Consider the following 57,671-nt stretch of genomic DNA (forward strand, 5'->3'; position numbering starts at 1 on the left):
GACATGAAATTTCCAATGGCATATTCAATTGCCGACTCATTAGAACGAGCACAAGAGCACCGCTCTTTCCAACTTCCGGACTGATTTTATAACTTAACTTTCCGTCGACCAGCTCGTGCCAGGATTCCAATTCCGGTTCCACCAGGAGTTTAACGCCCTCATTATTATCCACGACCGCCAGATAAATCTCTTCGGCGACTTCCGGTGTGGCTTCTATATCGAGAGTATTGTCCTCTCCATAAAACAGGGCGATTGTCTCGTTCGGCAATACCGGCTTGCCGTTGAAAAGAATCGTGGCTTCGTCCCAGGAACGATCGGGGGCTGATTTTTTATTGGGCTGGTTCATCATGGTGTGTTCTCGATAATCGTCGGTGATTGAAAACTGGGCATTTAACTATCAGCGAAAAACACGCCGCCGAAAACTGTCACAAATCACAGGTCGCAAAGACTCATCGGCAATATGCCGGCTGCTTTTTATTCGAATACGGAATGCCATCCCACGTTTTGTTTGAAGCGCTTGATCATCATCAACAACCACTTCACAGGCAGAGAAGTGCGCCCTTCGACTGGATTACCCGCCGACAACTGCTAACGTCATCAGACATGTCCTACAGGCTTGATAGGAAAGAGATTACGCATAACGGCCGCCAAGTGCCGAGTAGGCCAATGAGCCACCAAGGAACCGGGGAATCATGTCGAACACTCCAGGAGCGAGCGCCCTTTTGTTGGCGGTTTCAATAACGTCCGCCGTGTGTGCCCAGGCGGACAACGCTGACACGGCCAACAAAAGTAACAACCCGTTGAACCTCGCACCGGGGATGAACCTGCAGGACTACTACACCCCGAAGTACTACGACTCGAATATCCACACCAACGATTTGCTGGTGCGCGGGACGCTGCCGATTGCGCCCAACGACTTCATCGGCGTCCCGCAGTTGCTGCGCGCCACCGCACCGATCAGCACCCGTCCCGATCCGCACGGTGGCTACAGCACCGGCGAAGGCGATCTGAACCTGTTTGATATCTTCCTGCTCAAGACCGAAGGCGTGCAGTTGGGCATTGGCCCGATGATCACCGCGCCCTACGCCGATCGGGACGAGCTCGGCACCGGCAAGTGGCAAGCGGGGCTGGCGGCCATTGCGATTGATTCATCGCCCCGTGGCTTGCTCGGTGCGTTAGTGCAATACCAGAGTTCTTTTGCCGGCGACAGCGACCGCCCGCATGTCGAATCGGCCACCCTGCAGCCGTTTGTCATTCACAACCTCGATAGAGGCTGGTACCTGCGCTCCACCGCGATCTGGACCTTCGACCTGAAGAACGACACCCATTACATCCCCCTCGGTCTGGGTGCCGGCAAGGTCTGGAAGTCCGGGTCCAATATTCTCAACGCCTTCATCGAGCCGCAGTGGACCGTCGAGCGCAAGGGCGATGGCTTGCCGCAGTTCACGCTGTTCGCGGGGATCAACGTCACCTTCGGCAAATAAGGACCTTATTTATGCACGGTGCAATTCGCGCAGCCGGTTACAGCCTGATGAGCATGTTTGTCAGTTGCGGCGTTGGCGCTCAAGACGTCAGCGTCAGTCAAAAGACCGGATTCACCGCCAGCCCGGAAGAAGCGCGGGCCATCGCCAAGGAAGCTTATTTGTACGGCTACCCGGTGGTGGAAATGTACAAGACCCTCTACACCCAGGCGGTCGACAAGAAGAGCCCGAACTTCAAGGCACCGCTCAACCGGATCGGCAACACCGCACAGGCTTTCACCGCCAAGGACACGGCCTTCGTCACGCCCAACGCCGACACGCCCTACTCGTTTATCTGGATGGATCTGCGGGCCGAGCCGGTGGTGCTGACCCTGCCGCCCATCGAAGAACACCGTTACTACTCGGTGCAACTGATCGACGCCTACACGCAGAATTTTGCGTATCTGGGCACCCGCAGCACGGGCAACGCCGGCGGGCATTTCATGATCGCCGGGCCGAATTGGCAAGGTCAGCAACCGGTTGAAATCGACCGTCTGCTGCGCAGTGAAACCAACATCGCCTACGCGCTGTATCGCACGCAGTTGTTCGACGAAAAAGACCTGAGCAAGGTCAAGAACATCCAGAAGGGCTACACGATCGAGCCGCTGAGCCACTACGTTAAACAAAAGGCCCCGCCTGCCGCGCCGAAGGTCGACTGGCCCAAGCCCAAGCCGACCATGAGCGAAACCCCGGAGCTGTTCGGCTACCTGAATTTCATGCTGTCGTTTGCCCCGCCCCAGGACGCGGAAAAAGACTTGCTGGCGCGCTTCGCCAAAATCGGCATCGGAGCCGGCAAGCCGTTCAAACCCAACGAGCTGCCTGCCAGTCAGCGCAAGGCCCTGGAAGACGGCATCGCCGACGCCAAGGCCGAATTCGCACAGTTTAAAAAGGACAAGGTCGACAGCCATCAGGTCAGCAGCGGCGATTTGTTCGGCACCCGTGACCACCTCAACGGTAACTACCTGTACCGCTACGCCGGCGCCAACATGGGGATCTTCGGCAACTCTGCCGAGGAGGCGAATTACATCGGCTATTTCGTCGATAAGGACGGCCAGCCGGTCGATGCCTCGAAACACGATTACACGCTGCATTTCGACAAGGGCGCCCTGCCCCCGGCCGACGCGTTCTGGTCGCTGACGATGTACGACGGCAAGAACAAATTGCTGGTCGCCAACCCGTTGAATCGTTACCTGATCAACTCGCGAATGCTGCCGGATCTCAAGCTGGATGCCGACGGCGGCCTGACCCTCTATGTGCAGCACAAAGCCCCGGCCAAGGACCTGCAAAGTAATTGGCTGCCAGCGCCGAACGGGCCTTTCTACGGTGTCCTGCGCCTGTACCTGCCAAGACCGGAAGTCTCCAGCGGCGAGTGGAAAATGCCCTCGTTGACGCCAGTCACCCCACAAAATCAATAAGCGGAGCCAGCCATGGTCAGGTCTTTTGTGGTACGTCCTTTGTTGGCCCTCTGCGTGGTCGGCAGCAGCCCGCTGGTACTGGCGGCAGAAGGCGGTGGCGGCCGGCCGATGACCGGCTTGCAGGTATTTTCCAATGCCGGGATCGTGCCACCGGAACCCGGCTGGGTGATGTCGTTGAGCAGTTTCTGGTACGACGGCGAGCTCAAGGGCAACGTGCAAGTGCCTATCGTTGGCGCATTGAGTGCCGGGCTTGAGCTGCAAGTGTCTTACACCATGGCCAACTTCACCCATGTCTGGGACACCGGCAAGGGTCGCTGGAACTATGCGTCGGCGATTGGCGTGCCGGTGCAGTACACCGACATTACCGCGAGCGTCACCGGGCCTCGTGGCCGGACGCTGGGAACGGAAGACACCGGCACCCAGTTCGCCGACCTGCTGGTGACGCCCATCGCCGCCGGCTACCACTTCGACGAGGTCAACCACCTCTCGTTGTCCTTGCCGATCTACCTGCCAACCGGCGCTTACAACGATGATCGCCTGGCCAACGCCGGGCAGAACAACTACACCTTCATGCCCACCGTGGCCTTCACTCACCTCGACGGCAAGGGCGGCGAGTTCACCTTATCCGGGGGGCTTGAGTTCTACACCGAAAACGACGCCACGGACTACAAGAACGGCAACCTCTTCACCCTCGATGCGCTATGGACCCACGGCTTCGGCAACGGCTGGAACGCCGGCATGGCCGCGGGCTACATCCAGCAGCTCACCGACGACTCCGGGTCAGGCGCCAACAGCGGCTTTCGCGGACGCTCGGTGGGCGCCGGTCCGACGGTGGGCTGGGCCGGCAAATTCGCCGACGCCCAAGCCAGCGTCAACGCTCGCTGGATCCCGGAGTTCGACACCAAGAACCGGCCTGAAGGCAACGGATTCAGCGTCAACCTGACTTTGGCGTTCTTCTAGAAGTGAACAGGGATCGCCAGTTTTATCGATCAACCTGCCAACCTTGAATAAAGGCCCCTCAATGACCGCACTCAACGACCTCAATGCCCTGCAAGCCAGCATCGCCGAAGCGGTGCTGGGCCAGGATCAAGTGATCCGGCAGATTCTGCAGGGCCTTCTCGCTAACGGCCATTTGCTCCTGGAAAGCTTGCCCGGGCTGGCCAAGACCCGCACGGTGAAAGCGCTGGCCAAACACCTGGACGCGAAGATGAGCCGCATCCAGTTCACCCCTGATCTCCTGCCGTCGGACATCACCGGGGCCGAAGTGCTGCACCAGATCGATGGCAAGAACGAGATCCGGTTCCAGCCCGGTCCACTGTTCGGCAACCTGATTCTGGCCGACGAAATCAACCGCGCACCGGCCAAGGTCCAGGCGGCCCTGATGGAAGCGATGGAAGAACGGCAAATCACCGTGGCCGGCAACAGCCATGGGCTGCCGGAGTTGTTCATCGTGGTCGCCACCCAAAACCCCATCGAACAGGAAGGCACTTACCCGCTGCCGGAAGCGCAGATGGACCGTTTCCTGATGAAGGTGCTGCTCGATTACCCGAGCGCGGAAAACGAGAGCCAAGTGCTGCGACTGCTGCGTGAAGAGGAGTTTGCGACAGGCGCCAAGACCGCGCCGGTGCAAGGTTTCGCGCTGTCGCAGGACGTGATATTCGCTGCACGCCGGGAGGTCAGCGCCATCCATGTGTCCCCGGCCATCGATCGTTACCTGATCGACCTGATCAACGCCACCCGCCATCCGACGGATTACGACGCGGACCTGGGCCGCTGGATCGCCATCGGCGCCAGCCCGCGTGGCGGCATCGGCCTGGACCGTTGCGCCCGCGCCGATGCCTGGTTGCAGGGGCAGGATTTTGTCTCGCCGGACAACGTGCGCGCCGTGGTGCATCCGGTGCTGCGCCATCGTTTGCAGCTGAGCTATGACGCGGTCGCCGATGGCGTCACGGCCGATCAGGTGCTGGATCGCCTGCTCGATAACGTTGCGATTCCTGCCTGATGTTGAAAACAAAAAGTGTCGACGGTCTGGTCTATGTCTCTCTGGCGCAATTGATGGCGCTGGAATTCAAGGCCCGTGACCTGAGTTTCCTCGCACGCCAGCCGCAAGGCAGCATCCTCGCCGGCAACCACGCTTCGCGGCTGCGGGGGCGCGGGCTGAATTTCGATGAGTTGCGCCGCTATCAACCGGGGGACGACTTGCGTCACCTCGATTGGCGCGCCTCGCTGCGCACCGGCAAACCGGTGGTGCGCACGTTCACCGAAGAGCGCGATCGCCCGGCGTTGATCCTCGTGGACCAGCGCATGTCGATGTTTTTCGGCTCGCAACGCAGTTTCAAATCCGCGGTTGCCGCCGAACTCGGCGCACTGGCGGCGTGGATGGTGTTCAACGCGGGCGACCGGGTTGGAGGGTTGGTATTCAACGACTCACGGATCGACGCGATTGCCCCGCTGCGCAGCCGCAAACGGATCGAAGCGCTGTGCAGTCGCATCGTCCAGCAGAATCAGGCATTGAGCGCGGCCAACCCGGACGCCGAGGGCGAGGATCAGCTCGATAAAGTCCTGCAACAGTGCCTGGCTGTGGCCGGTCACGATCACCTGCTCTGCATCGTCAGCGACTTTGCCGGTGCGGGCGAACGCACCTTGCAACTGATGCGGCAACTGGCGGCGCATAACGATGTGATCGCCATGCAGGTGTACGACCCGCTGGCGTTGAACCTGCCGAAAAATGGTCGTTTGCTGATTACTCAAGGTCAGTTGCAAGTCGAGCTGGCGGTCGAACAACGCAGTGTTCATCAGCCGCTGGGGGATTTTCTCAGCGGTCGGCTCAAGGACGTCGCCACGCTGCTGCGACGCAGTCAGGTGCCGTTGATGATGTTCAGTACGGCGACCGAGGCGCAGGCACAACTGCGCGCGGAACTGGGAAAACTCGGTGGGGGGCGGCGATGAATCCCAACGTGCCGAGCATTGAACAACTGAAGGAAATTGCCCTGCCGGCGCCGGTCAGTTACGCGCCGCAGACGTGGGGCTGGTGGGTGTTGCTGGCGGTGTTGATGGCTGCTGTGTTGCTGGTGGGTGCACGGCGGTATTGGCAGTGGCGGCGGGATCGGTATCGGCGCGAGGCATTGGTGCGGTTGGCTGAACTGCAAAGCAGCGATGATCAAATCAGCGCCCTGCGCGAACTCCCCGAACTGCTCAAACGCGTAGCCCTGTCGATGCCAGATCCCGTAGGAGCGAGGCTTGCCCGCGAACCAGGCCCCACGGTATCCCAGACAAACCGTGTAATCGTTCTTCGCGGGCAAGCCTCGCTCCTACAAGGTCCTGCGGCGCTAGGTAATGAGCGTTGGCAGGCATTTCTGGCGCAGCACAGTGCGCAGCCGTTGCCTGCGGATTTCAGCCGGCAATTGGCGTTGCTGGCCTATGCGCCGGATGCAACATTGCTGGCATTGCCCAATGATCAGCGTCAGCAGCTGTTCGACACCTGCAAACACTGGGTGGAGTCGCACCATGTGGCAGCTTGATTACCCCTGGCTGTTACTGCTCCTGCCGCTGCCCTGGTTGGGTTACCGCTACCTGCCCGACTACCGCGAAGCTCGCAGCGCCGTGCGGGTGCCGTTTTTTGGCGCCATGAGCCGCGCGGTCGGTCAGGCGCCGAGCGCCGCCGGTACACGCAACAATCGCTGGCAATTGCTCCTGAACCTGCTGGTCTGGGCGCTATTGCTGCTTGCGGCCGCACGCCCGGTGTTCGTGGAAAAACCCATCGAACGCCAGCAACCGGTGCGCGATCTGATGCTGGCCATCGACATCTCCCAGTCAATGGAAACCACTGATTTCACCGATGCCAACGGGCAGAAAATCAATCGTCTGGCGGCGGTCAAGGACGTGGTCCACGGTTTTATCGACAAGCGTAAAGAAGATCGCCTGGGCCTGATCGTGTTCGGCAGCGGCGCGTATCCGCAGGCGCCGCTGACACTGGATCACGCCAGCCTGTCGCTCTTGTTGGACGACACCGGCATCGGCATGGCCGGGCCCAACACCGCCATCGGCGATGCGATTGGCCTGAGCCTGAAGTTGCTGGATCAGGCCCATGAACAGGAAAAAGTCCTGATCCTACTCACCGACGGCAACGACACCAGCAGCGCCATCACCCCGGATCACGCGGCGTCGATGGCCGCCGCCAAGGGTGTGGTGATTCACACCATCGGCATTGGCGACCCGAGCGCCGAAGGCGAAGCCAAGGTCAACCTGCAAGGCTTGCAGCAGATCGCCGACGCCACGGGTGGCAAGTTCTTCCGCGCCGAAGACCGCACCGCGCTGGATCAGGTCTACCGCACCCTCGACACGCTGACCCCGCACCAGGTGAAAACCCTCAGCCACCAACCGAAAAAGGATCTGTTCTGGTGGCCGCTCGGCGCCGCTATCGGTTTGCTCGCGCTCTACCATCTCGGCGCCTTGCTGCGTCCGCACCTGACCCTCGCGCGTCAGCGGCAGGAGGCTTGAGATGGAGATCAACCTCAGCGACTTGCACTTCCTCCGTCCGCTGTGGCTCTTGCTCGTGCCGTTGGGTGCCTTGCTGCCGTGGCTCTGGAGGCGCAGCCGGGATGTGCAGCGGCGTTTGCGCAGCAACATTGCCGAGCACTTGCTGCCGCACTTGCTGATGACCCCGCAGGACCAACAGCGCTTGCGGCCGGTGCATCTGGTATGCGCGCTGTTGATGTTGGGCGCCCTCGCCGCTGCCGGGCCGACCTGGGAGCAGGACCGGCCGGACTTTCTGGAAAATCGTGCGCCGCTGATCATTGCCATCGACCTCTCGCCCTCGATGGACGCCAGCGACATGCCGCCCAGTCGCCTGGAAGCGGTCAAACACAAACTGCACGACCTGATCCAGCGCCGCGCCGGTGCTCGCAACGCGCTGATCGCCTACGCCGGCAGCGCGCATCTGGTGCTGCCGCCAACCGACGATCCGGCGTTGCTCGATACGTTTATCCAGGCATTGAGCAGTGACCTGATCGGCAAACCTGGGAAGGATGTCGGCGCGGTGATCGACGAGGCCAAACGCCTGTTGGCGGCGGAGAAAACGCCGGGCACGTTGTTGCTGATCACCGACGGCGCCGACACCTCGCAACTCGCCGGCCTGGGCAAGCAACTGAACGACAGCACGCTGCAAGTGTTGATCCTCGCGGTCGGGCGCGAGGATGGCGGGATCATTCGCGACGCCAATGGCCAGCCGCGCACCGACAGCAACGGCCGCCCGGCCCTTGGCAGTTTCGACCAGGCCGCGCTCAAGCAGTTGGCATCAGCCATGGCGGCGCCGCTGGGCAGCCTGACGCTCAATGACAACGATCTGGACTGGATCGAACTGCACGCCCGTCAACATTTCCAGGCGGCCAGTGACGAGCAGCGTGAGTTGCATTGGAAAGACGCCGGATACTGGCTGTGCTGGCCGCTGTTGCTGATCGCGTTTTTCTGCGTGCGCAAAGGCTGGAGCCTGAACTGGACGGCCGGTTTGCTGCTGGCGCTGGGCATCGGTTTTCAGCCCACCAATGCCCAGGCCAACGCTTTGACCGATGCATTTTTCACCCCCGACCAGCAAGGTCGCTGGGCCTTCGAACATGAGCATTTCCCGCAGGCTGCCGCCCTGTTTGTAGATCCGTACTGGAAAGGCATCGCGGCCTATAACGCGGCGGATTTTGACCTCGCGCTGGCGAGTTTTGCGCGACTGGAAACACCCCAGGCGTATTTCTACCTGGGCAATATTTACGTGCGCCGTTTCAAGTTTGATCAGGCCATCGCGGCCTACACCCAGGCGCTGAAGCTGCAACCACAGTTCCCGGAGGCCACGGCCAATCTGGCGTTGGCCATCGCCCTGGAGAAAGACACCGAGAGCGCCGAACAGAACGCGCCTGAGGTCAAACCCGACGAAATCAAGATGGACAAGGCGCCGGGCAAGGGACAAAGCAAAGCCGTGGAGACCGAGCAGGCGACGTCGGACGCGTTGTGGTTGCAGAACCTGACGACATCGCCAGCGAAATTCCTCAAGCAGAAGTTCAGCTTGCAGGATCAGGTGGGGGGCAAGCCATGAATCGAGTCATGGCCATCGCGAGCAGGCTCGCTCCCACAGGGGAGTTGAGGCGATCACAAAAAATTGATTTCAATCCAATCAACTGTGGGAGCGAGCCTGCTCGCGATGGCGTCCGCTCACTCACCACAAAACTTGCCGCCTTGCTCTGCTGCCTGATCACCACATCCGCCCTCGCCACCGAACCCGAACTGCGCATCCAGACCCGCCTGCAACCCGCTGACCCGGTCATGGTCGGCGGTCTCCTGGAACTGCAACTCGACGTCCTCACCGACAGTTGGTTCACCGACGCCCCCGCCCTGCCCGACCTGAAACTGCCCGGCGCGCTGGTGCTGCCGCCCGACGGCCATGCCGAGCACATCAACCAGACGCTGGACGGTAAGGCGTTCAACGGCATGCGCTACAGCTACCGGATCAGCCCGAATCTGGCCCGGAGTTTCGACATTCCGGCGCTGACCGTGCAGGCCACGCCGGGCCAGGCCAGCGCCCCGTTGAGTGCGCAAAGCAAGCCGCTGCATTTCACCGCCAAGCAACCACCTGGATTCAAATCCGGCGAACCGGTACTGGTGGCGCAAGGGCTGCGTTTCACGCAAAAAGTCATCGACTCGGCAACGCCTTTGAAGGTCGGCGACAGCCTGACCCGGCAACTGACCTTGCAGGCCGACAACGCCGTGGCCATGTCGTTGCCCGCGCCGTCACTGGGTGACGTAAGCGGCCTGAGTCGCTACCCGAAAAATCCGAAAATCAGCAGCCTGGACGACGGCCGAGGCAACTTCACCGGCGGCCAACGCATCGACACCGTGACTTACCGAATCGACAGCGAAGGCCATCACAACCTGCCCGCGATCGAGCTGAAATGGTGGGACACCAACAGCCAGCAAACCCGCACTGCACAAGTGCCGGCGGTGAGCTTCAAGGCCATCGCCAACAGTGCTTACACGCCAGTGTTCTCGATTGCCGAAGACCTGAAACAAATGGGCGAGCACAGTCGCGTGCGTTTTTCCAGGCACTGGCTGGTTGTCTTGCTGCTGCCGGCAGTGCTGCTCCTGGGCTGGTTCGCAAGGCCTTTCATACACCGCGCTTACCTGTCCGTGCGCGACCGACGCCGTGCCCGACACGCCGCGTGGCTGCAATCCGCCGACTACGCCTGGCGTCAGATTCCACGGCAAATCAACGCCCGACCGGCGCAACTCAGCGCCCTGTACCTGTGGCTCAAACGTAGTCGCGGGGGCCTGAAATTGAGCGTCCTCGGCCCGCGCCTGCAGGACCTGTTACGCGCCTGTTACAGCCGTCAATCGACCGAAGATCAGGCGCTGCGCCAACTCGGGCAATCCTTGTCTACGCTGCATAGTCAGGCGCGAGGCAGCAACGTCCGGACCGTTCCCGCACTGCGGCCGCTCAACCCCGTCCACGAGAAGGAATTCCCATGACGAACGCGACATCAAGCCACCATCGTTTCGGGCTGACGCTGCTCTTCACGCTGATCCTGCCGCTGCTGGCACACGCCAACGAGCCATTGCCGTCGTGGAATGACGGCCCGGCGAAAAAGCACATCATCGAGTTCGTCCAGACGGTCACCGACCAATCCAGCAGGGACTTCGTCAAGCCCGCTGACCGCATCGCCGTGTTCGACAACGACGGCACCTTGTGGAGCGAGCAGCCGATGTACTTCGAACTGCTGTTTGCCCTGGAAGAGGTCAAGCGCACCGCGCCGCAGCACCCGGAATGGAAAACCACCCAGCCCTTCAAGGCCGTTCTGGAAAACGATCACCAGGCACTCGCCGCCGCCGGCATGGACGGCATCATGAAGATTTTCGGCGCGACCCACACCGGCATGACCACCGAAGCCTTCGACGACTACGCCAAGACCTGGCTGAGCCAGGCCCGGCATCCGAAGACCGGCAAGCCGTACACCGAGATGATCTTCCAGCCGATGCTGGAAATGCTCGACTACCTGCGCGGCCAGGACTTCAAGACCTACATCGTCTCCGGTGGCGACACCGGGTTCATGCGCGCCTTCGCCGAGAAGGTCTACGGCATCCCGCCCGAGCAAGTGATCGGCACCACCTTCGTCACGGCGTTCCAGTTCAAGGACGGCAAAGCTTCGATCGTGCGCACGCCCAAACTGGCCCACAACGACGACGGCCCGGGCAAACCGGAAAGCATCGACGCGGTGATCGGCAAGCGGCCAATCCTGGCGTTCGGCAATTCCGACGGCGACCTGCAAATGTTGCAGTGGACTGCCGCCGGCCCCGGCAAACGATTCATGGGGTTGGTGCACCACACCGACGCCAAACGCGAATGGGCCTATGACCGCAAGTCCGATATCGGGCGCCTGGACAAAGCCCTGGACGAAGCAAAAACCCGTGGCTGGACTATCGTCGACATGGCGTCCGAATGGCGCCGGATCTATCCGTTCGAGGCAGCCGCCACTCCCGAGCAAGTGCAATAAAAAGCGTGACGCAGGACTGCAATAAACGTTTGTCGCACCACGCGACACTAGCGCAAAAGGAGCAAGTCAGATGACTCGCATACGCAAGTGGCTACCGAAACTCGCCCTGGTGGCGGCCTCGGTGATGGCGATTTCGGCGACTGCCGGGGCCGCCGAAAAACCCAATATCCTGGTGATCTTCGGCGATGACATCGGCCAGACCAACATCAGTGCCTACTCCATGGGCGTGGTCGGGTACAAGACTCCGAACATCGACCGGATTGCCAAGGAAGGCATGCTGTTCACCGACTATTACGCGGAGAACAGCTGCACGGCCGGACGCTCATCGTTCATCACTGGCCAGACGCCGTTGCGTACCGGCCTGTCGAAAGTCGGCGTTCCAGGTGCGCCGGTCGGCATTCAGAAACGCGACATCACCATTGCTCAGGCACTCAAATCGCAAGGCTACGCGACAGGCCAGTTCGGCAAAAATCACTTGGGCGACCGGGATGAATACCTGCCGACAAACCACGGCTTTGACGAATTTTTCGGCAACCTGTACCACCTCAATGCCGAAGAAGAGCCGCAACGACCGTATTGGCCCAAAGATGACCCCGAGTGGGTCAAGGCCAACTCTCCACGCGGCGTGATCCACAGCTTTGCCGATGGCAAGATCGAGGACACCGGCGCCTTGACGACCAAGCGCATGGAAACCATCGACGACGAAACCACCGCCGCTGCGCAAGCGTTCATCGAGAAACAGGCCAAGGCCGATAAGCCGTTCTTCGTCTGGATGAACACCACGCGCATGCACGCCTTCACTCATGTGCGTGAATCGATGGCGGGCCAGAGCGGCATGCCAGGCAACGAGTACGCCGACGGCATGCTCGAGCACGACGGCGATGTCGGCAAACTGCTCAAGACCCTCGATGATCTGAAAATCACCGACAACACCATCGTGGTCTACACCACCGACAACGGCCCGAATCAATGGTCCTGGCCGGACGCGGCGACCACGCCGTTCCGTAACGAGAAGAACTCCAACTGGGAAGGTGCCTACCGCGTTCCGGCCATGGTGCGTTGGCCGGGCAAGATCAAACCGGGCGAGGTTTCCAACGAACTGTTCTCGGGCCTCGACTGGTTCCCGACCTTGCTGGCGGCTGCTGGCGACGACGGGGTCAAGGACAAGCTGCTCAAGGGTTGGGCGCCGGCTTCAGGCGGCACCAGTTTCAAGGTGCATCTGGACGGGTACAACCAACTACCGTACCTGACCGGCCAATCGCCTAAGAGTGAGCGCACGCAGTTCTTCTACTTCAACGATGACGGCGTGCTCGTGTCCATGCGCTCCGGCAACTGGAAAGCGGTGTTCTGCGAACAACGCAAACCAGGTGGTTTCGAAGTCTGGGCCGAACCGTTCGTCTGCCTGCGCGTACCGAAAATCTTCAACCTGCGCATGGATCCGTATGAACGTGCCGATGTGGTTTCCGACCAGTATTACGACTGGACGGCCAAGAATGCGTACCTCGTATCGCTAGCGTCCACCCAGGCCGCGAGATTCCTGGAAACCTTCGTCGAGTATCCGCCTAGCCAGAAACCGGCGAGCTTCAGCATCGATCAGATCCGCGCGGATGTGGATCGACGGATTGAAGAAAAAGCCAAGAAATAACGTTTGACCGCCGCTCGCCCTGACCGGGCGAGCGGCCCTATTCCATGGTGCAAACACAAACCCTGTAGGAGCCGGCTTGCTGCGGGCGGCGTTCCGACGATAGCGGTCTTCCAGTCAATCAATCGGTGTCTGACCCACCGCTATCGCCAGCAAGCCGGCTCCTACAAGGATTTGTGTTTTATTTGAATTTTTGTACAAGGCAATAGCCCTATGTCCTCACGTGTCGCCAGCAAGTCGTCGGCCATTCCTGTTCCTCATGCCGCCTCCCCCGCGCTGCTGATCCCGGCCCTGTTGCTGTTCGTCTCCGGTGCTGCGGCGCTGGTGTATCAGGTGCTGTGGATCAAGCAACTGTCGCTGGTGGTCGGCGTCGAGGTCTATGCAATCACCACCGGTATCAGCGCTTTTTTTGCCGGGCTGGCCTTGGGTGGATGGCTGTTCGGACGCTGGGCGGATCGCTTGCAGCAGCCCGTTCTGCTGTATGCAGGACTGGAAGTGGTCGTGGCCGTGTTGGGTGTCGGCGCGACCTTCGCCATGAGCCTCGCGGCCAGCCCGTTTGCCTGGCTGGAACAACACATCGGTCTGGCCGCATGGGTATTGCCGTTTGCGTTAGTGGGCATCCCGGCGCTATTGATGGGCGGCACCTTGCCGGTGCTGGTGCGCTCGCTGGCCACTGACCCGCTAAATCTGGGCAAGGCTGGCGGCCAGCTTTACGCGGCGAACACCGCCGGCGCTATCGCCGGCACCCTGCTCGCCGCGTTCGTGCTGATTGCCACCCTCGGTGTGCGTGGCAGCGCCCTGGCCGCCGCGATGCTGAACCTGCTGGCTGCCGCTGGCGCCTTGTGGTTTCAGCGTCACCGTTCACTGCCGGCCGTTGCGCCGGCAAAACACACGTCCAGCAAAGCGCCCGACCGACTGGCCTTGTGGCTGTACTCGATTGCCGGCGGCGTGGCCCTCGGTTATGAGGTGGTCTGGTCGCAATCGATCGTGCAGTTCATGAGCACCCGCACCTACGCCTTTGCCGTGGTGCTGGCGACGTACCTCACCGGGCTGTTTCTCGGCAGTGTGCTGCTGGCCCGTCGGGTGGAGCGCATTCGTGATCCCTGGGGAGTATTCGGTTTGCTGATTGCCGGCGCCGGGCTGGTCGCGTTGCTGGAAATCGCCCTGCTCGGTCGCTGGTTGGTGGTCGCGCAAAGCCTCGCCGAAGCCTGGGTGTTGTCGCTGGGTGCGAGTGAGTTGCCGGGCATGAGCGCGCGGTTTGCGGTGGCGGCGTTAAGCATCGTGTTTGTGCCGACGCTGTTGTTGGGCGCGGCGTTTCCCCTCGCCCTGCGCCTGAGCGTTGGCCGCGAGCGGGTCGGCCAGGATGTCGGCGCTGTCGTGGCGTTCAATACGCTGGGCGGGATTGTCGGGGTGATGCTCTGCGGGTTTGTGCTGATCCCGTGGCTGGGCCTGGTACGCACATTGGGGCTGTTGGCCATTGTCGCCGCCGGGATCGGGTACTTCGCGGTGCGCAAGGGTCACGGGGTCAAGAAAGGTCGGCGCCAAGCGGTGGTGGCTATCGGCTTGTTGTCGGTGGCGGTGGCGGTATTTACCCCGGTGAACAAACTCGCCAGCCTGCTCCCCGGTGCTCGCAACGCCACGCTGGCCTTCTATGAGGAAGGACGCGGCGGGACCGTGGCGGTGGTCACCCAGGGCAAGGGGCAGAAAGCCTTCCAGCGCTTGTACATTCAAGGCGTGTCCAACACCGGCGACGCCATGCCGTCCCTGCGTTACATGCGCATTCAGGCGCTGCTGCCGCTGCTGATCCACAACGGCGAACCGCGCTCGGCGCTGGTGATCGGTTTTGGCACCGGCATCACCGCAGGCGCATTGACCCGTTATCCGGGGCTCGAACACCGGGTGGTGGCCGAGTTGCTGCCTTCGGTGGTCAAGGCTGCGCCGCTGTTCAAAGGCAACTTCAATGCCGCCGCCGATCCCGGCGTTGACGTACGCCTGCGCGACGGGCGCCAGGAGCTGCTGCGCAACCCGCAGCGCTATGACTTGATCACCCTTGAACCGCCACCGCCCTCCGCGGCCGGCGTGGTCAATCTTTACTCCCGGGACTTCTACCAACTGGCCGCCAGTCGTCTGGAGAAACAAGGGCTGGTCGCGCAGTGGCTGCCGCTGCCCACGCAGAACATCGACGATTCGCGCTCCCTGGTGCGCAGCTTTCTCGATGTTTTCCCGTACGCCAACGTGTGGACCAGCGAGTTCCACGAAATGCTGCTGGTGGGTTCGATGGAACCGATTGCGCTGGATACGGCGAAAATCAGCGAGCGCTTCCAGCAGGACAGCGTGCGCAGCACGTTGCAGGACGTGGGCATCGGTTCCGCCAACGCCTTGCTCGCCACGTGGGTCACCGATCGCACGGGGCTGGAGCGTTTCGCCGCCGATGCCCCACCAGTGACCGACGACCAGCCGCGTATCGAATATGCGCCGTGGGTGCGGGCCAAAGAGATCAGTCGGGTGCTCCCCGCCCTGCTGGACTTGCACGTCGCGCCACCGTTAGTGAATGCCGATGCGGGATTCATCGAGCGGATGAATGCGCACCAGCAGCGCTTGATGCAGTTCTATCGGGCGAGCCTGCATGCCTATGACGGCGACCGTGATGCGTGGGCCAGGGATATTCGCGAGGTGATGCGCGGGGATGGGGGGAATCCGTATTACCGGTGGTTTGTCGGGGAGTGATGCGGTGCCCATAAGTACGCTTTCGCGGGCAAGCCTCGCTCCTACAGGTCCGAGTCGTACACATTTTTTGCATCCGACCGCAACTCTGTAGGAGCGAGGCTTGCCCGCGAAGCTTTTTGCGCTTACTTGGATTTGAGCTTCAGATACGACTGATGCATATCCGCAGCCCAGCCATCGATCACGCTTTTCACGTCATCGGCCTTCATCACCTGCGACTCGTTTTCCAGCGGTTTGCCGGTGCCCTTGCGCACGACCTGGGCCACGACTTTATTGCTGCCGCCGTCGAGGAACACCGCTTCGGTGGCCAGGTCGGTCTGCTGATCACGAATACCGCTGGCAGTACTCACCGCCGCTGCCACCAACGCAATCGGGATCACTTCATAAGGTTTCAGCCCTTCGGTCTTGCTGCTCACGGCAGTGATCGCGGCGCGTACCACAATCACACCCGGGCCAGGGCCTGAGGCCAGAGGCAGGGATTTGCCGATTTCGCGTTTGAGCGCCTGATCGTAATAACTGGTGATTCCGTTCAGGGTGGTCTGAGGGATTTTTACGGTTGCCTGAGGCTTGGGATACAGCTGGGTCGGCTCGATGTACACGCTTTGGAATTTCTTGATGTCAACTTTCGGATCGATCCAGCGCATCACTACTGCACCCGAAGGTGATTTGGCTTCCTGGAGTTGGCTGTAATTTTTGAGGAAGCCTGAATACTCGTCTGGCTCGACCTTTTTGCTGGCGCAGCCAACTACGCCGATCGAGGCAATACACAATGTACTCATCATCAATGCAAGCTTCATGCGGTAACTCCTGTAGGGCGGTCGACTACGGTTTGGAAACGGTTTAACAGGTATAGCTAATGCAGCGCGTTTTGTTGTGCAGAATCACAACATTCATCTATCGCCGCGCAGAGGATCACACCTGTCATTTGACAGACGCCCGGCATCCGTCAAAGCTGCATCGAGCTAGAACGCGCGCCTGACGGCAAACGCACCCGGACTATGGAAGTCGCAATGCCGAAACATAAAAACAAAGCAGTCGCCCCAAACCCTGATTCGTCACCGACTTCGTTTTCTCGTTATCTGTTTCCCGTTCTCATCAGCGTGCTGCTCCTGGCGATCGGGGGCATTGGCTGGTTTCTGTTCAGCAGCCAACCGGCCCCGGTGACCTATGCGCCGCCGCTCAGTACACCGGTCATTGCTCCTGAAAAACCCGTGGTCGCCGCGCCGGCGAAGATGGTCGATGAGCAACAGTGCCAGGCTTGCCACAGCGAGCAAGTGAAGGACTGGCAAGGCTCGCATCACCAATTGGCGATGCAGGAAGCCAGCGCCGGGACGATGCTCGGCGACTTCAACAACGTCACCTTCAAGGCCGAAAACGAGACGACCCGGTTTTCGCGCAAGAACGACGAATTCTGGGTCAACACGCCGGGCATTGATGGCAACAACGCTGATTTCAAGGTCGCCTACACCTTTGGTATCGCGCCGTTGCAGCAGTATTTGATTGAGGTCGGTGACGGTCGGTTGCAGGCGTTGGGTGTCGCCTGGGATACCGAGAAACACCGCTGGTTTCACCTCTATCCGGGCCAGGGTGTGAACTTCAAGAACCCGTTGCACTGGAGCAAGCCGAGCCAGAACGCCAATTTCATGTGCGTCGAGTGCCATACCACCGGCTACAAACGCAACTTCGATGCGGCTAAAAACACCTTTGACAGTCAGTGGAACAGCCTTGGCGTAGGTTGTCAGGCGTGCCACGGTCCGGCGTCCAGTCACCTGGAATGGACCGCGAAAAAGACTGATCTGATCCACGCCGGTTTCGCCGTCGACCTCAAGGACAAGGACGCGACCGTCGAGATCGAAACCTGCGCCCGCTGCCATTCACGGCGCGCACCGCTGGGTGATGGCTTCACCGTCGGCAAGCGCCTGATGGATGACTATCTGCCCAGCCCCCTGACCCGCGAGTTGTATGCGCTGGATGGCAAGATCAAGGACGAAGTGTTCGAACACGGTTCCTTCGCCCAGAGCAAAATGTTCGACAAGGGCGTGCGCTGCAGCAACTGCCACAATCCCCACAGCAACGAACTCAAGGCACCGGGCAACGGCGTCTGCCTGCAATGCCACAACAGCGCCGGCAAAACCTCGGTGGCCGGTGTCGAGGGCAAGGGCTTGCAGGCGAAAAACTACGATTCTGTCGAGCACACCCGCCACGCCTTGGGCCAACCGGGTTCGCAGTGCGTGGATTGCCACATGCCCGGCAAGTTCTACATGGGCAATGACTTTCGGCATGACCACAGCTTCAGCATTCCCAACCCTGAGCGGGCGAAAAAACTTGGCACGCCGGACGCCTGCCTGACCTGCCATCAGGGCAATACCGGTGACAAAATCACTGAACAATTCAAACTCTGGGACACCGCAGCCGCCCCCCAGGCGCCGCGTTACGACGAAAGCCTGTGGCTGATTCGCAACGGTCAGCCCGGCGCGGCGCAAGCCTTGTACGAACAGCTGCAACGCAGCAACCTGCCGGCGATCCAGCGCGCAACGCTGCTGGCCGAGTTGCCGCTGTACCCCAGCGAACAGGCGTTGAAACTGGCGACTCATGACTTGCGCAACCCGGCACCGCAAGTGCGTGAAAGCGCCGTTCGGGCGATCAGCGCGTTCCTCCCGCCGCCGGAGCGCGCACCACTGCTGACACCGTTACTGGGTGACCCGGTCAAAGCGGTACGCATCGCTGCCGCCCGGGATCTGCTCAGCGTCGCCCGCGACGGTTTGGGCAGCGCTCAGGCGAACTGGAACGCCGCCATCGCCGAGTATGAGGATGTGCAAAAGAGCCTGGCCGAACGCGCGGAAGCCAACCTCAACCTCGCCATGCTGTATCAGGCCAGCGGTCGCAGCGCTGAAGTTGAAGCGCTGCTGCGCACGGCGCTCCAGCGCGATCCGGACTTTTACCCGGCGCTGGTGACGCTGGTGCAGTGGCTGGAAGCCAGTGGGCGCGGTCAGGAGGCACAGGCCCTGCTGGAACAGGGCATCAAGGAGCATCCGGACGCCGCTTTGCTGCTGCATACCCAAGGGTTGTCGCTGATACGAGCGGGCAAAACGGCCCAGGCCATGCCGGTGCTGCGCAAAGCCGCCGGGCTGGAACCCCAGAGCGCGCAATTCGGCTATGTGCTGGCGGTGGCGCTGCATGACAGCGGCAAGGTCGATGAGGCCTGCGAGGAACTGGAACGGTTGTTGAAGGTGCAACCGGCGAACCGCAATGCGCGGTTGTCGTTGATCCAGTACTACCTGGAAAACGGACAGGAGCCCAAGGCCCAGGTGCTGTTGCAGGGCTGGAAGAAGATGAACATGGGGGATCCGGCATTGAAGTGATCCGAGGGTTGATTCGAGGGCCCCTTCGCGGGCAAGCCTCGCTCCTACAGGTTATGTGTCGTACAAAAAAATGGCGTACACACATTACCTGTAGGAGCGAGCGGTGCGGCGATCCGACTTGCCCGCGAAAGCGTCGCCACGGTCTTAACCTTGCATCACCACGAAGAACCACTCTTCAACGCCAACTCCCGCCGACTGTTCGCCCGCATCGCCTTGATCAACGACACCGTGCCCACCAGCAGAATCGCGGCGCCAAACAGGAAGTCGATGTTGTACAGCTGGAAGTCCTCCAGCGGTCCCACCAACAGCACGCGGATCGCGCCGATACTCACCAGTGTCGCGAGAAAATCGATGCCCGGTTCGTCGCGGTAAAACACGTGCATCAGCGGCAGGCAGATCACCAGCAACAACAGCAGCACGATCACCTTGAACGAGCCTTTGCGCTCGACACTGAAGGCGCACTCATTGGCCGCGTAAGGCTTGTAATCGTCCTCGCGAACCAATGAATTTTTCTCGTTGATGTATTCGACCCGGTTGTACTTTTGAATCGGCGTGAAGGTGTTGGACATCTCCATGAGGGTGGTGATGCGTTTGAACTTCAGGTCGATCCGTTCATTGCCCTTGAGGATGTACAGCACCGGTTTGTAGCCATAGCGCCAGGTGTCGAACGGAAACGCCGCCGCCCGACCCTGCACGCCGATGGGCCGGGATTCAAGCTCGGCGTAGGCACTTTTGTCGAGCGAAGAGAGGTTGCGACTCAGCGGCTTGATCCTGACCTGCTCAAGGAAGATCGGCGTGACGCCGTAGGACCATTGAAGAGGTTCCAGGCGCAGGCGCAACTCGTTGCGGCCCAGGTCATACCGATCGAAAGTGCGCTCGGAGACGATGACCGCACCCGAGAGCATGAAATCGCCCCGTACGTTGTTGGTGATGCGCAGGGTCAGGTGATCCTTGCCCAGCGCCGCCGCATCGCTGGCCGGTGGCGTGCCGCACCAGGCGGAACTGTCGGCTGAGGCCCCGAGTTGCCCGTCACGGTTCTCCTGGAACAGATACACATAACTGCCCCACAGGGCCGCCATCAGCAACACTGCGACCAGCCCTAAAACTTTCTTGCCCGCGCTCAAACCAGACTCCTTTCTTTGACCCGCTTCCTTATGAGGCGCGGACTCTATCAAAACGGGGTCCCCGGCCAAAGCAAAAAGTCGTGTGGTTTTCAGCGGCGCCGAAACAACGGTCGAGGCTCGATCACCGAGCGGCCATACAACACGCTCATGCCGGCGAGGCCCTTGAGCGCGTCTTCGGCGGATTTGTCCTCGCGCACCGCAAAGCTGTCGAACCCGCATTGGCGCATGTGGCTGAGTTGATCGCGCAGGACATCGCCAACCGCGCGCAATTCGCCGGTCCAGCCCAGTCGGGTACGCAGCAAATACGCCTGGCTGTAACCACGACCGTCGCGAAAACTCGGGAAATCCAGCGCAATCAGCGGCAGTTGGTCGAACCACGGCTTGAGGCTTTCCACTTCATCGTCCGGCCCCAGCCACACGCCCTGCCGCCCGGGTTCCTCCAGCCAGCAGGCCAGCGGGACTATCACCGGACCTGACGGCAATCCGGCGGCAAGCTCCCTGACCAGGGTCCACGGATCGGCGCTATCGATCCGCGCTACACCGGCCTCCAGTCGCAGCAGATTGTTCATGCCGAGACCTCCAGCAACTTCGGATAGACCGCCTCTTTGAACGGCTCCAGACCAAGGCGCTGCAACGTGTCGACGAACAGTTCCTCACTCTCGCGGTAACGCACGAACGTGGCGATGATCCGCTCGATCACGTCGGGCACTTCAGCCGCGCTGAAGGATGGGCCGATGACTTTTCCCAGCGCGCTGTTCTTGCCCTGAGCGCCGCCGAGGGTGATCTGGTACCACTCGCTGCCGTTCTTGTCGACGCCAAGAATGCCGATATTGCCGATGTGGTGATGGCCGCAGGCGTTCATGCAACCGGAAATGTTGAGGCTGATGTCGCCCAGATCATGCAGATAATCCAGGTCGTCAAAACGCGCCTGAATGCCTTGCGCAATGGGGATCGACTTGGCGTTGGCCAATGCACAGAAATCGCCGCCGGGGCACGCGATGATGTCGGTCAGCAAACCGACATTGGCACTGCCCAACCCATGCTCGCAAGCCACACGCCAGAGCGTGAACAAGTCCGACTTCGGCACGTCCGGCAGGACGATGTTCTGTTCATGGGCAATGCGGATTTCGCCGAAACCGAATTGCTCGGACCACGCGGCCACGGCATCCATTTGTTCGCCGGTGACATCTCCCGGCGGCGAAGCACTGCCCGGTTTGGTCGACAGCACCACACTGGCGTAGCCCGGCACCTTGTGCGGCTGGACGTTGCGCGAGACCCAGCGGGCGAATGCACTGTTTTCGGCCAGGCGGGTGCCGAACTCCAGGTCGGTACTGGACAGCGAACGGTAATCCGGCGGCACGAAGGCACTGGCGACACGCGCATATTCATCGCCGGTCAACTGCGCCGGACCGTCCTTGAGGTGCTGCCACTCCTCCTCCACTTCCCTGGCGAAGGCTTCGATACCGAGCGCCTTGACCAGAATCTTGATCCGCGCCTTGTACTTGTTGTCCCGCCGACCGTGGCGGTTGTAGACCCGCAGCACCGCTTCGACATACGACAGCAAATGCTGCCACGGCAAGCCTTCGCGAATCTGCAGGCCAAGAATCGGCGTGCGTCCCAAACCACCGCCTACGATCACCCGCAGGAGCATTTGTCCGTCGGCGCCGGGGTAAAGATAAAGACCGATGTCGTGCATCATGATCGCCGCGCGGTCCTGTACGGCCGAGCAGATGGCGATCTTGAATTTGCGTGGCAGGAACAGGAACTCCGGGTTGATCGTCGACCATTGGCGCAGGATTTCCGCCAGCGGTCGCGGGTCGATCAACTCGTCCGCCGCAACCCCGGCGAAGGCTTCGGTGGTGATATTGCGCACGCAGTTGCCGGACGTCTGGATCGCGTGCATTTCTACCTGGGCCAGGCGTTCGAGGATTTCCGGCACCTGGGCCAGTTCGATCCAGTTGAACTGCATGTTCTGCCGGGTGGTGAAGTGGCCGTAGCCACGGTCGTAATCCCGGGCGATGCTCGCCAGCGTACGCATCTGTTGCGCACTCAGCGTGCCGTAGGGAATGGCCACGCGCAGCATGTACGCGTGTTTTTGCATGTACAGGCCATTCTGCAAGCGCAACGGCAGGAATTCCTCTTCGCTCAACTCGCCTGCCGTGAAGCGTTCGACCTGATCACGAAACTGCGCAACCCGCTCGAAGACCAGCGCCCGGTCATAGTCGTCGTACTGATACATGTGGCTACCTCATCAGGATGGGACGGGCTCTGTGGCTCGTTTTCGATGAGGCGACTATGAGGGGCACCGGAAAAACATTACAGATTCAGGAGACTTCAAAAAAACCATATCAGTTTGATGGATCACTACTGAGGTTGATTCGGCATCTCATCAACGATGGGTGCGTAAAGCCTTTTGAAGCGCCAATCGTACGAATCGCCGGCCTTGTTGGTGCCACACTCCCAACTGCACGACCACGTCATCAAGCCTCTGATCCGGTTGCCGTCTTTTACCAGTCGCTTGAGTGCATTTTTCACAAAAGCGGGATCAACTACATATCCGTTGGCGGCTGCATCGATATTGCTGGGCAAGCCGATAACGAATTTGTCGGCAGGGATTTTGGTGAAACCCAAATCACCTGTTACCAATGCGGCGGTCAGGTAGTAGAGGAACTCTTCCTTGCGCACTCCATCGTCCTGCGCAAGCCATGGTGGGTTAAGCCCTGGGACACTAAGCCCATCGCCGCGCTGGTTGTAATATTGAGGGGCAATGAAGTCGTAATGGTCCTTCAGCGCAGTCAAATACGGTAGGTACTTACCCCCGGTTCTCAGATACGGGAACTCTGGCGCCATGCTGATGATGAAGTGTTTACCCTCTTTCCCGTAGTGTTCCCTGACCAGTTTAAGCGCCGCCGGAATCACCTTATTGTTATCGGCAAAGTCGATAGCGGCCTGCTCCAGATCGATGTCCAGCCCATCAAAACCATAGACTTCCGCCAATCGGATAATTTCAGTGGCAAGCGCCTGTTCCTGACCATTGCGCAGCTCAATGTGAGCATCGGCGCCCCCCAGTGAAATCAGCACCGCGCGACCTTGCTTGTTGAGTACGCCGACCTGACGCCGAAACTCCACATCGGTCTGGTTGTATGGCTTGAATGTCGGGATACCGGCCCCCTTCATGAACGCGACGGCCACAACGTTGTATTCGACGGGGATGTCTTCCAGTTGCACTTCACCCGTCAATCCGCCTTGATACCCGACACTCGGCCCCCAGTTATGCCAAAAACCCATGAATATCTTTTTACCGCGAATATCGGGCATCACGGACGCGTCATCGGCAGGCGCCTTGGGGCCTGTATAAGTGGAAGTTGTCATTGGTTCACCCTTGAGTTCAGAACATCCTGTATGAAAGTGCCCCTCCTGATCGCCATGACCGGCAGGGCTGACTTGCCTTGAACGCAACCACTGGAACTCACCACTACCCAATGCGTCAGCGGGTTTATTAAACCGCTGGATTCAATCCGCCGATACTGTCAACTCTGACAGGTACGGCGCCTTTATCTGATCCGTATTAATTGCGCTTTCCTGAATCTGTTTTGTTTTCGATGAGGTTTCTACAGTTCACGGCATGCCAGTCCGGGTGGCCTGGCAAGACTTTGCAACCGTGGAAGCATTGACCATGAGCACAGCAACAATCGGACAGGCCTATAACTACAAGGTCGTCCGCCAATTCGTCGTGGCGACCATTTTCTGGGGCGTCGTGGGGATGGCGATGGGGGTGTGGATCGCCTCGCAACTGGTGTGGCCCGAGATGAACCTCGACCTGCCGTGGACCTCGTTCGGGCGTTTGCGTCCGCTGCACACCAGCCTGGTGATTTTCGGCTTTGCCGGCAGCGCGCAGTTCGCCGCCAGTTACTACGCAGTGCAGCGTACCTGCCAGGTGCGGTTGTACTCGGACACCCTCGCCGCCTTCACCTTCTGGGGTTGGCAATCGGTCATCGTGGTGATGCTGATCACCCTGCCGCTGGGCTACACCACCACCAAGGAATACGCCGAGATCGAGTTCTCCGGCGCGGTGTGGATGACCGTGGTCTGGGTGGCGTACGCCGTCGTGTTTTTCACCACGGTGGTGCAACGCAAGACCCATCACATTTACGTCGGCAACTGGTTTTTCGGCGCGTTCATCGTGGTGATCGCCATGTTGCACGTGGTCAATCACCTGTCGATTCCGGTGGACTGGTTCAAGTCCTACCCGGTGTATTCCGGCGCCACCGACGCCATGGTGCAGTGGTGGTACGGGCATAACGCGGTGGGTTTCTTCCTGACGACCGGGTTCCTCGGGATGATGTATTACTTCGTGCCGAAACAGGTCGGGCGGCCGGTGTATTCCTATCGTTTGTCCATCGTGCATTTCTGGGCGTTGATCACCCTGTACATCTGGGCCGGCCCGCACCATTTGCACTACACCGCATTGCCGGACTGGGCGCAGTCGTTGGGCATGGCCATGTCGCTGATCCTGTTGGCGCCGAGCTGGGGCGGCATGATCAACGGCATGATGACCCTGTCGGGCGCCTGGCATAAATTGCGCACCGATCCGATTTTGCGTTTTCTGGTGCTGTCGCTGGCCTTCTACGGCATGTCGACTTTCGAGGGGCCGATGATGGCGATCAAAACCGTGAACGCCCTCTCCCACTACACCGACTGGACCATCGGCCACGTGCACGCCGGCGCCCTCGGTTGGGTGGCGATGATCACCTTCGGCGCGGTCTACCACATGATTCCGAAAGTCTTCGGCCGCGAGCAGATGTACAGCACGCCGCTGATCAACCTGCATTTCTGGCTGGCGACCATCGGCACCGTGCTGTACATCGCTTCGATGTGGGTCAATGGCATCACCCAGGGCCTGATGTGGCGCGCGATCAACGACGACGGCACGCTGACCTACTCCTTCGTCGAAGCCTTGCAGGCCAGTCATCCGGGATTTGTGGTGCGGTTTGCCGGCGGCGTGTTCTTCCTCAGCGGCATGCTGCTGATGGCGTACAACGCCTGGCGCACCGTGCGGGTTTCCGACGTGGCGATGGCTGAACGTGATGCACGGATTGCCTGAGGCGAGGAGCTGAGATGTTCGAGATCGTGTTGAATATCGTGGGTGTTGCGGGGCTTTGGCTGGCGGTCGAGTACTGCCTGAAGCAGCAGACAACGGAGAGTCTGGAGGAAGCGAGCCTGATCCCGTTTGCCGATGACCCGGAGGTGGCGCGACGGGTGGAGTTGGCGACGGGGAAAGTGGTGAAGGCGGTTGCGCCGGAAGTGGCAAAACCCGGTTGGATAAACCTCGAAATCTGATGCACCGCAGATCCAGGGTGGGAGCGGGCTTGCTCGCGAAGGCGGTATGTCAGTCACATGGATGTTGAATGTGCCACCATCTTCGCGAGCAAGCCCGCTCCCACAGGGATTGGGGTTGGGTCAGAGAGATCAGCTCCGATCGCGGGGGATCAAGCTCTGCAACTGCAGCGCCAGGAAATTAGCATCGAAGGCAAAGGTGTCCGGGTCCTTCAAACCATTGGTCTTGCGCCACTGCCAGTTGTTGGCCGGCGGCAGGCACACCAGCGAAATGCTGCCATACCGCGCGGCGGTCAGGCCCATCACCGCCAGGGAAATCTGCCCACCGGTACCCATCACGTCCGGCACGAACTCCACGGGTTTACCGGCGATCACGATGCCCAGTTTCTCGGTCTTGAATGTTGACGTCTCGACCGGAACACTCGGCCCCGAGGCGACATACGCCTCACGGCTGACTTCCAGCAGGTTCGGCGCCCGGACCGGTTCCAGCCATTGCTGGATCTGATCGAACAGCTCGCCAATGCGCGTCGCCCACACGGCCGATTGCGACTCGAACAGTTGTTTTTTGTGCGCTTCGCTGTCTGCGTAGTGGCGAAGCATCTCGCCCAGTTGTTGTACGTCGTCCATTGCGGTGTTCCTTTGTTGAAACAGTGCTGCGGACTTTGAGCATGGCAGATGCGCGCGGCGGGCGTACGACTAAAAGCGTGAGCGGTATTGACTGGGGGTCATGGCGAGGAATTTGCGGAAGGCGCTGCCCATGTGCGACTGATGGGCGAAACCGGCATCAAGGGCGATGTCAGCCAGGCTCAGCCGGGTGTGCTCGATCATCCGCCGTGCCGCCTGCAGTCGTACTTCAACGAGGTAAGCGTGCGGTGTCAGGCCGATGACCCGGGTAAAGTCGCGCAGAAAGCGCAGCTCGTTCTGGCCGTAGGCCGCCGCCAGTTGTTGCAGCGTGAGGGGCTGATGGAATTGTTCTGCGATCAGGTCCAGCACTTGGGCGAGTGCGGCTGGCGCGGGCCGATGAGCCATTTCGACCTGCGGCTGCGCCAACCCCACAAATCCCAGGGCACATTGCTCCAGTGCCAGTAGGTCGGGTTGTGGCGCCAGCAACAAAAGCCGCACTTCGCGCGCCAGGCTCAGCGCCTGTCGATTGCCACACGACTGTACGCGATGGCCAATGGCGGGCAATTGCTCATCGGCAAATGATTCGTCCAGCTGCATCAGCAAGTATTCGCCACCGCTGGACGATTCGGAAAACACTTCGACGCCCTCCGGCGTGTACGCCAGAACACCGGGCAACGTATCGAAATCCACCCGCCGATCCGAGTCAATCGCGTGCACACCCTGCTGGCGCTCCAGCGTCACCCCGATGGTGCGCGACTGCGCCGGATCGCGTGCGCTGTAAGCGGCACGGGGCAGAAGTTGCAAGCTGACGTTAGCGCCCGGCAGTCGTTGACTCAGCATGTGAAATTTCCTGATAGAAAGCCGTGAAGCGCCACGGGATACTCCCAGACAAAGGGTTGCCATCAACAGGAGCACGCCATGCGCACCATCGGCCTTATCGGCGGCATGAGCTGGGAGTCCAGCGCCGAGTATTACCGCCTCATCAACCAACAGGTACGCGACCGGCTCGGGCCGTTGCGTTCGGCGAAACTGCTAATGTACAGCGTCGACTTCGGGCCTGTCGAACAGGCCCAGCATGCCGGCCGCTGGGACGATGCGGCGCTGATTCTGGTGGATGCCGCGCGGCGGCTGGAGGCTGGCGGCGCCGATTGTGTGGTGCTGTGCACCAACACCATGCACAAGGTCGCCGGGCAGATTCAGGCGGCGATCAACATTCCGTTCCTGCACATCGCCGACCCGGCCGGACAGGCGGCGGTCGATGCCGGCGCACTGAACGTCGGGTTGCTGGGGACTGCGTTCACCATGGAACAGGACTTTCTCAAGGAACGCCTGACGTCGATGGGGTTGACCGTACTGGTGCCGGACGCAGAGGAGCGTCAAGCCGTGCACCGGATCATCTACGACGAGTTGTGCGTCGGGGTGATCAGCGAGGCCTCACGCCGGATTTATCGGCAGGTAATCGAATCTCTGAGCCAACGCGGCGCCCAGGTCATCATCCTCGGTTGCACCGAAATCGGCCTGCTGATCAAACCCGAACACAGCACCCTGCCCCTGCTCGACACCACCGAGCTGCATGCGCAGGCGGCGGTGGCGTTCGCACTGGGCGAGTGAATCAACCGGCCTTGGGCGTGCGGCGCAGACGCGCCATGCTCAAGGTGTCCACCAACACTCCGTCACGCACGGCGTAGTCCCGAAACAGGCCTTCGGTTTCAAAACCAAACTTGCGGTACAAACCGATGGCTGCTTCGTTGTCGGCGTACACCGACAGCTCGACCCGTTGCAGATTCATCCAGTTGTCGGCGATGTCCAGCGCGGTGGCCAGCAGTTTCGAGCCAACACCCTTGCCCTGCCAAGCCTCAGAGACTCCCATGCCGAAATTGGCGGCATGGCTACGACGTATGCGCGAAAACTGCTCAAGACCGATGTTGCCGATCACCCTCCCCTGACTCAGCGCCACCAGTTGCACATGCCGTTCGTTGACCGGATCCAGGCGTTTGCGCCAGACCTCGATGGACTGAAACGGCATTTGCAGCACTTGCCGGGTAATCGCTGGCTCGTTGTAAAGCGCGGTGATGCCTTCGAGGTGGGATTCGTTGAAGCGTTCAAGCGTAATGACAGCGTCAGTGACGGGCATGGTTGATTCATCCTTGATACAGACATGGCCGCCCACTCTACAACGCAATCTTCCAGCATGGCGAATACCAATGTGGGAGTGCTCAGGCTTCGAACCACTCCCGGCGCTCATTGAAGGTGTTTTGAATCAGCTCGACGATCATCTGCACCTGCGCCTCATCCTGCGACTGCGCATTGACCGCCATCCACACCTGGCGCTGCATCGGCTGGCCAAACAACCCCGGCAACGCGATGAGGCCACGGTCGAAATGGCTCATGTAACCAGGGAGCAAACCGATACAGGCGCTGCATCGGATCATCTCCAGCATCAGCTCGTAGGCATGCAGCTGCACCACCCCGGCGAGGCGCTGATCCACCAGCTCATTCCACGGCACAAAGCTCTCGACCTGACGATGAGGCTGCCATTGCACCAGCAGGAAATCAGCGAGGTCATCGAGGTTGTCCGGGCGTGACGCAGTGCGTGTATAACGCTTGGCAATGTGCGGCAGGTAGTCGAGCCGCGCCAGGCGTCGCGGCTCGCCGACGGCAAAACTCGGGCCCGGCAGCGGTGAATCGGTGCCGGCCAGCCACACCACGACATCGGCGCTGACGGCGCGCAGGGCCAGCTCGCTGTCGAGGGAAATGATCTCCAGACGCACGCTGGCGTTGCGGCGCAGCAAGGCCACCAGGTCGCGACCGAGGATGTCATGCAGGATCGATTCGGCGACGGCCAGGCGCACCAAGGGCTGTTCGATCACCGGCAAGTCGCGTTCATGGGCCAAGGCAATCAGCTGCGCCTGAAGCTGCAAGCCTTCACGACTGAGGGCAACCCCATTGTCGCCATGGCTGAACAGCGAGCACTGCAGGTGCGCTTCGAGTTGCGCCAACTGCTTGCGCAGCAACGTCGCCTTGATGTTGAGACTGCGCGACGCCTGCATGAAACAACCGCAGCGGGCACTGACCATGAACGCTTGCGCCAGTTGCGGGTCAAGCGCGGCGGCCTGCGCATGTATGGATGACGAGGTGTCTACCGGCGAGCGGTATTCGGCAGGGCTTTGGCGCCCGGCGGTTTCCATGAATGACATCAATGACTCCCTGTCGATCTGTCCTTTGAAAACCTCATCCTGCGCAACGTTCATGAACCTGATGTGACAGCGTCATCACGCGCTGGGGGACTGGCGGAAACTCACCGCCAGGCGATTCCAGCTGTTGATGGTGGTGACGGCGATGGTCAGGTCGACCATCTCGCTCTCGCTGAACTGTTCCCGGGCCTGGGCGTAGACGTCGTCCGGCACATGGCTTTGCGAGAGCAAGGTGACCGCTTCGGTCCAGGCCAGCGCCGCGCGCTCGCGCGGGTTGAAAAAGCCGCTGTCGCGCCAGACCACAATCGAATACAGACGCCGGTCGGTCTCGCCGAGGCGTCGCGCGTCCACCGAGTGCATGTCGGTGCAGAAGGCGCAGCCATTGAGCTGCGAGGCGCGGATCTTGATCAGGTGCAGCAGCGCCGGCTCGATGCTCAGGTTGCTGGTCAACGCCTCCATGGCGATCATCGCTTTCATCGCTTTGGGCGACGCGCTGTAGTAATCCAGACGGGAAGTCATGGCGTGCCTCGTGGATTGATAGATGTTTTCACGGTAAGCGCTGATGCGCCGGTGTTACAGATCCAATTGCGCGAAATACCGGTGGACCACTCCGAGCAGACCAATCCGCGGTTTTTCCCCCACGCAACTTCTGCACGGCGGCGCATGCGCGTAATCTGGCGCGACGCACACGTGCCTCAACCGCCCAGGAGCCCCGCCGGTATGGAACTTCATGTTGTCATCAACGGCCGCAAGGACCTGGCAGGCCAGTTGTACAACCAACTGCGCAGCGCCATCGAATCCGGTCGCCTGGCAGCCGGGACGCAACTGCCGCCCAGCCGTCTGCTGGCCGAACAGCTGGGCATCTCGCGCAAGACCATTTCCGACACGTACGCGCAACTGACCTATGAAAACTTCCTGACCGGGGTGATCGGCAAAGGCACCTACGTCAATGCCCGAACGGCCAAAGCGCAGCCCAAGCAAAGCCATTCGCAGTTGGCGAGCGCCGAGGTCATCGAGTCGTGGCGCAATTTGCCGGTGTTTTTGCGTCACCCGACGCTGGAAGGCTCGCTGCGTTATGACTTCATCGGTGGCGCCACCAGCAAGGGCCAGTTTCCGCAGGACGATTGGCGGCGCTGTACCTCCCACGCGCTGCGTCAGATGTCCGGCTCCAAAGGCTTCTACAGCTTGCCTGAAGGCCTGCCGGCGCTGCGCAATGCGATCGCCCGGCACATCGCGTTTTCCCGTGGGGTGAATTGCCAGGACGAAGACGTGGTGGTGTGCAACGGTGCGCAACAAGCGCTGGACCTGATCTCCCGCGTGATCACGCGCCCCGGCAGCATCGTCGCCATGGAAGACCCCGGTTACCCGCCCGCGCGCCTTCTGTTCGGCAGCCACGGCGCCACAGTGATCGGCGTACCGGTCGACGAAGACGGCATCCAGGTCGACAAAATCCCCCTTGGCACCCGGCTGATTTATGTCACGCCGTCCCACCAGTTTCCGCTCGGCATGCCGATGAGCCAGACACGTCGCGTGGCGCTGCTGGAGCGCGCCTACGAGTTGGGCGCGATCATCATCGAGGACGATTACGACAGTGAATTCCGCTACGAAGGCCGGCCCACCGACTCGCTGCAAAGCATGGATGAGCGCGGGATCGTCGCCTACGTCGGGACCTTTTCGAAAACCCTGCTGCCGGAACTGCGCCTCGGCTACGCGATTTTGCCGCCGGCGATACTCGAAGCGGTGATCCGTGCCAAGCAACTCACCGACCTGCACACCTCCACCCTGCCCCAATGGGCACTGGCCAAATTCATTGCCGAAGGCTGCTTGCTCAAGCACATCCGGCGCTGTCATACGATCTACGCCGGGCGTCGCGAACGCATCCTCACGCGCATCGCCGGTGACCTGTCTCCCTGGCTCGAAGCGATCCCGAGCACGGCAGGTTTTCACATGGTGCTTATGTGCAAAGTGCCTATCGATATGCCATTGCTGATCGAGCTGGCGAAAAAGGTCGAAGTCGGGCTGTATTCCATCGACACCTTTTACTACCAGCGGGCGCCGCAGGCCGGGCTTCTCATGGGGTTTGGCGCCATTGAAACCCTGGACATCGACACCGCGCTGGACCGCTTGCGTGACATTTTTCAGCAAATCGCCTGAGCGATTGGTCTGGGTTTTTATCCGGCAATTGGCTATTGGCGGTCCGCAAGTGCAGGCCTATCCTCGTAAGCGTTATCCCTCAATGAGCAGGATTCGTCCGGCCTGATTCAGGAGTGTGAGCAATGTCCAACGAAGTGATCAACACCGTAAAGGTGCAGGCCGCAGCCGGCCGCTCGGACGAACTGGGTAAGCAACTGCAAAAGATTGTCGAAACCCTGCGTGAACAACCGGGCTGCGAATCCTATATGGTCGACCGCTGCCCCGAGGACAGCAACCGCTGGAACGTCAGCGCCCGCTGGCAATCGGAAGCGGCCATGCAATCGCATTTCAACACCCCACAGGCGCAAGGTTTCATCGACCTGATCGATTGCCAATTGGCGAACGCCGTGGACTTCAACAGCTTCCCGATCCGTTAAACACCCCCCTGTAGGAGCCGGCTTGCTGGCGATAGCATCACCGCGGTGTACCTGATGCACCGCGGTGATGCTATCGCCAGCAAGCCGGCTCCTACAGGTTTTGCATTGCCTTGCGTAAATCCGGATTGGTCCCCTGACCTTCTGCTGAATTGGCTGTTTGATTGCGGTCACTGGCGGACTAACGTTGTTTGCGACAACTAACCCCCCGCAGGTGATGAATCATGAAAGTTTTGCGTTTATTGGCCACCCCGCTTGCCGTCCTCGTCCTGAGCGTTTCTGCCTCGGCATTCGCCCACGACCCTTCGGAAAAAGTCACGATTCTGCAAGATGAAGTACTGAAGAACGTCCCGGGCAAAAAGGCGCTGATGATCGAAGTCGACTACAAGCCGGGCCAGTCCTCCATCGCCCACAAGCACGAAGGCACCGCAATGGCGTATGTGATTTCGGGCTCGATCACTTCCCAGGTGAAAGGCGAGCAACCGAAAACCTACAAGGCTGGCGAGTACTGGTATGAAGCCGCCGGTTCGGAGCATCTGGTCTCGAAAAATGCCAGCGCAACCAAGCCGGCCAAACTCCTGGTGTTCATGGTGTTGTCCCCCGACGAGAAAGTGCTGATCCCATTGGAAAACTGATAGCTGAACGTACAGCCATAAATAAACAGGCCCGAATCGAAAGTTCGGGCCTTTTTATTGCCCGACGCAATTAACCGGCAACTTTTAAACCAAACAATACTATTGGCCACCTGACAAGTTCATGAATTGGCTATTTCATTCAGCCGCCACAGGTTTAGTCTGAAGTCACTGCCGACACCGGCAACTTTAACTTCCGACTCAAGTTGTTTCACTGGAGAGACACCCATGAAACTTGCACTTGTCAGCACCTTGTCGTTTGCCGCTGTTTTAACCGGCTGCTCAATTCCCACTGCACCGACGGCAGTTTCTTCACTCGACGGTATCTTCAGCGCACCCGTCGGCCGCAGCAACGCCACCCATGTCGCCAGCGGCGGACAGGTCTCGCTGGGCATCGTCTACAGCCGCAACACCCAGACTAACCGTGCCTACCTGCAGGACTATCAGGCCAATGCCGGCACCGGTTTCGGCCAGAGCCTGCTGGTGCAACCGATTCATGACGCCTACGTCGCCACCTCCAAACCCGATCTGGCGGTGGATTGGGTCAAGGCCTCGCTGCAACGCCAGTTCGGCTCGGTCACGGTGTACCCGGACATGCAAAGCCTCAGGGCGGCGAAACCGGACGTGGTCGCGATAGTCGACACCCGCAGCCAATTGATCACCTCGCGCAGTTCGGATATCAAGGCCGATGTAAGTGCGGATTTTTATGATACCAACTTCAATTACATCGGGACTGCACAAGGGCATGACGCCAAAGCATTGAGCCCGGTGTGGGCGGACTATAAACGCAGCGAAGAGATCGTGGCGGATATTAATGAACAGCAGAATGTGCAAGTTCGGGCATTGCAGAAGTTTGACCAGTCGCTCAGTAATTTATTGACCAGACCGACAGATAAAGTGTCGATGATTGATAACACATCAGTTCAGAAGTTGTATTGATACCAACGCCCCCTTCGCGGGCAAGCCTCGCTCCTACAGGTTTTGTGTCGAACACAGACCTTACAAACGACATAAATCTTGTAGGAGCGAGGCTTGCCCGCGAAGGGGCCCGCCTAAACACCACAAAACATTCAGACAAAAAAAAGCCCCGCATCTCTCAATGCGGGGCTTTTTCATTCAGCGACTGATCAGGCCGCCGGTTCCAGCTCGGCACTGGCAGTGACAGCAGCGGCAGGCATCACCGCTTGGCCGCTCAACGCCAGGTCCAGCAACTCACGGTTGGCTACCGCATACATCGCGTAGTCAGTACCGCTCGCTGCACGGATTTCCACCAGCATGGCGCGCCAGCGTTCGATCATGCCTTCGTTCTCTTCCATCCACAGCGCCAGGCGTGTTTCCACATCCTGAGTGCCGCCGCCCTGTTGCAGGACAGAGATGGTGATCGCACGTTGCTGCCAGTCGACGTCATCGCGGAACGCTTCACGGGCCAGGGCCTGCCAGTTGTTTTCAACCGGCAGAGCGCTGATCTGTTGCAGATACCAGGTGACGTCCAGCGCACTGCCCACGGCGAAGTAAGCTTTCGCCACGTCCGCAGGGTTCTGGCCGGTCACGTCGGAGGCCTCGATGATCGGCAGCAGCGTGTACAGGTGCGAAGTACCAGCCACCATCCGCGCCAGCAACTCCGGCACACCGGCTTCGACGTACGCCTGATAACGGGACTGCCAGTTTTCGTGGATCTCGCCGCTCAGCAGTTCGTCGAGCTTGAGACCCAGCTCCTTCAGGTGCGGACCGAAGTGCGCAACGTCACGGGCAGCGTTCTGCTCGTTGCGGCGGGCACGCAGGAACCAGCGCGTAGCGCGACGGCCCAGACGCATCAGCTCGTCCATCAGCTCCAGTTGCACGTCAGCGGAAACCTGGTAATCCAGGGCTTCGATCTGACGGAACCAGTGCGGGAGATGGAAGATGTCACGCACGATCACGTACGCACCGGCCACGTTCGCCGGGCTCATGCCGGTCGACTCTTTGAGTCGCTGAACGAAGGTGATGCCCATGTGGTTCACCAGATCGTTGGCGATCTGGGTGCTGACGATCTCGCGCTTCAGACGGTGACGACGCATGGCCTCGGAGAACTTGCTCACCAGTGTTGGCGGGAAAGCGGTTTCCATGTCGCGGGTCAGGTAGTCGTCGTCCGGTACACGGGAGTCCAGCAACTGCGCCTTGAGGTCGATCTTGCTGTAGGAGATCAGCACCGACAGCTCGGCACGGGTCAGGCCGTGGCCTTCCGCGAGGCGTTCGTTGATCGCGTCTTCCGACGGCAGGAACTCGATGGCGCGATCCAGCTTGCCACGGCCTTCCAGATCGTTCATCAGGCGCTTGTATTCGGCAATCCGCACGAAGGCACGGCGGGCCGCCAGGGACAGCGCTTGAGTCTGCTTGTAGTTGTTGCCCAGCACCAGGCTGCCGACTTCGTCGGTCATGCTCGCCAGCAACTGGTTACGTTGCTTGTCGGTCATGTCACCGGCGTGAACCACTTCGTTCAGCAGGATCTTGATGTTCACTTCGTGGTCGGAGCAATCCACGCCACCGGCGTTGTCGATGAAGTCGGTGTTGGAACCGCCGCCATTGAGGCCGAATTCGACACGACCCAATTGGGTCATACCGAGGTTACCGCCCTCGCCCACGACTTTGCAGCGCAGTTCGTTGCCGTTCACACGCAGTGCATCGTTGGCCTTGTCGCCGACATCGGCGTGGCTTTCGCTGCTGGCTTTGACGTAAGTACCGATACCGCCGTTCCACAACAGGTCTACCGGTGCCTTGAGCAAGGCATTCAGCAGTTCGGTCGGGGTCAGCTTGTCGGCCTGAATGTCGAAGCGCTCTTTCATCTGCGGGGAAATCGCGATGCTTTTCGCGCTACGCGAGAAGATCCCGCCGCCTTCCGACATGATGCTGGTGTCGTAATCCGACCATGCCGAACGTGGCAGATCGAACAGGCGCTGACGCTCGGCGAAGCTGTTCGCAGGCTCAGGGTTCGGGTCGATGAAGATGTGCAGGTGGTTGAACGCAGCGACCAGTTGCAGCTTGTCGGACATCAACAAACCGTTACCGAACACGTCACCGGCCATGTCGCCGACGCCAACCACGGTGATGCTGTCTTCCTGGACATTGATGCCGCGTTCGCGGAAGTGACGTTGTACGCCAACCCACGCGCCTTTGGCGGTGATGCCCATTTTCTTGTGGTCGTAACCGGCAGAACCGCCGGACGCGAACGCGTCACCCAGCCAGAAACCGTAGTCGATGGCAATGCCGTTGGCGATGTCGGAGAAGGTTGCAGTGCCCTTGTCCGCAGCGACCACCAGGTACGGGTCATCGTCGTCATGACGCACGACGTTGGCCGGCGGTACCAGTGCGCCGTCTTTCAGGTTGTCGGTGATGTCCAACAGGCCCGAAATGAAGATGCGGTAGCACGCGATGCCCTCGGCCGCGATCTCGTCACGGCTGCCGCCCAGAGGCAGGCGACGCGGCAGGAAGCCGCCCTTCGCGCCGACTGGCACGATGACCGAGTTCTTCACTTGCTGGGCTTTTACCAGGCCCAGGACTTCGGTACGGAAGTCTTCTTCACGGTCAGACCAGCGCAGACCGCCGCGAGCCACGTTGCCGAAGCGCAGGTGCACGCCTTCGACGCGAGGCGAGTAGACGAAGATTTCGAACTTCGGAACCGGCTTCGGCAGCTCTGGGATCTGGTGCGGGTTGAACTTGAAGCTGAAGTAGGACTTGTTCTGACCGTGTGCATCGGTCTGGTAGAAGTTGGTCCGCAGGGTCGCTTTGATCAGGTCGAGGTAGCGACGCAGGATGCGGTCTTCGTTCAACACCTGGACGTCGTCCAGTGCTGCCAGAATCGCGTGTTCCAGACGTTGCTGCTTGTCTTCCAGATCATCGGTGGCCAGCTTGCGCGCCAGGTAGAAACGGGTCTTGAACAACCGGGTCAACTCGCGAGCGATGTCGGTGTGGTTGTTCAGGGTGCTGGCGATGTAGCCGAGGTCGAAGCCCAGGCGAATCTGCTTCATGTAGCGTGCGTAGGCCCGCAGCAGCGCAACATCGCGCCATGGCAGGCCGGCGGTCAGTACCAGACGGTTGAATGCATCGTTCTCGGCATCGCCACGCACGATGTGGACGAAGGCGTCCTGCAAGGTGTCGTTGAGTTGCTGGATGTCGAGTTCCAGGCCTTCGGCGGCGGTGAACGCGAAATCGTGAATCCAGAACTCGCGGCCATTGTTGTGACGCAGGCGATACGGGAACTCACCCAGCACACGCAGGCCGAGGTTTTCCAGAATCGGCAACACGTCGGACAGGGCCAGCGGGGTATCGGCGTGATACAGCTTGCAGTGCAGCTCGCGCTGGCCGGAGACCTGACCCAGTGGCTGATAGAAGCTCATCACCAGTGGATTTTTTTCGTTCAGGCTCAGCAGGTGCTGCATGTCGACCACAGCCGAATGCGCAGCGAAACGCTCGCGGTAACCGGCCGGGAAGCCTTTCGGGAAGTCCGCCAGCACGTTGGTGCCGTGGGCTTCGCCGAAGCTTTCCACCACCAGGCTGGCGTAGTCGTCCTGCCAGCTGCGGCAGGCCTGGATCACTTCGTTTTCCAGTTGCAGCGGGTCGATGTCCAGACGGTTCTTCGGATCGACGCGCAGAATCAGTTGCACGCGGGCCAGTACGGACTCGGAGAAGAAGGTCCAGAACTCGCAGTCCGAGGCTTTCAGGCGATCCATCAGCACTTGCTGGATCTTCTGGCGCACTTCGGTGGAGTAGATGTCACGCGGCACGTAGGCCAGGCAGTAGCAGAAACGGCCGTACGGGTCTTTGCGCAGGAACACGCGAATCTTGTTGCGTTCCTGGATCTGCACGATCGACATCACGGTGCTGAACAACTCGTCGACCGGGGTCTGGAACAGGTCATCACGCGGCAGCACTTCGACCACCTGCGCCAGTTCCTTGCCCAGGTGAGCCTTGGCCTGGAAGCCGGAGCGGCGTTCGATCTCTTCGACCTTGCGGCGGATGTACGGAATGACCCGCACGCTCTCGCCATACACCGACGAGGTGTACAGGCCCATGAAACGGCATTCCTTGATGACCTTGCCGTCGGCGTCGATCTCGCGGATCGACACGTAGTCCGGGTAAGCCGGACGGTGTACACGGCTTGGGTGCGCAGCCTTGGCGAACGACAGCAGGGTCGGTTCGCGCAGGTAGTTCACGGCGTAGTCTTCGATGCGCAGGTCATCGTAGGTCAGGCCGGTGCGCAGCAGTTTGGTCAGGCCGAGGAAGGAATTCTGGTCGTAAACGATGTGGCCGCCATCGGCTTCATCCTGAACCACGAACTCTTCGTAGCCGAGGAAGGTGAAGTGGTTGCCCACCAGCCATTCCAGGAAGCTTTTGATTTCAGCTTTTTCTTCGCCGTCGACCGCAAATTTGCTGTTGTCGAGGCCGGTCAGGATTTCCTGGACCTTGGCTTTCATCGGCTCGAAATCGGCAACCGCGACGCGGACTTCACCGAGAACCTGTTCCAGCTCTTTGCTCAGGACATTCAGTTCTGCGGTGTTCGCGCAACGGTCGATTTCCAGGTACATCAGGGATTCTTGCAGGATCCCTTCGCCCTGGGTGCCTTTAGGAAGGATTTCCAGCAACTCGCCTTTGCTGCCGCGACGCACGCTCAGCACAGTGGTTTGCAGGGTATGAATGCTGTAGCCGCGACGGTTCAGCTCGGTACGCACCGAGTCCACCAGGAAAGGCAGGTCGTGGTGCAGCACTTCGACCGCGGTGTGGGTCGACTGCCAGCCGTGGCGTTCGTAATCAGGGTTGAAGACGCGAACCTGCGGTTGCGCGTGATCGAAGCGCTCAAGCAGGCGCCACGCAGAAAGGGTGCAGCCGGCGAGGTCGGACAGCCGACGCTGGGTCAGCTCGTCAAGGGAAATGATGCCGAAGAATTGTTCAGCGAACAGCGCCACTTGTGGCAGTGCCTGTTCACTGATGTGCTGCGCCAGTGCCGCTTGCAGTTGGTGCTGGAAGTCGGCTTTGCTGGCTGCGGTGAAGAACGCCATCTGTGGTACTCCGCTTGGGCTTGTTATTGATGGAAGCGTCGCGTGCAAAACCCCTTTCGGGGCGATCCGTCACCCGGTTCCTGATTCTCGGGCAGAGGAAACAGGGTGACAGGTGGGTGAAGCTGGACGAGACACTCAGGTCACATTCACCTTCCATGAATGGGCATCTGCAAAAACGACTGGCAGATCGACAGCGCAATGTCTTTACAGGTGCTCATCCGTTGCGCAGCTTAACCAGTGCGGCAAGGCCCGTGCTTGCAGCGCTGCGACATATTCGGTCATCGGCACGCAGCCAACGCCCTGCGTATCGGACAACACTAGCAGCCGTGTAGGAAATTGGGCGTTTTATGCCCGGATTTACAGCACCTTCGTGCCAGAAATGACCAACAGCGCCCTGAATGTTCACGTCACATTCTCTGACAGTCAGCCGAGCAGAAATTCCCGAGGGCTGGCAGAATTGCCTTTTGTTGTGTTCACAACGCTCGCCGAGCCAGGAAATACCCATGAAAATGACCACCGCCCTGTTGATCGTCAACCCGTGTGACGAGGAAGAAGACAACATGGCCATGCTCGCCTGCCACAACGATCAGGGTGAAATGTTCCTGATGAGCCGCTACCCGGACGAGGACGAGCTGGAGATCACCCTTGATGGCGAACCTTCGACGCTGGACGGCGTGAAAGTGACGCTGAGCCCTACTCGCTTGCTGATCGAAATCGCTGCGGCGGATGCGGATGCGTTGAATGGGGATGATGTGCTGGAGATTACGCACAGCACCGATGCGGGTGATTTGGCGGAAGTGGAAGAAACGTTGCAGAACATTCTCAAGGGTACCGGCACTTATATCAGCGAGCTTTGATGGTGTTTGAGCGGGCCTATTCGCGGGCAAGCCTCGCTCCTACAGGTTTAGGCCGAGCGCAATATTGCGGCTACCCTGATCCTGTAGGAGCGAGGCTTGCCCGCGAAGGCTTCCGTAAAATCGCCACATTCCCCGAAACAACATCGATAACCCGCCTCCTGCGCACATTTGCACAAAATGCCGTTAGTCGCCGCCCCCCGCGATAGATTAAAGTAACGCCCCCAGCCCTGGCGTTATTCGAACGTCTTCGGTCACCCTTTCCAGGAACAGTCATCGATGGAACATCGTGAAGCGCTGCTCGCGCTGCGAACCTTTCTTTCAACGCAGATTCTCGGCCAGGAAAAACTCATCGAGCGCTTGCTCATCGCCCTGCTTGCCGACGGCCACATGCTGGTCGAGGGCGCTCCCGGCCTGGCCAAGACCAAGGCCATCAAAGAACTCGCCGAAGGCATCGAAGCCCAGTTCCATCGCATCCAGTTCACCCCTGACCTGTTGCCTGCCGACATCACCGGCACGGAAATCTATCGCCCGGAAACCGGCAGTTTCGTGTTCCAGCAAGGCCCGATCTTCCACAACCTGGTATTGGCGGACGAAATCAACCGTGCCCCGGCCAAGGTTCAGTCGGCTTTGCTTGAAGCCATGGGCGAGCGTCAGGTCAGTGTCGGGCGCAGCACCTACGAGCTGTCGCCGCTGTTCCTGGTGATGGCCACGCAAAACCCGATCGAGCAGGAAGGCACTTACCCGCTGCCCGAAGCGCAGCTGGACCGCTTCCTGATGCACGTGAAAATCGGCTTCCCGGACGCCACCGTCGAACGCCGCATCCTGCAACAGGCCCGTGGCGAAGCCTTGAACGGTGAAACCAAACCGGAGCGCCGGGTCAGCCAGCAGGCCATTTTCGCCGCCCGCAAGGAAATCCTCGGTCTGTACATGGCCGACGCCGTGGAGGAATACCTGGTGCAACTGGTCATGGCCACGCGCACACCGGCCAAGTTCGACCCGGAGATGGCCGAGTGGATTGCCTACGGCGCCAGCCCGCGCGGTTCGATTGCCCTCGACCGCTGTGCCCGCGCCCACGCCTGGCTGGCCGGTCGCGACTTCGTCAGCCCGGAAGACATTCAAGCGGTGCTGTTCGACGTCTTGCGTCACCGCATCATTCTGTCCTTTGAAGCCGAAGCCGCTGGCATCGACCAGGACCGGGTGGTCCAGCGGATTCTCGACGTCGTAGCCGTCGCTTGACCCCGATGAACGTCATTCTGCCGCCCGAGCCGGGCATCCGCGTCAGCCTCGCCGAGCTGATCGAGATGCGCCATCGCGTGCGTGAAGTGCAGCTGTTTTCCACGCCGAGCCAGCGCAGCCCGCTGATCGGCCTGCACCACTCCAAACTGCGTGGCCGTGGCGTCGACTTCGATCAGGTGCGGGTCTATCAGGCCGGCGACGACGTGCGCAGCATCGACTGGCGCGTCACCGCCCGAACCCAGGAACCGCACACCAAGCTGTTCCACGAAGAACGCGAGCGGCCGATTTTCATCATGGTCGAACAGAGCCGACGGCTGTTTTTCGGTTCGGGGCTGATGTTCAAATCGGTGCTCGCCGCCCAGGCCGCCAGCCTGATCGGCTGGGCCGCGCTCGGCCATAACGATCGGGTCGGCGGGCTGGTGTTCGGCGATAACGAACACTACGAAATCAAGCCCCGGCGCAGCAAACAAAGCCTGCTGCAATTTCTCAACCGGCTGGTGCGTGTCAATCAATCATTGCACACCGAAAGCGAGCAGAACCGCGATGCCCTCAACCTGGCCTTGCGTCGTGCCCGGGAGGTGCTGCGCCCCGGCAGCCTGGTAATCGTGATTTGCGACGAGCGCGCACTGACTGAGGGCTCCGAGCAGCAACTGAGCCTGCTGTCGCGCCATTGCGACCTGTTGCTGCTGCCACTGTCCGACCCACTGGACCATGCCCTGCCCGCTGCCGGCCTTTTGCGCTTTGCCGAACGCGGCGCGCAACTGGAACTCGACACGCTGAATTTCGACCTGCGCCAGACCTACCGCGCCCAGGCCGAAGCGCGCATCGCCCATTGGGAACTGCTCGCGCAAAAACTGCGGGTGTTGTTGATGCCCCTGAGCACCCAGAGCGAGATGGTCGAACAACTGCGCGAGTACCTGAACCCGCAAAAACCGGGGAAATATCGATGAGCAGCCTCGATCAACTGCAACCGCTGATTTCCCCGCCGCCGATTGGCTTCTGGCCACCGGCACCGGGCTGGTGGTTTTTGCTGTTGTTACTGCCGCTGATCGGCTTCAGCCTGTGGAAGGCCCGGCGTTTCCTGCCGAACAAGCGCCCCATCGTGCGCGCCGAACAACCGCTGGACCCGGTGCGCATCGCCGCACTGGCCGAACTGGCGCTGATGCCCAAACCTTACGACGGCGCACCGGCCGGTGCCTGGCTGCAGCAACTCAATGGCTTGCTCAAACGCCTGTGCCGCAACCATTACCCCTACAGCCAGAGCCACACCCTCAACGGGCGCAAATGGCTGGCGTTTCTCGACAACCGTTGCCCGGCCGCCGGGCTGACTCGCTGGATGGTACTGGTCGAAGGCGCCTACAAACCCGAATGCAAACTCGACGACAAGGCCATCGCCGGCCTGACCCAAGCCGTCGACACGTGGATTCGCAAACATGTTTGAGTTCGCCTGGCCGTGGATCTTCGCCCTGCTGCCGCTGCCGTGGTTGATGCGCATCGTGCTGCCGGTGGCCGACAGCGGCGAACCGGCGCTAAAAGTCAGTTTCCTCAGTGACCTCGAAGGCCTGGCCCGACGCCGTGCCCGGGCCAACCTGCCAGCCTGGCGGCAACAAGCGCCGTTCATCCTGTTGTGGCTGTTTTTGCTGATCGCCGCAGCGCGCCCGCAATGGCTCGGCGAACCGTTGCCGATTGCCGCCAGTGGCCGTGACCTGCTGGTGGCGGTGGACGTTTCCGGCTCCATGGATTTCCCCGACATGCAGTGGCAGGACGAGGAAGTCAGCCGCCTTACGCTGGTGCAACATTTGCTCGGTGATTTTCTGGAGCGACGCGAAGGCGACCGTGTCGGCCTGATCCTGTTCGGCAGCAGAGCGTACCTGCAGGCCCCGCTGACTTTTGACCGGCGCACCGTGCGGGTCTGGCTCGACGAAGCGCGCATCGGCATCGCCGGCAAGAACACCGCCATCGGCGACGCCATCGGTCTCGCGCTCAAACGCCTGCGCCTGCGTCCGGCGCAAAGCCGTGTGCTGATTCTGGTCACCGATGGTGCCAACAACGGCGGCGAAATCGACCCGCTGACCGCCGCGCGGCTGGCGGCCAAGGAAGGCGTGAAAATCTACCCGATCGGCATCGGCGCCGATCCCGAGCAAAGCGGCACCGCAGGATTCCTCGGCATCAACCCGAGCCTGGACCTCGACGAGCCTGCGCTGAAGGCCATTGCCGCCGCCACGGGCGGCCAGTATTTCCGCGCTCGCGACGGCAAGGAACTGCAAACGATCAAGGAAACCCTCGATCAACTGGAACCCGTGACCCAGCAACCGACCCAGGCCCGCCCGGCGCAGGCGTTGTATCACTGGCCGTTGGCGATGGCGCTGCTGTTGAGCCTGTTGCTGGTGGCGCGCGAACGCTGGCCGGATAACCCGTTGCAACGCCTGTTTACCAAGGATCTGTTCTTGCAAACGCAACTGCCTGACTGGCGTCAGCGACTCAAGCGCCTGCGCCTGCGGAGGCGCCGATGAGTGCGCTGTGGCCTTACTGGTTCCGCCCCTGGTGGCTGCTGCTGTTGCCGCTGCTCGGCTGGTTGCTCTGGCAACTCTGGCATCGACAGAAGCGCGCCGGGCGCTGGCAGATGATTCTGCCGCCGGCCTTTCATTCTGCGCTGCTCAGTGGCGGCAACGGTCGCGACAGCAAATTGCCGTGGGTCGCCCTCGGTGTGGCGTGGCTGCTGACGATTCTGGCGCTGTTGGGGCCGAGCTGGGAGCGCGTCGAGCAAGCCAGCCAGAAACCCGCCGACCCGCTGGTGGTGATCCTTGAGCTGACCCCGGAGATGCTCGCCACCGACGTGACGCCAAACCGACTGGAACAGGCCCGGCGCAAGCTGTTCGACCTGCTGCAAAACCGCAGCGACGCCCAGACCGCCATCGTCGTCTACGCCGGCAGCGCACACACGCTGGTGCCGCTGTCGGATGACCTGTCTACCAGCCGCAATCTGCTGGAGGCGCTCAAACCGTCGTTGATGCCCCAGACCGGCCATCGCGCCGATCTCGCGGTGACCAAGGCCCTTGCGCTGCTGAGTCAAGGCGCGCTGGGTGACGGCCGGATTCTGCTGATCGGCTCGTCTCTGACCGAACTGGAACGCGAAGGCATTCAGCAGGCGCTGGACGGCAAGGCGACCCGGTTTTTGATGCTCGGCATCGGCACCGCCGAAGGCGCGCCGATCACTCAGGAGGACGGCAGTTTCCTCAAGGATGATCAGGGCGCGATTCTGGTGCCGCACCTCGACGAGCCGAACCTGAAAGCGTTCGTCAACGGCCTCGATGGGCGCTATCGCCACGCGCGCTTGGACGATGCTGACCTGCGCGCCCTCGGCTTGCTCGATGGCCCGCGCAACTTGCGCAATGACGGCCAGACCCTGCGTCTCGATAGCTGGGCCGATCAGGGCTATTGGCTGTTGTTGCCGCTGTTATTGCTGGCGGCCTGCGCCGGGCGACGCGGCTGGTTGCTCTGCCTGCCGCTGCTGTTCCTGTTGCCGCAGCCGAGCCATGCCTTCGACTTCGAAGACTTGTGGTTGCGCCCTGACCAGCAAGGCCTGCATCTGTTGAAAAAGAAGCGTCCGGCCGAGGCCGCGCAACATTTCGAGGATCGGCAATGGCAAGGCGTGGCGCTCTACGAGGCCGGCGACTACAGTGGCGCCGCCCAGCGGTTCGCCGAAGGCAATGATGCCCACGCCCACTACAATCGTGGCAACGCCCTGGCCAAAGGCGGTGAGTTGGAAGCAGCGCTGGATGCTTACGATCAGGCACTGGAGCGGCAACCGGATCTGCGTCCGGCGCAGACCAACAAGGCCTTGGTGGAAAGCCTGATCAAGCAGAAAAACACACCGGCGCCCGTTGAACCGGACAAAACCGAAGGCGACGAGACCGGGACCCCGCAGGAACCACCGCCGGGCGCAGCCACCCAACAGTCGAACAGTGGCGAACCGAAGTCCGATGCCCAGACCACGGCACCCGATGCAGAACAGTCGGATACGACACCGGCGCGCCCCGGCACCAATGAGGTGCCCGGCAGCGAGTTGGGCGACGAACAAAGCACCACCCCGCCGTTGCGCCCTGCCAGCGATACCATCGATGGCGAACAGCGCCAGGCGCTGGAACAATGGCTGCGCAAGATCCCGGACGACCCGGGCGAATTGCTCAGGCGCAAATTCTGGTACGAACAGCAGCAACATCAGGATCAGGAAAAAACCCGATGACCCGCTTCACCGCTTTCATGCTTGCACTGTTTATCTGGACCGTTCAGGCCCAGGCTGCGCAACTGGTCGCCAGTGTCGACCGCAGTCGCCTGAACTCCGGCGAAACGGTCGAGCTGACCCTGGAGTCCAACGATGTCACCCAGTTCGGCAAGCCTGACCTGACGGCGCTGGAGCCGCTGTTTGAAGTGCGCGGCACCCGCCAGGTCAACCAGTTGACGACCCTTAACGGCGGCAACGGCGCCACCACCCGCTGGATCATCACCCTGCTACCTCGCCAGAACGGCAGCGTGGTGATTCCGTCGCTGCAACTGGGCGATGTGCAGAGCCAGCCGATCACCTTGCAAGTGGTCGAGAGCGAAACCCAGGACAGCACGCAAAAACTGGCCCCGGTATTCATCGAAGCCAGCCTCGATCAAAACAGCGTGTACGTGCAGGCCCAGGCGCTCCTGACCTTGCGCATCTACCATTCCGTGTCGCTGTATGACGACAGCAGCCTGACTCCGCTGCAGATTCCCGATGCGCGCATCGAGCAGTTGGGCGAGTCGCGCACTTACGAAAAAGACATCAACGGCCTGCGCCATGGCGTGATCGAATTGCGCTACGCGATCTACCCGCAACACAGCGGCCAGTTGACCATTCCGGCGCAGGTTTTCAGCGCCACGCTGGTGGACGCGCAGCCGGCCAAGGACGTCGAGTCCCAGGTGCCGAAATCCGGCAAATTGATGCGTGTCAGCTCGGTCGAACTTCCGCTGACCGTCAAGCCGAAACCTGCCACTTACCCGGCTGACGTGCCTTGGCTGCCGGCCCGCAGCCTGACCCTGAGCGAGAGCTGGAATCCGGAACCGGATCACACGCAAGTGGGTGACTCGCTGACTCGCAGCCTGATTTTGGAAGCCGAAGGATTGGCCAGTTCACAACTGCCGCCATTGCCGGCCACCGATGTCAACGGCTTGCGGCGTTATCCGGATCAGCCGGTGCTGGTCAACCAGAATAGCGAGCGTGGCCTGATCGGCAGCCGCGAAGACCGTGAGGCGCTGGTGCCTGTTCAGCGGGGGAACGTCGAGTTGCCGGCTGTGGATGTGGTCTGGTGGAACACCTTTGAAGATCATCTGGAACACAGCAGCCTGCCGGCGCGGACGCTGCAAGTGGTGAACAATCCTGGCTTGATGGTTGATACCCCGGCCGGCACGCCGCTGGTCATTTCCCCTGCCGACAATGAAGCGCTCTGGTGGTGGAAACTCAGCACCGTCATTCTCGCCTGCACCACCCTGCTGGGTTTCGGCCTCTGGTGGCGTGCCCGCTGGCAACCGGCGATCCTGCGCGCGGCCCAGACCGGCCCGAGCCCGCGTACCGTGCTCGACGACCTCAAGCGCGCCTGTCAGGCCAACGACTCCCACGCCACCCGCCAGGCCCTCGACGCCTGGGCCCGGCAACAACCGGAAACCCTGGCCGACATGGCGGCGCGATTCGTGCCGCTGTCGGACGCGCTGGATGGTTTGAACGGGGCGCTGTACAGCGAAACCGGCCAGCATTGGCAAGGTGAAGAACTGTGGCGCGCGATCAAGGCAATCCCGATTGCCGAGCGGGTTCAAGACCCGGTCGGCGACAGCGGCCTGCCACCGCTCTACCCGAAGTAACCCCAATCCTGTAGGAGCCGGCTTGCCGGCGAAGCGATCCCGAGTTCCGCGTCGCGCTCAAGGCCGCCTTCGCGGGCAAGCCTCGCTCCTACAAGGCCGGGGGCGGCGCGAATCCCTGTAGGAGCCAGGCTTGCCGGCGAAGAGGCCCTTGAGGTTGTGGTGGCCAGTTCCTGCAGTAGGTTTGGTGTCGCTTTACCCGTAAACTCTCTCCCCTTTCGCCGCTGTCAATTTCCTCGCGGCCATCACCTTATTTCCTACGGAGCTCGCCTTGCGTCTGTTTCACACCTCCGACTGGCACCTTGGGCAGAACCTGCACGGCCAGGAACGCGATTTCGAGCACGGCTGTTTCCTCGATTGGCTGCTGCATCAACTGAAACTGGACCAGCCCGATGTGCTGTTGATCGCCGGCGATATCTTCGACACGGTCAATCCACCGGTCAAAGCCCAGGAACGCCTCTACGATTTCATCGTCAGCGCCCACGAACAGCAGCCGAAGCTGACCATCGTGATGATCGCCGGCAATCATGACTCCGGCTCACGCATCGAATTGCCTGCACCGTTGATGCGCCGTTTGCGCACGCATGCGCTGGGTCGTGTGTTGTGGCTGGATGACGGCCAACTCGACGCCGAGCGCCTGCTGCTGCCGCTGCCGGACGCCAAGGGCAAAACCGTCGCCTGGTGCCTGGCGTTGCCATTTTTGCGACCTGCCGAAGTGACCGGCGCGCACCTGGGCGACAACTACCTGCGCGGGATCGGCCAGGTTCACGAGTGGCTGATCGAAGCCGCCAACGCCAAACGCAAGAAAGGTCAGGCGCTGATTGCCATCAGTCATGCGCACATGGCCGGCGGTTCGGTGTCCGAAGATTCCGAGCGCAGCTTGATCATCGGCAACGCCGAAGCGCTGCCCGCCAGCCTGTTCGGCCCGAGCATCAGCTACGTTGCCCTTGGCCACTTGCACAAACCACAGAAGGTCAACGGTGAAGAACGCATTCGCTACAGCGGCTCGCCGATTCCACTGTCGTTCTCCGAAATCGGTTATCAGCATCAGATTCTCGACGTCCGGCTCGACGGCGAAACCCTGGTCAGCGTCGAACCGAAACTGATTCCCCGCGCCGTCAACCTGCAACGTATCGGCCCTGCACCTCTGGCTGACATCCTGCTGCAACTGGGCGACCTGCCGAACATCGACTTGCTCGCCGACACTCAGCGTCAGCCGTGGCTGGAAGTACGGGTGCGCCTCGACGAGCCACAACCCGACTTGCGCCATCAGGTCGAAACCGCGCTGCAAGGCAAAGCCGTGCGCCTGGTGCGCATCGCCGCTGAATACGCCGGCAACGGCAGCCGTGATGGCCTCGATGACGGTGCGACCCTGGTTGAACTGGACCAGCTCACGCCCCAGGAATTGTTCAGCCGCGCCTGGCAGGACAACTACGGCAGCGAGGTCGATGAGCAAACGCTGAAGGACTTCGCCGAGCTGTTGCAAGACGTGCAAATGGAGAGCGAACAGCCATGAAAATTCTCGCGATCCGCCTGAAAAACCTCGCCTCCCTGGCCGGGCCGTTTGAAATCGACTTCACCGCCGAGCCGTTGGCCAGCGCCGGTTTGTTCGCCATCACCGGGCCGACCGGTGCCGGCAAAAGCACCTTGCTCGATGCCTTGTGCCTGGCGCTGTTCGGCGCCGTGCCGCGGTTGAGCAACGCGCAAGTGTCGGCCAAAGCGCCGGACGCCGACGGTGAAATCAGCACCGGCGACCCGCGCACGTTACTGCGTCGCGGTACGGGCGAAGGCTATGCCGAAGTGGATTTCGTCGGCATCGATGGCCGTCGCTACCGCGCTCGCTGGGAAGCCAATCGCGCCCGGGAGAAAGCCGGCGGCAAGTTGCAACACAGCCGTCAGAGCCTGCGCGACATCGATCTGGATCAACTGCTGGCCAGTCAGAAGGTCGAATTCAAGGTCCAGCTCGAAGCTGTCCTGGGCTTGAACTTCGAACAATTCACCCGTGCCGTGTTGCTGGCCCAGAGCGAATTCAGTGCGTTCCTCAAGGCCAACGACAACGAACGCAGCGAACTGCTGGAAAAACTCACCGACACCGCGCTCTACACGCGTCTCGGCCGTCGCGCCTTCGACAAGGCCAAAGAGGCCCGTGAAGCGCACAAGCTGTTGCAGGATCAGGCCACCGGCGTCACGCCGCTGTCACCCGAAGCCCGCGTAGAACTGGATGAACGCTTCAACGAAGCACAGCAGCAATTGAAGACTCAACAGGCGCAACTCAAACAGTTGGAGTTGCAACACACCTGGCTGAAAGAGCTACGCCAATTGCAGGACGAGCAGCTCAGCGCCACCGAGCAACTGACCAGCGCCCGGCAGGACTGGGAAAACCTGGCCAGCGACCGCTTGAAGCTGACTCGACTGGAACAACTGGCACCACAACGGCACCAGTTCGCCCGCAAGACCGAACTGACCGCCCAGCTCACGCCGCTGGCCGCGCAGATCCAGCAGCACACCGGGCAAGAACAGGATCTGCAAACCCGTCAGACGCAACTCGAACACAGTCTCAGCGCAGCGCAAACCGCGCTGATCGAGGCACAAAGCCAACACACCTCAAGCGCGCCACTGCTGCGCCAGGCCTTTGAGGCGCAAAGCACCCTCGCCCGCCTGATCAAGGACACCGGCCTCAGCGCCGACCTCAAGCAGCAAGCGGAACGGGCCTGCTCCGAAGGCCAACAGACGATTCAAGGTTTGCTTGAGCAGCAGAATCGGGTTGCCGAGCGTCTGCAACGGATTGCCGCCGAACTTGAGCAAAGCACCCATCTGGCGCCGCTCAGCGATGCCTGGAACGCCTACCGCGACCGCTTGCAACAATTGATGCTGATCGGCAATCGCCTGAACAAGGGGCAGGCGGAACTGGCCTCTCTGGAGCAGAACGCCACCCATGCCGCCGAGGAATTGGCGGCGCAAAAACAGAATCTGGAAGTGCTCTACAAAGAGGCCGGCGCCGAGCCTGATGCGGTGGCCGAACAGATCCAGCTGCTGGGCACTCTGTTGCAGGACAACCGCAAGCAACTGCGCGCCATTGAAGAGCTGACGCGGCTGTGGACTGGCCAGCAGGAACTGGACAAGCGCATCGCCGAATTGCAGCAACGTCAAACCGTTGCCCAGCAGGAGCGCGACCGCCTGACCCAGGACGGGGTGAAAACCAAAAACGAATTGACCGTGGCCGAACAGACCCTGACGGTGACCCGCGAACTGCTGGAACGTCAGCGTCTGGCACGCAGCGCCAGTGTCGAAGAACTTCGCGAGCAATTGCAGGATGATCAGCCCTGCCCGGTCTGCGGCAGCCCGGACCATCCTTATCATCAACCGGAAGCGCTGCTGCAAAGCCTCGGCCGCCATGATGAAAGCGAACAGGCCAACGCGCAAAAAGCGGTGGATTCGCTCAAGGAAAAACTCACCGACCTGCGTACCGAAGTCGGCGGCGTGATTGCGCAACAGAAGGAATTGCTGCAACAGCAGGAGCAACTGCTCGCTCAGCAGCAAAGCCTGGCCCCGAGCCTCGATGCGCACCCGTTATCCGCACAGCTTTTCACCCAGGACAGCGCCAAACGCGATGCCTGGCTGAACCAGCAAAACAGCCAGTTGAACCAAAGCATCACGCAGGACGAACAGCGCCAGACCGCCCTGCTCACCCTGCAGCAGGACGCCACGCGCCTGCAACAGCAACTGCGCAACGCCGAATCCGCGAGTCAGCAGGCGACCCAGCACCTGGCCAACCAGCAACGCGAGTTGAGCAATGACCGTCAGCGCCTGGACGAAGAGCTGATCGCGTTCAGCACCCTGCTCCCGGCCGACACACTGGACGCCTTGCGCAACGAACCGGCTGCGACCTTCATGCAGCTCGACCGGCAGATCGCCCAGCGCCTGGAGCAACTCGACCAGCAACGCGATGAACTGAGCGAACAGCTACAACGCCAGCAGACGCTGGAGAAGGAACAGGATCGTCAACTGACCCGCGTCCAGCAGCTGGAAACCGCTCAGCGCCAGTTCACCACGCTCACCGAGCAGCAACAGGCTTGCCAGCAGCAACTGACGCAACTGCTCGGTTCCCACAGCAGCGCCGAACACTGGCAACAGCAACTGGATCAAGCCGTCGAACAGGCGCGCAATGCCCAAGCTACCGTCAGTCAAGAACTGCAATCGGTGCGCACGCGCCTGGTGCAACTGGCAGCGGAACTGAAAGCGCAGCAAGACCGCCTGCTCGCCCTTGAAAGCGAAGATCGTGAACTGAGCCTGAAGATTGCCGACTGGCGCGCCTTGCATCCGGAACTGGATGACGGCGGCCTTGAGCAGTTGCTGAGCGTCGACGACCAGCAGGTCAGCGAATTGCGCCAACGGTTGCAGCACAACGAAAAAGCCATCGAACAAGCCAAGGTGTTGTTGCAGGAACGCGATAAGCGTCTAACCAGTCATCAGGCACAGCACAACGGTAATCTCGATACCGCGCAACTGGCCACCGCCCTGTCCGAGTTGCAAAACCAGTTTGCCGCCAGCGAGCACCGTTGCGCCGAACTGCGCGCCGAACAGGCCGAGGACCAGCGCCGGCAGAACGCCAATCAGGCCCTGGCGCAACAGATCGCCGACGCTTACAGCGAGTATCAGCGCTGGGCGCGCTTGAATGCCTTGATCGGCTCCGCGACCGGCGACACCTTCCGCAAGATCGCCCAGGCCTACAACCTCGACCTGCTGGTGCATCACGCCAACGTGCAGTTGCGGCAACTGGTGCGGCGCTATCGCCTCAAACGCGGCGGCAGCATGCTGGGCTTGCTGGTGATGGACACCGAGATGGGCGACGAGCTGCGTTCGGTGCATTCGCTGTCCGGTGGCGAGACGTTCCTGGTGTCGCTGGCCCTGGCATTGGGCCTGGCTTCGATGGCATCGAGCACGCTGAAAATCGAATCGCTGTTCATCGACGAAGGCTTCGGCAGCCTCGACCCCGAATCCCTGCAACTGGCGATGGACGCCCTCGATGGCTTGCAGGCTCAGGGCCGCAAGGTCGCGGTGATTTCCCACGTCCAGGAAATGCACGAACGGATCCCGGTGCAGATCCAGGTCCATCGCCAGGGGAACGGCCTGAGTACCCTGGAGGTGAAATGACCACGCTGTACTCCTTCCGCCGCTGCCCGTACGCCATGCGGGCGCGGATGGCCCTGCGTTACTCGGACGTTGCCGTGAACATCGTCGAGGTCAGCCTGAAGGCCAAGCCTGCCGAGATGCTCGCGCTGTCGAGCAAAGGCACGGTGCCGGTGTTGAGCGTCGACGACCAAGTGATCGATGAAAGCCTGGCGATCATGCACTGGGCATTGGCGCAGAACGATCCGCAGGATTGGTTGCTCAAGGATGATCCTGCGGGGCAAGCGCAGATCGCGGCGCTGATCGAAGAGAACGATCAGGTGTTCAAGGTGCATCTGAATCGCTACAAGTACGCCGAGCGTTATCCCGAGCAGCCAATGGCGTTTTATCGCAGCGAGGGTGAGGTGTTCTTGCGCAGGCTGGAGGCGTTGCTGGAGGGTCGCGATTACTTGCTGGCGGTGCATCCGAGCCTGGCGGATGTGGCGTTGATGCCGTTCGTGCGGCAGTTCGCCCATGTCGATCGCGAGTGGTTCGGGCAGACACCTTACGTGCGGTTGCAGGCGTGGCTACAGCGATTCCTCGAGTCGGACCTGTTCACATCAATCATGAAGAAATAACCGCCCCCCCTGTAGGAGCGAGGCTTGCCCGCGAAGGGGTCATCAAGACCGCCAAAAGCTTCGCGGGCAAGCCTCGCTCCTACAGGGGGTGGTGGCGTATCAGGCGAATACTTCGCACATCTGCAACACCGAGCAATCGACCTGGAACGGCCCGAAGAAATCGCCTTGGCGTTTGATCGGTGGATTACCGGCCAGCAGGCCCATGGCCTTTTCGGTTTCGATGCTGCGAGCGAGGTTGTGATTGGCTTCGATAGCGCGAGCCACGGAACCTGCCGAGGCTTGTCCGATGCCCAACAGTGATGAGCCATTGGTCATGAACGCCAGGAAGGCGATGACCCAGAGTTTGCCCCCTTTCATGCCCCTGTCACTCCCGCCACGTCTGCGTGATCGATCACGGCGTTTTGTGCGCGGTGCTCGAACTGAATGGCGGGATAAGCGACCTGAATCGGTGCGTCGGTTTCGTGTTGAGATTGCGCGGTAATGCTGACAACCAACACCAGCGCCACGTAAAGACCGATGGCCAGGTAGGCGCCGTGTTTGGCAGAAGTGAGGATTGCGCTGGCCATGGTGTTCTCCGTGGGCATGTTTCAGTGCCCACAGAATCGATCAAAAAAGCTGTGATAACCACTCAGGGTTATCCATAGTCACCATCAGCTTCGTTGATCATTAAGCCAGTCTATTTCAGCCTTCGATAAAACTCATCATGCGCTCTCGGGCAGCGTCAGGCTCGCCTGGAACGGGCGTTGCGGCAGATAAAATGGGGGTTGAATAGAGGAACAGGAGTACCACGGCCAGACGCATCGCCATGCTGTCGATCCTTTTTATAGTAGAAGGAGTCAATAAATCAGCGTCAAATTTAAACTCATGGCCATGTGATATCAAGCGCAGCATTAATAGCAATCTGATGCTGTCGTAAACGCGTTATGCAGGAGCGACATCACTCAGGCTTTCTCGAAGCTTTTCAGCTTGATCCGCGCAAGTGACTTCGCTCCTGCATAAAGGGTGCAGGGCTTGGCTTTCAGGCTTGGGTTTTGTGATCCAGGGCTGCGTAGAAGTTGGCGCTCTGTTGCAGGTATTTCTGGGTGTAGCTCTGGGCGTGGGATTTTTTGTCGCTGATTTCAACGTTGGCGCTGGCTGGCAGAGCAACGGTGGCAGAGATGGCGGATGCGGCGATGACAGAGAAGAGATTGAAGTTCATGGCGGTATTCCTCGGATTCAGTTGGCTTGCTTGCCCGGTGGGGCCGTGAAGCAAACTTAACTGCCGAGGCTGACGCCTTGAAATCTTTTGTAGCAGTAGCAGATATCAGCGTCATTAATAGAAGGATGCAGGCCCCATCAACCGGGGCCTGCGGCCTATTGACGCACCAGGAACTTCAGATCGCTCGGGGCATCCATCGGCAGTTTCTGCACGGTTTTATCCAGCAGGCCGCTCTTGGCATCGCGTTCGACGACGACAATCTGGTTGCTCTTCTGATTGGCGATCAGCACGAACCGGCCACTCGGATCGAGGCTGAACTCGCGCGGGTGATCCCCTTCCACCGAACGGCGTTGCAGCTCTTTGAGGTGGCCGGTCGCCGGGTCAATGGCAAACACCAGCAACTGATTGGCAGTGCCACGGTTGCTGACGTAGAGGAATTTGCCATCCTTTGATGCATGCAACGCTGCGGCGGCTTTGTCCGACGTCGGTTGCCCGGCCGCCAGATCGACCATTTGCGTTCGCTCAAGCGTGCCGTCGCGGTAATCGAACACCGCGACCTGCGCACTCATTTCCAGGGTCAGCCACGCGTGTTTGCCATCGGCACTGAACAGCAAATGCCGTGGTCCGCTGCCTGGCGGCAACTGGACCGATGCGGGTGTGGCCGCGATCAACGGCAAGTCCGGGTTGGCCTTCGGATCGAAGCGATAGACAAAGATCTTGTCCGCGCCCAAATCATTGGAGAACACAAACTTGCCATCCGGCGAGGACACCGTCGAATGCACATGCGCCGACATCTGCCGCTCGGGGTTGACCCGGCTGGACGGATGACTGCTCATTTGCACCACGGGTTTGAGCGTGCCATCGGCGCCCACCGGCAACACCGCCAGCGTGCCGCCCGGGTCTTCACTCACGGAATAATTGCTGACGAACAGGTGGCTGGCATCGCCGCTGAGGCTCGAATGGGTTGGCTCGTTGCCCAGGCTCTGGACCTGATTGATCAGGCGCAGCGCATGGGTTTTGGCGTCGATCGCATAACTGCTGACGCGCCCAACCCGGTCTTTTTGCCCCGGGCCGTTTTCGTTGACCACGAACAGGTGACGCTGATCGTTGGACAGGGTCAACCAGGACGGGTTTTCGCTGTTGACCACTTGCAACGGCTTGGCGTCGAGCTGCCCGGTGGCGCTGTCGAAACTCAGGCGATAAATGCCCTGGCTTTGCCCTGCGGTGTAGGAACCCACGAGCAATTGATAGTCGTCGGCGGATGCGGCTTGAACACCCATTGCCCCGATGCTGCCAGCGATCAACAGCGGCCAGAGGTTACGCATCCTCTTGTTCGTCGTCTTCGTTGTCGCCGCTGACAACGTCGCCGAGGCAGACCAGGCGGTGTTCCCCGCCGTCGTCCTTGATCAGCCAGCTCTGCAAAGTTGAATCGAAGGTTGCCGCTTGAACCTGAGCGGGGGTGAATTCCCAGTGTTTGGCCGCTCGACCGTCCATGCATTCGATGTGCAGATTGTCGTCGACATCAAGGGCGAATTCGAAGGCATGCAACCCGTCGATTTCCACCATTCCGCAGTGTTCGAGGGCGTTGAGCAAGGTGTCGGTTGAGGCAGTCATGGCAGTCAATCTTTGAAGGGGAAAGACGCAATGATAGCGCAATGTGGGAGCAGCCTCGTGCCGGACACCACCCCCTCTAACGACACAGAAAAAAATGTGGGAGCGAGCCTGCTCGCGAATGCGGAGTGTCAGTCGACATAATCCTTGACTGTCACACCGCAATCGCGAGCAGGCTCGCTCCCACAGGGATTTATGTTCAGCCGTTAGAGCGCATCACGCGAAGGCTGTCCATCCACCAGCCGCTGAATACGCAGCGGGTTGCCGTTCTTCAACGCATCCGGCAGCAGGCTGTCGGGGTAGTTCTGGAAGCACACTGGCCGCAGGAAGCGGTCAATCGCCAGCGTGCCCACCGAGGTGCCACGCGCATCGGACGTCGCCGGGTACGGCCCGCCATGGACCATCGAATCGCAGACTTCCACACCGGTCGGATAGCCGTTGAGCAGGATTCGTCCGACCTTCTGTTCCAGCAACGCCGTCAATTCGCCGAACTGCTCGAAGTCTGCCGGTTCGCCAATGATCGTTGCCGTGAGTTGTCCGTGCAGGCCATTTAAAGCAGCGCTGAGTTGCGTCTGATCCGCCACCTCGACAAACACCGTGGTCGGGCCGAAGACCTCTTCCTGCAGCACTTCATCGCCGTCGAGCAACAGACTGACATCGGCCTTGAACAACTGCGGTTGCGCCTGATTGCCTTGCTGCGGATTACCCGCCAGGTGCGTCACGCCCGGGTGCGCGAGGAGTTTTTGCAGGCCTTGGCCATAACTGCTCAACGTCCCGGCATTGAGCATGGTTTGCGCAGGCTGATCGTTGATCAACCCCGCCACCTGCTGCACAAACGCACTGAACTGCGCCGAGCGAATGCCGATCACCAGACCGGGGTTGGTGCAGAACTGGCCACAGCCTTGCACCACCGAAGCGGTCAGGTCACGGGCCACGCTTTCAGCACGAACGGACAGGGCCTGGGGCAAGACGATCACTGGGTTGATGCTCGACATCTCGGCAAACACCGGGATCGGTTGTGCACGTGCAGCGGCCATGTCGCACAACGCCCGTCCACCCTTGAGCGAACCGGTGAAACCGACTGCCTGAATCGCCGGGTGCTTGACCAGCGCTTCGCCGACCCCGCCACCGTAGATCATGTTGAACACGCCGACCGGCATGCCGGTTTTTTCCGCGGCTCGGAGGATTGCATCTGCCACTTGCTCGGCCGTGGCCATGTGACCGCTGTGCGCCTTGAACACCACCGGGCAACCGGCGGCCAGGGCGGAAGCGGTGTCGCCGCCGGCGGTGGAAAACGCCAACGGGAAATTGCTGGCGCCAAACACCGCAACCGGACCGAGGCCGATGCGGTACTGACGCAGGTCGGGACGCGGCAACGGCTTGCGCTCCGGCTGCGCCAGATCGATGCGTGCTCCATAAAAATCACCACGCCGCAGCACCTTGGCGAACAGGCGCATCTGGCCACTGGTGCGACCGCGCTCGCCTTGAATGCGGGCGGCAGGCAGCGCGGTTTCGCGGCAGACCACGGCGACAAATTCATCGCCCAACGCGTCCAGCTCATCGGCAATGGCATCGAGGAATTGCGCGCGGCGCTCGGCGCTCAGGCTGCGATAAGCGGGGTACGCGGCAGCGGCAGCCTTGGCGGCGGCATCGACTTCTTCCGGCGTGGCCTGATAGAAATCGTGAGGTAACGCCTCACCGGTGCTGGCGTCGACGCTCTGGAGTTTGACGCTGCCGCAGGCACTGCGCTGGCCGCCAATATAGTTGTGACCAAGAATCATGGGTTGCTCCTTAAAGAATGCCGATGGTGCCGGGTTCGAAGGCCGCTTCAACCGGTGCGATGCCGTTGATCAACGGCGCACCAAACTCGGCCTGACTGATCTCGAACACATCCCCCGGCCGGGTGCGAATGCCGTCGGCAAAGGACAGGGTCGCGGTGCCGAAGAAGTGAATGTGCACGTCCCCCGGACGCAGGAACTGGCTGTATTTGAAATGGTGGTATTCGAGGTTTTCCAGGCTGTGGCACATGTTGGCCTCGCCGGTGAGAAACTCGTTCTGCCACAGCACTTCGCCGTCGCGCAAAATGCGGCTCGTGCCCGCCAGATGCTCCGGCAACTCACCGACCCGAAGCTCCGGCCCGTAACTGCAACTGCGCAGTTTGGAATGCGCCAGATAAAGGTAGTTCTTGCGCTCCATGACGTGATCGGAAAACTCGTTGCCCACCGCATAACCGAGGCGATACGGCTTGCCGTCGTGGCCGATGACATAAAGACCGCTGAGCTCGGGTTCTTCACCCGCATCTTCGGCAAACGGCGGCAGCGGGAACGGTTTACCGGGGCGAACGACGATGCTGCCGTCACCTTTGTAGAACCATTCCGGTTGCACACCGGCCTGGCCCGCTGCCGGTTTGCCACCCTCCACGCCCCATTTGAAGATGC

The 57,671-nt window shown here is 60.8% G+C and carries 50 protein-coding genes (2 of these 50 cut by a window edge); 30 read left to right on the forward strand and 20 right to left on the reverse strand.

Annotated elements, in window-relative coordinates:
* Window positions 1–349: the beginning of a hypothetical protein gene (locus tag ACM6IO_RS09730; RefSeq protein WP_414911359.1), read on the reverse strand. 620 nt of this gene lie to the left of the window's left edge; the window shows 349 of its 969 coding nt (coding positions 1–349); its start codon is at window positions 347–349; its stop codon lies off the left edge, out of view.
* Window positions 350–692: 343 nt separating this feature from the next.
* Here ACM6IO_RS09730 and ACM6IO_RS09735 point away from each other — a divergent pair, with 343 nt between their 5' ends.
* From ACM6IO_RS09735 to ACM6IO_RS09790, 12 genes are all read left to right on the forward strand, one after another.
* On the forward strand, window positions 693–1,484 hold the full coding sequence (locus tag ACM6IO_RS09735) for a hypothetical protein (RefSeq protein ID WP_008036310.1): 792 nt from the start codon (window positions 693–695) through the stop codon (window positions 1,482–1,484).
* A gap of 11 nt (window positions 1,485–1,495) precedes the next feature.
* Window positions 1,496–2,935 (forward strand): DUF1254 domain-containing protein, encoded by a 1,440-nt coding sequence (locus ACM6IO_RS09740; protein ID WP_414911360.1) that lies wholly within the window; start codon window positions 1,496–1,498, stop codon window positions 2,933–2,935.
* Between the two features lie 12 nt (window positions 2,936–2,947).
* Window positions 2,948–3,895, forward strand: a complete 948-nt coding sequence (locus tag ACM6IO_RS09745) for a transporter (protein WP_414911361.1) — start codon at window positions 2,948–2,950, stop codon at window positions 3,893–3,895.
* Window positions 3,896–3,956: 61 nt separating this feature from the next.
* The gene (locus tag ACM6IO_RS09750) at window positions 3,957–4,937 is read left to right on the forward strand and encodes an AAA family ATPase (RefSeq protein ID WP_414911362.1); all 981 of its coding nucleotides are present in this window, start codon (window positions 3,957–3,959) and stop codon (window positions 4,935–4,937) included.
* Window positions 4,937–5,884, forward strand: coding sequence for a DUF58 domain-containing protein (locus tag ACM6IO_RS09755; RefSeq protein ID WP_414911363.1), 948 nt, complete (start codon window positions 4,937–4,939; stop codon window positions 5,882–5,884). The genes ACM6IO_RS09750 and ACM6IO_RS09755 overlap by 1 nt, the downstream gene beginning before the upstream one ends.
* Window positions 5,881–6,456, forward strand: a complete 576-nt coding sequence (locus ACM6IO_RS09760) for a DUF4381 domain-containing protein (protein ID WP_414911364.1) — start codon at window positions 5,881–5,883, stop codon at window positions 6,454–6,456. The genes ACM6IO_RS09755 and ACM6IO_RS09760 overlap by 4 nt, the downstream gene beginning before the upstream one ends.
* On the forward strand, window positions 6,443–7,435 hold the full coding sequence (locus ACM6IO_RS09765) for a vWA domain-containing protein (protein ID WP_008030183.1): 993 nt from the start codon (window positions 6,443–6,445) through the stop codon (window positions 7,433–7,435). The genes ACM6IO_RS09760 and ACM6IO_RS09765 overlap by 14 nt, the downstream gene beginning before the upstream one ends.
* A 1-nt stretch (window position 7,436) precedes the next feature.
* Complete coding sequence (locus ACM6IO_RS09770) at window positions 7,437–9,017, forward strand: VWA domain-containing protein (RefSeq protein ID WP_414911365.1); 1,581 nt, start codon at window positions 7,437–7,439, stop codon at window positions 9,015–9,017.
* Window positions 9,014–10,444: a hypothetical protein gene (locus ACM6IO_RS09775; RefSeq protein WP_414911366.1), complete on the forward strand. Its 1,431-nt coding sequence runs from the start codon at window positions 9,014–9,016 to the stop codon at window positions 10,442–10,444. The genes ACM6IO_RS09770 and ACM6IO_RS09775 overlap by 4 nt, the downstream gene beginning before the upstream one ends.
* On the forward strand, window positions 10,441–11,466 hold the full coding sequence (locus tag ACM6IO_RS09780) for an HAD family hydrolase (protein ID WP_008030176.1): 1,026 nt from the start codon (window positions 10,441–10,443) through the stop codon (window positions 11,464–11,466). The genes ACM6IO_RS09775 and ACM6IO_RS09780 overlap by 4 nt, the downstream gene beginning before the upstream one ends.
* Before the next feature lie 70 nt (window positions 11,467–11,536).
* Window positions 11,537–13,111 carry an arylsulfatase gene (locus ACM6IO_RS09785; RefSeq protein WP_008036341.1) on the forward strand — a complete coding sequence of 525 codons (1,575 nt, stop codon included), beginning with the start codon at window positions 11,537–11,539 and terminating at the stop codon, window positions 13,109–13,111.
* A gap of 210 nt (window positions 13,112–13,321) precedes the next feature.
* Window positions 13,322–15,835: a fused MFS/spermidine synthase gene (locus tag ACM6IO_RS09790; protein WP_414911367.1), complete on the forward strand. Its 2,514-nt coding sequence runs from the start codon at window positions 13,322–13,324 to the stop codon at window positions 15,833–15,835.
* A gap of 122 nt (window positions 15,836–15,957) precedes the next feature.
* Here ACM6IO_RS09790 and ACM6IO_RS09795 read toward each other — a convergent pair whose 3' ends face one another.
* The gene (locus tag ACM6IO_RS09795) at window positions 15,958–16,629 is read right to left on the reverse strand and encodes a DUF3313 domain-containing protein (protein ID WP_414911368.1); all 672 of its coding nucleotides are present in this window, start codon (window positions 16,627–16,629) and stop codon (window positions 15,958–15,960) included.
* A gap of 213 nt (window positions 16,630–16,842) precedes the next feature.
* Between ACM6IO_RS09795 and ACM6IO_RS09800 the strand changes: the two genes are divergently transcribed.
* Window positions 16,843–19,194: a tetratricopeptide repeat protein gene (locus ACM6IO_RS09800; protein WP_414911369.1), complete on the forward strand. Its 2,352-nt coding sequence runs from the start codon at window positions 16,843–16,845 to the stop codon at window positions 19,192–19,194.
* A gap of 155 nt (window positions 19,195–19,349) precedes the next feature.
* On the opposite strand, the gene ACM6IO_RS09805 is transcribed toward ACM6IO_RS09800, so the two are convergent.
* From ACM6IO_RS09805 to ACM6IO_RS09820, 4 genes are all read right to left on the reverse strand, one after another.
* The gene (locus tag ACM6IO_RS09805) at window positions 19,350–20,318 is read right to left on the reverse strand and encodes a hypothetical protein (RefSeq protein ID WP_207284255.1); all 969 of its coding nucleotides are present in this window, start codon (window positions 20,316–20,318) and stop codon (window positions 19,350–19,352) included.
* 89 nt (window positions 20,319–20,407) lie between these two features.
* Complete coding sequence (locus tag ACM6IO_RS09810) at window positions 20,408–20,887, reverse strand: DUF934 domain-containing protein (protein ID WP_192227284.1); 480 nt, start codon at window positions 20,885–20,887, stop codon at window positions 20,408–20,410.
* Window positions 20,884–22,557 (reverse strand): nitrite/sulfite reductase, encoded by a 1,674-nt coding sequence (locus ACM6IO_RS09815; protein ID WP_192227285.1) that lies wholly within the window; start codon window positions 22,555–22,557, stop codon window positions 20,884–20,886. Before ACM6IO_RS09815 ends, ACM6IO_RS09810 begins: the two co-directional genes overlap by 4 nt.
* Window positions 22,558–22,682: 125 nt before the next feature.
* The gene (locus tag ACM6IO_RS09820; RefSeq protein WP_192227286.1) at window positions 22,683–23,690 is read right to left on the reverse strand and encodes a glycosyl hydrolase family 18 protein; all 1,008 of its coding nucleotides are present in this window, start codon (window positions 23,688–23,690) and stop codon (window positions 22,683–22,685) included.
* A 304-nt stretch (window positions 23,691–23,994) separates the two neighbouring features.
* Between ACM6IO_RS09820 and ccoN the strand changes: the two genes are divergently transcribed.
* Complete coding sequence (gene ccoN / locus ACM6IO_RS09825) at window positions 23,995–25,422, forward strand: cytochrome-c oxidase, cbb3-type subunit I (protein WP_008030155.1); 1,428 nt, start codon at window positions 23,995–23,997, stop codon at window positions 25,420–25,422.
* A gap of 14 nt (window positions 25,423–25,436) precedes the next feature.
* Window positions 25,437–25,658: a cbb3-type cytochrome c oxidase subunit 3 gene (locus tag ACM6IO_RS09830; protein ID WP_192227287.1), complete on the forward strand. Its 222-nt coding sequence runs from the start codon at window positions 25,437–25,439 to the stop codon at window positions 25,656–25,658.
* A gap of 129 nt (window positions 25,659–25,787) precedes the next feature.
* Here the strand turns inward: ACM6IO_RS09830 and ACM6IO_RS09835 are convergent, their stop codons facing one another.
* Both ACM6IO_RS09835 and ACM6IO_RS09840 read right to left on the reverse strand, forming a co-directional pair.
* Window positions 25,788–26,282 carry a hypothetical protein gene (locus tag ACM6IO_RS09835; protein WP_192227288.1) on the reverse strand — a complete coding sequence of 165 codons (495 nt, stop codon included), beginning with the start codon at window positions 26,280–26,282 and terminating at the stop codon, window positions 25,788–25,790.
* 69 nt (window positions 26,283–26,351) lie between these two features.
* Window positions 26,352–27,119, reverse strand: a complete 768-nt coding sequence (locus tag ACM6IO_RS09840) for a helix-turn-helix domain-containing protein (RefSeq protein ID WP_414911370.1) — start codon at window positions 27,117–27,119, stop codon at window positions 26,352–26,354.
* 78 nt (window positions 27,120–27,197) lie between these two features.
* Between ACM6IO_RS09840 and ACM6IO_RS09845 the strand changes: the two genes are divergently transcribed.
* Window positions 27,198–27,890 (forward strand): aspartate/glutamate racemase family protein, encoded by a 693-nt coding sequence (locus ACM6IO_RS09845; protein WP_008042910.1) that lies wholly within the window; start codon window positions 27,198–27,200, stop codon window positions 27,888–27,890.
* Window position 27,891: 1 nt separating this feature from the next.
* On the opposite strand, the gene ACM6IO_RS09850 is transcribed toward ACM6IO_RS09845, so the two are convergent.
* From ACM6IO_RS09850 to ACM6IO_RS09860, 3 genes are all read right to left on the reverse strand, one after another.
* Complete coding sequence (locus ACM6IO_RS09850; RefSeq protein ID WP_414911371.1) at window positions 27,892–28,413, reverse strand: GNAT family N-acetyltransferase; 522 nt, start codon at window positions 28,411–28,413, stop codon at window positions 27,892–27,894.
* 82 nt (window positions 28,414–28,495) lie between these two features.
* A complete protein-coding gene (locus ACM6IO_RS09855) occupies window positions 28,496–29,476 on the reverse strand; it encodes a LysR family transcriptional regulator (protein WP_192227292.1) in 981 nt (326 codons plus the stop codon).
* Window positions 29,477–29,551: 75 nt separating this feature from the next.
* Window positions 29,552–29,992, reverse strand: a complete 441-nt coding sequence (locus tag ACM6IO_RS09860; protein ID WP_008030139.1) for a carboxymuconolactone decarboxylase family protein — start codon at window positions 29,990–29,992, stop codon at window positions 29,552–29,554.
* Window positions 29,993–30,193: 201 nt separating this feature from the next.
* Here ACM6IO_RS09860 and ACM6IO_RS09865 point away from each other — a divergent pair, with 201 nt between their 5' ends.
* From ACM6IO_RS09865 to ACM6IO_RS09880, 4 genes are all read left to right on the forward strand, one after another.
* A complete protein-coding gene (locus ACM6IO_RS09865) occupies window positions 30,194–31,627 on the forward strand; it encodes a PLP-dependent aminotransferase family protein (protein ID WP_192227294.1) in 1,434 nt (477 codons plus the stop codon).
* Window positions 31,628–31,749: 122 nt separating this feature from the next.
* Window positions 31,750–32,043 carry a putative quinol monooxygenase gene (locus ACM6IO_RS09870; RefSeq protein WP_008042903.1) on the forward strand — a complete coding sequence of 98 codons (294 nt, stop codon included), beginning with the start codon at window positions 31,750–31,752 and terminating at the stop codon, window positions 32,041–32,043.
* Window positions 32,044–32,264: 221 nt separating this feature from the next.
* Window positions 32,265–32,675: a cupin domain-containing protein gene (locus ACM6IO_RS09875; protein ID WP_414911372.1), complete on the forward strand. Its 411-nt coding sequence runs from the start codon at window positions 32,265–32,267 to the stop codon at window positions 32,673–32,675.
* Between the two features lie 225 nt (window positions 32,676–32,900).
* Window positions 32,901–33,611, forward strand: coding sequence for an ATPase (locus ACM6IO_RS09880; protein ID WP_414911373.1), 711 nt, complete (start codon window positions 32,901–32,903; stop codon window positions 33,609–33,611).
* Window positions 33,612–33,799: 188 nt separating this feature from the next.
* Here the strand turns inward: ACM6IO_RS09880 and ACM6IO_RS09885 are convergent, their stop codons facing one another.
* A complete protein-coding gene (locus ACM6IO_RS09885; RefSeq protein ID WP_192496303.1) occupies window positions 33,800–38,704 on the reverse strand; it encodes an NAD-glutamate dehydrogenase in 4,905 nt (1,634 codons plus the stop codon).
* Between the two features lie 503 nt (window positions 38,705–39,207).
* On the opposite strand from ACM6IO_RS09885, the gene ACM6IO_RS09890 reads away from it, so the two are divergent.
* The 10 genes from ACM6IO_RS09890 to ACM6IO_RS09935 all read left to right on the forward strand — a co-directional run bounded on the left by ACM6IO_RS09890 (window position 39,208) and on the right by ACM6IO_RS09935 (window position 52,424).
* Complete coding sequence (locus tag ACM6IO_RS09890; RefSeq protein WP_414911374.1) at window positions 39,208–39,561, forward strand: hypothetical protein; 354 nt, start codon at window positions 39,208–39,210, stop codon at window positions 39,559–39,561.
* Window positions 39,562–39,837: 276 nt separating this feature from the next.
* Window positions 39,838–40,797: an AAA family ATPase gene (locus ACM6IO_RS09895; RefSeq protein WP_008030123.1), complete on the forward strand. Its 960-nt coding sequence runs from the start codon at window positions 39,838–39,840 to the stop codon at window positions 40,795–40,797.
* A gap of 5 nt (window positions 40,798–40,802) precedes the next feature.
* On the forward strand, window positions 40,803–41,747 hold the full coding sequence (locus ACM6IO_RS09900) for a DUF58 domain-containing protein (protein ID WP_008042897.1): 945 nt from the start codon (window positions 40,803–40,805) through the stop codon (window positions 41,745–41,747).
* On the forward strand, window positions 41,744–42,238 hold the full coding sequence (locus tag ACM6IO_RS09905; protein ID WP_414911375.1) for a DUF4381 domain-containing protein: 495 nt from the start codon (window positions 41,744–41,746) through the stop codon (window positions 42,236–42,238). The genes ACM6IO_RS09900 and ACM6IO_RS09905 overlap by 4 nt, the downstream gene beginning before the upstream one ends.
* Complete coding sequence (locus ACM6IO_RS09910; protein WP_192496301.1) at window positions 42,231–43,310, forward strand: vWA domain-containing protein; 1,080 nt, start codon at window positions 42,231–42,233, stop codon at window positions 43,308–43,310. Before ACM6IO_RS09905 ends, ACM6IO_RS09910 begins: the two co-directional genes overlap by 8 nt.
* Window positions 43,307–45,043 (forward strand): VWA domain-containing protein, encoded by a 1,737-nt coding sequence (locus ACM6IO_RS09915; RefSeq protein WP_414911376.1) that lies wholly within the window; start codon window positions 43,307–43,309, stop codon window positions 45,041–45,043. Before ACM6IO_RS09910 ends, ACM6IO_RS09915 begins: the two co-directional genes overlap by 4 nt.
* Window positions 45,040–46,680, forward strand: coding sequence for a BatD family protein (locus ACM6IO_RS09920; protein WP_414911377.1), 1,641 nt, complete (start codon window positions 45,040–45,042; stop codon window positions 46,678–46,680). The genes ACM6IO_RS09915 and ACM6IO_RS09920 overlap by 4 nt, the downstream gene beginning before the upstream one ends.
* A 268-nt stretch (window positions 46,681–46,948) precedes the next feature.
* Window positions 46,949–48,193, forward strand: coding sequence for an exonuclease SbcCD subunit D C-terminal domain-containing protein (locus ACM6IO_RS09925; RefSeq protein WP_414911378.1), 1,245 nt, complete (start codon window positions 46,949–46,951; stop codon window positions 48,191–48,193).
* Complete coding sequence (locus tag ACM6IO_RS09930) at window positions 48,190–51,831, forward strand: AAA family ATPase (protein WP_414911379.1); 3,642 nt, start codon at window positions 48,190–48,192, stop codon at window positions 51,829–51,831. Before ACM6IO_RS09925 ends, ACM6IO_RS09930 begins: the two co-directional genes overlap by 4 nt.
* On the forward strand, window positions 51,828–52,424 hold the full coding sequence (locus tag ACM6IO_RS09935) for a glutathione S-transferase (protein ID WP_414911380.1): 597 nt from the start codon (window positions 51,828–51,830) through the stop codon (window positions 52,422–52,424). Before ACM6IO_RS09930 ends, ACM6IO_RS09935 begins: the two co-directional genes overlap by 4 nt.
* Window positions 52,425–52,523: 99 nt before the next feature.
* Here ACM6IO_RS09935 and ACM6IO_RS09940 read toward each other — a convergent pair whose 3' ends face one another.
* The 8 genes from ACM6IO_RS09940 to araD1 form a co-directional block, all read right to left on the reverse strand.
* Complete coding sequence (locus tag ACM6IO_RS09940; protein ID WP_008030107.1) at window positions 52,524–52,781, reverse strand: hypothetical protein; 258 nt, start codon at window positions 52,779–52,781, stop codon at window positions 52,524–52,526.
* Complete coding sequence (locus ACM6IO_RS09945; protein ID WP_008042879.1) at window positions 52,778–52,990, reverse strand: hypothetical protein; 213 nt, start codon at window positions 52,988–52,990, stop codon at window positions 52,778–52,780. Before ACM6IO_RS09945 ends, ACM6IO_RS09940 begins: the two co-directional genes overlap by 4 nt.
* Before the next feature lie 115 nt (window positions 52,991–53,105).
* Window positions 53,106–53,231, reverse strand: a complete 126-nt coding sequence (locus ACM6IO_RS09950; RefSeq protein WP_008030104.1) for a hypothetical protein — start codon at window positions 53,229–53,231, stop codon at window positions 53,106–53,108.
* Between the two features lie 211 nt (window positions 53,232–53,442).
* The gene (locus ACM6IO_RS09955; protein ID WP_008030101.1) at window positions 53,443–53,622 is read right to left on the reverse strand and encodes a hypothetical protein; all 180 of its coding nucleotides are present in this window, start codon (window positions 53,620–53,622) and stop codon (window positions 53,443–53,445) included.
* A gap of 155 nt (window positions 53,623–53,777) precedes the next feature.
* On the reverse strand, window positions 53,778–54,947 hold the full coding sequence (locus ACM6IO_RS09960) for a lactonase family protein (RefSeq protein WP_414911381.1): 1,170 nt from the start codon (window positions 54,945–54,947) through the stop codon (window positions 53,778–53,780).
* On the reverse strand, window positions 54,940–55,236 hold the full coding sequence (locus tag ACM6IO_RS09965) for a DUF5629 family protein (RefSeq protein WP_008030097.1): 297 nt from the start codon (window positions 55,234–55,236) through the stop codon (window positions 54,940–54,942). Before ACM6IO_RS09965 ends, ACM6IO_RS09960 begins: the two co-directional genes overlap by 8 nt.
* 203 nt (window positions 55,237–55,439) lie before the next feature.
* Complete coding sequence (locus ACM6IO_RS09970; RefSeq protein WP_414911382.1) at window positions 55,440–57,014, reverse strand: aldehyde dehydrogenase (NADP(+)); 1,575 nt, start codon at window positions 57,012–57,014, stop codon at window positions 55,440–55,442.
* Window positions 57,015–57,024: 10 nt separating this feature from the next.
* A protein-coding gene (araD1, locus tag ACM6IO_RS09975; protein ID WP_008030092.1) for an AraD1 family protein crosses the window boundary here: on the reverse strand, window positions 57,025–57,671 show its 3' portion. It continues 346 nt past the right edge of the window; the window shows 647 of its 993 coding nt (coding positions 347–993); its start codon lies beyond the right edge, outside the window; its stop codon occupies window positions 57,025–57,027.

The sequence above is a fragment of the Pseudomonas sp. IT-P44 genome (genome assembly GCF_949768225.1).
GTDB lineage: Bacteria > Pseudomonadota > Gammaproteobacteria > Pseudomonadales > Pseudomonadaceae > Aquipseudomonas > Aquipseudomonas migulae.

Bases quoted from the DNA above. Each gene is read 5' to 3' on its own strand.
- ACM6IO_RS09735 (WP_008036310.1), top strand. From the start codon at position 693: ATGTCGAACACTCCAGGAGCGAGCGCCCTTTTGTTGGCGGTTTCAATA.
- ACM6IO_RS09740 (WP_414911360.1), top strand. From the start codon at position 1,496: ATGCACGGTGCAATTCGCGCAGCCGGTTACAGCCTGATGAGCATGTTT.
- ACM6IO_RS09745 (WP_414911361.1), top strand. From the start codon at position 2,948: ATGGTCAGGTCTTTTGTGGTACGTCCTTTGTTGGCCCTCTGCGTGGTC.
- ACM6IO_RS09750 (WP_414911362.1), top strand. From the start codon at position 3,957: ATGACCGCACTCAACGACCTCAATGCCCTGCAAGCCAGCATCGCCGAA.
- ACM6IO_RS09755 (WP_414911363.1), top strand. From the start codon at position 4,937: ATGTTGAAAACAAAAAGTGTCGACGGTCTGGTCTATGTCTCTCTGGCG.
- ACM6IO_RS09760 (WP_414911364.1), top strand. From the start codon at position 5,881: ATGAATCCCAACGTGCCGAGCATTGAACAACTGAAGGAAATTGCCCTG.
- ACM6IO_RS09765 (WP_008030183.1), top strand. From the start codon at position 6,443: ATGTGGCAGCTTGATTACCCCTGGCTGTTACTGCTCCTGCCGCTGCCC.
- ACM6IO_RS09770 (WP_414911365.1), top strand. From the start codon at position 7,437: ATGGAGATCAACCTCAGCGACTTGCACTTCCTCCGTCCGCTGTGGCTC.
- ACM6IO_RS09775 (WP_414911366.1), top strand. From the start codon at position 9,014: ATGAATCGAGTCATGGCCATCGCGAGCAGGCTCGCTCCCACAGGGGAG.
- ACM6IO_RS09780 (WP_008030176.1), top strand. From the start codon at position 10,441: ATGACGAACGCGACATCAAGCCACCATCGTTTCGGGCTGACGCTGCTC.
- ACM6IO_RS09785 (WP_008036341.1), top strand. From the start codon at position 11,537: ATGACTCGCATACGCAAGTGGCTACCGAAACTCGCCCTGGTGGCGGCC.
- ACM6IO_RS09790 (WP_414911367.1), top strand. From the start codon at position 13,322: ATGTCCTCACGTGTCGCCAGCAAGTCGTCGGCCATTCCTGTTCCTCAT.
- ACM6IO_RS09795 (WP_414911368.1), bottom strand. From the start codon at position 16,629: ATGAAGCTTGCATTGATGATGAGTACATTGTGTATTGCCTCGATCGGC.
- ACM6IO_RS09800 (WP_414911369.1), top strand. From the start codon at position 16,843: ATGCCGAAACATAAAAACAAAGCAGTCGCCCCAAACCCTGATTCGTCA.
- ACM6IO_RS09810 (WP_192227284.1), bottom strand. From the start codon at position 20,887: ATGAACAATCTGCTGCGACTGGAGGCCGGTGTAGCGCGGATCGATAGC.
- ACM6IO_RS09815 (WP_192227285.1), bottom strand. From the start codon at position 22,557: ATGTATCAGTACGACGACTATGACCGGGCGCTGGTCTTCGAGCGGGTT.
- ACM6IO_RS09820 (WP_192227286.1), bottom strand. From the start codon at position 23,690: ATGACAACTTCCACTTATACAGGCCCCAAGGCGCCTGCCGATGACGCG.
- ccoN (WP_008030155.1), top strand. From the start codon at position 23,995: ATGAGCACAGCAACAATCGGACAGGCCTATAACTACAAGGTCGTCCGC.
- ACM6IO_RS09830 (WP_192227287.1), top strand. From the start codon at position 25,437: ATGTTCGAGATCGTGTTGAATATCGTGGGTGTTGCGGGGCTTTGGCTG.
- ACM6IO_RS09835 (WP_192227288.1), bottom strand. From the start codon at position 26,282: ATGGACGACGTACAACAACTGGGCGAGATGCTTCGCCACTACGCAGAC.
- ACM6IO_RS09840 (WP_414911370.1), bottom strand. From the start codon at position 27,119: ATGCTGAGTCAACGACTGCCGGGCGCTAACGTCAGCTTGCAACTTCTG.
- ACM6IO_RS09845 (WP_008042910.1), top strand. From the start codon at position 27,198: ATGCGCACCATCGGCCTTATCGGCGGCATGAGCTGGGAGTCCAGCGCC.
- ACM6IO_RS09850 (WP_414911371.1), bottom strand. From the start codon at position 28,413: ATGCCCGTCACTGACGCTGTCATTACGCTTGAACGCTTCAACGAATCC.
- ACM6IO_RS09855 (WP_192227292.1), bottom strand. From the start codon at position 29,476: ATGTCATTCATGGAAACCGCCGGGCGCCAAAGCCCTGCCGAATACCGC.
- ACM6IO_RS09860 (WP_008030139.1), bottom strand. From the start codon at position 29,992: ATGACTTCCCGTCTGGATTACTACAGCGCGTCGCCCAAAGCGATGAAA.
- ACM6IO_RS09865 (WP_192227294.1), top strand. From the start codon at position 30,194: ATGGAACTTCATGTTGTCATCAACGGCCGCAAGGACCTGGCAGGCCAG.
- ACM6IO_RS09870 (WP_008042903.1), top strand. From the start codon at position 31,750: ATGTCCAACGAAGTGATCAACACCGTAAAGGTGCAGGCCGCAGCCGGC.
- ACM6IO_RS09875 (WP_414911372.1), top strand. From the start codon at position 32,265: ATGAAAGTTTTGCGTTTATTGGCCACCCCGCTTGCCGTCCTCGTCCTG.
- ACM6IO_RS09880 (WP_414911373.1), top strand. From the start codon at position 32,901: ATGAAACTTGCACTTGTCAGCACCTTGTCGTTTGCCGCTGTTTTAACC.
- ACM6IO_RS09885 (WP_192496303.1), bottom strand. From the start codon at position 38,704: ATGGCGTTCTTCACCGCAGCCAGCAAAGCCGACTTCCAGCACCAACTG.
- ACM6IO_RS09890 (WP_414911374.1), top strand. From the start codon at position 39,208: ATGAAAATGACCACCGCCCTGTTGATCGTCAACCCGTGTGACGAGGAA.
- ACM6IO_RS09895 (WP_008030123.1), top strand. From the start codon at position 39,838: ATGGAACATCGTGAAGCGCTGCTCGCGCTGCGAACCTTTCTTTCAACG.
- ACM6IO_RS09900 (WP_008042897.1), top strand. From the start codon at position 40,803: ATGAACGTCATTCTGCCGCCCGAGCCGGGCATCCGCGTCAGCCTCGCC.
- ACM6IO_RS09905 (WP_414911375.1), top strand. From the start codon at position 41,744: ATGAGCAGCCTCGATCAACTGCAACCGCTGATTTCCCCGCCGCCGATT.
- ACM6IO_RS09910 (WP_192496301.1), top strand. From the start codon at position 42,231: ATGTTTGAGTTCGCCTGGCCGTGGATCTTCGCCCTGCTGCCGCTGCCG.
- ACM6IO_RS09915 (WP_414911376.1), top strand. From the start codon at position 43,307: ATGAGTGCGCTGTGGCCTTACTGGTTCCGCCCCTGGTGGCTGCTGCTG.
- ACM6IO_RS09920 (WP_414911377.1), top strand. From the start codon at position 45,040: ATGACCCGCTTCACCGCTTTCATGCTTGCACTGTTTATCTGGACCGTT.
- ACM6IO_RS09930 (WP_414911379.1), top strand. From the start codon at position 48,190: ATGAAAATTCTCGCGATCCGCCTGAAAAACCTCGCCTCCCTGGCCGGG.
- ACM6IO_RS09935 (WP_414911380.1), top strand. From the start codon at position 51,828: ATGACCACGCTGTACTCCTTCCGCCGCTGCCCGTACGCCATGCGGGCG.
- ACM6IO_RS09940 (WP_008030107.1), bottom strand. From the start codon at position 52,781: ATGAAAGGGGGCAAACTCTGGGTCATCGCCTTCCTGGCGTTCATGACC.
- ACM6IO_RS09945 (WP_008042879.1), bottom strand. From the start codon at position 52,990: ATGGCCAGCGCAATCCTCACTTCTGCCAAACACGGCGCCTACCTGGCC.
- ACM6IO_RS09950 (WP_008030104.1), bottom strand. From the start codon at position 53,231: ATGGCGATGCGTCTGGCCGTGGTACTCCTGTTCCTCTATTCAACCCCC.
- ACM6IO_RS09955 (WP_008030101.1), bottom strand. From the start codon at position 53,622: ATGAACTTCAATCTCTTCTCTGTCATCGCCGCATCCGCCATCTCTGCC.
- ACM6IO_RS09960 (WP_414911381.1), bottom strand. From the start codon at position 54,947: ATGCGTAACCTCTGGCCGCTGTTGATCGCTGGCAGCATCGGGGCAATG.
- ACM6IO_RS09965 (WP_008030097.1), bottom strand. From the start codon at position 55,236: ATGACTGCCTCAACCGACACCTTGCTCAACGCCCTCGAACACTGCGGA.
- ACM6IO_RS09970 (WP_414911382.1), bottom strand. From the start codon at position 57,014: ATGATTCTTGGTCACAACTATATTGGCGGCCAGCGCAGTGCCTGCGGC.